This is a genomic window from Streptomyces sp. AcH 505 (assembly GCF_000818175.1).
Classification (GTDB): Bacteria; Actinomycetota; Actinomycetes; order Streptomycetales; family Streptomycetaceae; genus Streptomyces.
In genome coordinates this window covers 4693259-4742350 of record NZ_JTIY01000001.1, presented here as the reverse complement: position 1 = coordinate 4742350, position 49092 = coordinate 4693259, and the positions used below count along the sequence as shown (strand labels likewise).

At 71.3% G+C, this 49092-nt stretch carries 47 protein-coding genes and 1 tRNA gene; 25 read left to right on the top strand and 23 right to left on the bottom strand.

What is annotated here, in order from left to right; genetic code table 11:
- The first annotated feature begins 4 nt into the window (after positions 1-4).
- Positions 5-89: transfer RNA gene (locus HY68_RS43935), tRNA-Leu, on the top strand.
- A gap of 105 nt (positions 90-194) precedes the next feature.
- Here the strand turns inward: HY68_RS43935 and mftF are convergent.
- The 10 genes from mftF to mftA form a co-directional block, all read right to left on the bottom strand.
- Complete coding sequence (mftF, locus tag HY68_RS21675) at positions 195-1592, bottom strand: mycofactocin biosynthesis glycosyltransferase MftF (RefSeq protein ID WP_041991320.1); 1398 nt, start codon at positions 1590-1592, stop codon at positions 195-197.
- Entirely contained in the window at positions 1589-2371 is a 783-nt protein-coding gene (gene mftE, locus HY68_RS21670) for a mycofactocin biosynthesis peptidyl-dipeptidase MftE (protein WP_241778638.1), read from the bottom strand. Before mftE ends, mftF begins: the two co-directional genes overlap by 4 nt.
- Positions 2372-2380: 9 nt before the next feature.
- Positions 2381-3625, bottom strand: coding sequence for a pre-mycofactocin synthase MftD (mftD, locus tag HY68_RS21665; RefSeq protein ID WP_041991318.1), 1245 nt, complete (start codon positions 3623-3625; stop codon positions 2381-2383).
- 18 nt (positions 3626-3643) lie between these two features.
- Positions 3644-4612 carry a vWA domain-containing protein gene (locus tag HY68_RS21660; RefSeq protein WP_198533316.1) on the bottom strand — a complete coding sequence of 323 codons (969 nt, stop codon included), beginning with the start codon at positions 4610-4612 and terminating at the stop codon, positions 3644-3646.
- Positions 4613-4618: 6 nt separating this feature from the next.
- Entirely contained in the window at positions 4619-5581 is a 963-nt protein-coding gene (locus HY68_RS21655) for a MoxR family ATPase (RefSeq protein ID WP_078863713.1), read from the bottom strand.
- An 11-nt stretch (positions 5582-5592) separates the two neighbouring features.
- Positions 5593-6429, bottom strand: coding sequence for a mycofactocin-coupled SDR family oxidoreductase (locus tag HY68_RS21650; RefSeq protein WP_041991314.1), 837 nt, complete (start codon positions 6427-6429; stop codon positions 5593-5595).
- Between the two features lie 49 nt (positions 6430-6478).
- A complete protein-coding gene (locus HY68_RS21645) occupies positions 6479-7312 on the bottom strand; it encodes a mycofactocin-coupled SDR family oxidoreductase (RefSeq protein WP_041991312.1) in 834 nt (277 codons plus the stop codon).
- A gap of 98 nt (positions 7313-7410) precedes the next feature.
- Positions 7411-8658, bottom strand: coding sequence for a mycofactocin radical SAM maturase (gene mftC / locus HY68_RS21640; protein ID WP_041991309.1), 1248 nt, complete (start codon positions 8656-8658; stop codon positions 7411-7413).
- On the bottom strand, positions 8655-8921 hold the full coding sequence (gene mftB / locus HY68_RS21635) for a mycofactocin biosynthesis chaperone MftB (RefSeq protein WP_041996781.1): 267 nt from the start codon (positions 8919-8921) through the stop codon (positions 8655-8657). Before mftB ends, mftC begins: the two co-directional genes overlap by 4 nt.
- A 19-nt stretch (positions 8922-8940) precedes the next feature.
- Positions 8941-9093, bottom strand: coding sequence for a mycofactocin precursor MftA (gene mftA / locus HY68_RS40130; RefSeq protein ID WP_063779667.1), 153 nt, complete (start codon positions 9091-9093; stop codon positions 8941-8943).
- A gap of 112 nt (positions 9094-9205) precedes the next feature.
- On the opposite strand from mftA, the gene mftR reads away from it, so the two are divergent.
- Both mftR and mftG read left to right on the top strand, forming a co-directional pair.
- Positions 9206-9826, top strand: a complete 621-nt coding sequence (gene mftR / locus HY68_RS43930) for a mycofactocin system transcriptional regulator (RefSeq protein ID WP_041991307.1) — start codon at positions 9206-9208, stop codon at positions 9824-9826.
- Positions 9823-11385 (top strand): mycofactocin system GMC family oxidoreductase MftG, encoded by a 1563-nt coding sequence (gene mftG / locus HY68_RS21625; RefSeq protein WP_041991305.1) that lies wholly within the window; start codon positions 9823-9825, stop codon positions 11383-11385. The genes mftR and mftG overlap by 4 nt, the downstream gene beginning before the upstream one ends.
- A 12-nt stretch (positions 11386-11397) precedes the next feature.
- Here the strand turns inward: mftG and HY68_RS21620 are convergent, their stop codons facing one another.
- Positions 11398-12213, bottom strand: coding sequence for a mycofactocin-coupled SDR family oxidoreductase (locus tag HY68_RS21620; protein ID WP_041991303.1), 816 nt, complete (start codon positions 12211-12213; stop codon positions 11398-11400).
- Positions 12214-12848: 635 nt separating this feature from the next.
- On the opposite strand from HY68_RS21620, the gene aroA reads away from it, so the two are divergent.
- From aroA to HY68_RS21590, 6 genes are all read left to right on the top strand, one after another.
- Positions 12849-15848: a 3-phosphoshikimate 1-carboxyvinyltransferase gene (gene aroA / locus HY68_RS21615; protein ID WP_041991301.1), complete on the top strand. Its 3000-nt coding sequence runs from the start codon at positions 12849-12851 to the stop codon at positions 15846-15848.
- A gap of 102 nt (positions 15849-15950) precedes the next feature.
- On the top strand, positions 15951-17120 hold the full coding sequence (locus HY68_RS21610) for an acyl-CoA dehydrogenase family protein (RefSeq protein ID WP_041991299.1): 1170 nt from the start codon (positions 15951-15953) through the stop codon (positions 17118-17120).
- The gene (locus HY68_RS21605) at positions 17117-17959 is read left to right on the top strand and encodes an SDR family oxidoreductase (protein ID WP_041991297.1); all 843 of its coding nucleotides are present in this window, start codon (positions 17117-17119) and stop codon (positions 17957-17959) included. The genes HY68_RS21610 and HY68_RS21605 overlap by 4 nt, the downstream gene beginning before the upstream one ends.
- Before the next feature lie 41 nt (positions 17960-18000).
- On the top strand, positions 18001-20169 hold the full coding sequence (locus HY68_RS21600) for an FAD-dependent oxidoreductase (RefSeq protein WP_078863711.1): 2169 nt from the start codon (positions 18001-18003) through the stop codon (positions 20167-20169).
- Positions 20170-20236: 67 nt separating this feature from the next.
- A complete protein-coding gene (fabF, locus tag HY68_RS21595; RefSeq protein ID WP_041996776.1) occupies positions 20237-21466 on the top strand; it encodes a beta-ketoacyl-ACP synthase II in 1230 nt (409 codons plus the stop codon).
- A gap of 49 nt (positions 21467-21515) precedes the next feature.
- A complete protein-coding gene (locus HY68_RS21590) occupies positions 21516-23204 on the top strand; it encodes an AMP-binding protein (protein WP_041991295.1) in 1689 nt (562 codons plus the stop codon).
- A 27-nt stretch (positions 23205-23231) separates the two neighbouring features.
- Here the strand turns inward: HY68_RS21590 and HY68_RS21585 are convergent, their stop codons facing one another.
- Positions 23232-24104: a DMT family transporter gene (locus HY68_RS21585; RefSeq protein ID WP_041991293.1), complete on the bottom strand. Its 873-nt coding sequence runs from the start codon at positions 24102-24104 to the stop codon at positions 23232-23234.
- Positions 24105-24223: 119 nt separating this feature from the next.
- Here HY68_RS21585 and HY68_RS21580 point away from each other — a divergent pair, with 119 nt between their 5' ends.
- Positions 24224-25165: a pseudouridine synthase gene (locus HY68_RS21580; RefSeq protein ID WP_041991292.1), complete on the top strand. Its 942-nt coding sequence runs from the start codon at positions 24224-24226 to the stop codon at positions 25163-25165.
- A 39-nt stretch (positions 25166-25204) separates the two neighbouring features.
- Complete coding sequence (locus HY68_RS21575) at positions 25205-25897, top strand: PHB depolymerase family esterase (RefSeq protein ID WP_078863710.1); 693 nt, start codon at positions 25205-25207, stop codon at positions 25895-25897.
- 46 nt (positions 25898-25943) lie between these two features.
- On the opposite strand, the gene HY68_RS21570 is transcribed toward HY68_RS21575, so the two are convergent.
- Entirely contained in the window at positions 25944-26528 is a 585-nt protein-coding gene (locus HY68_RS21570) for a TetR family transcriptional regulator (RefSeq protein ID WP_041991291.1), read from the bottom strand.
- Positions 26529-26702: 174 nt separating this feature from the next.
- On the opposite strand from HY68_RS21570, the gene HY68_RS21565 reads away from it, so the two are divergent.
- Complete coding sequence (locus tag HY68_RS21565; RefSeq protein ID WP_041991289.1) at positions 26703-27614, top strand: SDR family oxidoreductase; 912 nt, start codon at positions 26703-26705, stop codon at positions 27612-27614.
- A 21-nt stretch (positions 27615-27635) separates the two neighbouring features.
- Positions 27636-27905: a hypothetical protein gene (locus HY68_RS21560; protein WP_198533314.1), complete on the top strand. Its 270-nt coding sequence runs from the start codon at positions 27636-27638 to the stop codon at positions 27903-27905.
- Positions 27906-27918: 13 nt separating this feature from the next.
- Here the strand turns inward: HY68_RS21560 and HY68_RS21555 are convergent, their stop codons facing one another.
- From HY68_RS21555 to HY68_RS21545, 3 genes are read right to left on the bottom strand one after another with little or no spacing between them, the layout of a single operon-like run.
- Complete coding sequence (locus HY68_RS21555) at positions 27919-28248, bottom strand: DUF202 domain-containing protein (RefSeq protein WP_041991284.1); 330 nt, start codon at positions 28246-28248, stop codon at positions 27919-27921.
- A complete protein-coding gene (locus HY68_RS21550; protein ID WP_041996772.1) occupies positions 28248-28640 on the bottom strand; it encodes a DUF202 domain-containing protein in 393 nt (130 codons plus the stop codon). Before HY68_RS21550 ends, HY68_RS21555 begins: the two co-directional genes overlap by 1 nt.
- 10 nt (positions 28641-28650) lie before the next feature.
- Positions 28651-29178, bottom strand: coding sequence for an NUDIX domain-containing protein (locus HY68_RS21545; protein WP_041991283.1), 528 nt, complete (start codon positions 29176-29178; stop codon positions 28651-28653).
- Positions 29179-29261: 83 nt separating this feature from the next.
- On the opposite strand from HY68_RS21545, the gene HY68_RS21540 reads away from it, so the two are divergent.
- Positions 29262-30920 carry an FAD-binding dehydrogenase gene (locus tag HY68_RS21540; RefSeq protein ID WP_041991281.1) on the top strand — a complete coding sequence of 553 codons (1659 nt, stop codon included), beginning with the start codon at positions 29262-29264 and terminating at the stop codon, positions 30918-30920.
- A 252-nt stretch (positions 30921-31172) separates the two neighbouring features.
- Here HY68_RS21540 and HY68_RS21535 read toward each other — a convergent pair whose 3' ends face one another.
- Positions 31173-31607, bottom strand: coding sequence for an ASCH domain-containing protein (locus tag HY68_RS21535; RefSeq protein WP_041991279.1), 435 nt, complete (start codon positions 31605-31607; stop codon positions 31173-31175).
- A gap of 217 nt (positions 31608-31824) precedes the next feature.
- Here HY68_RS21535 and HY68_RS21530 point away from each other — a divergent pair, with 217 nt between their 5' ends.
- The 4 genes from HY68_RS21530 (at position 31825) to HY68_RS21515 (ending at position 35827) form a co-directional block, all read left to right on the top strand.
- A complete protein-coding gene (locus HY68_RS21530) occupies positions 31825-32790 on the top strand; it encodes a hypothetical protein (RefSeq protein WP_041991277.1) in 966 nt (321 codons plus the stop codon).
- A gap of 36 nt (positions 32791-32826) precedes the next feature.
- Entirely contained in the window at positions 32827-34374 is a 1548-nt protein-coding gene (locus HY68_RS21525) for an APC family permease (RefSeq protein ID WP_041991276.1), read from the top strand.
- A gap of 87 nt (positions 34375-34461) precedes the next feature.
- Positions 34462-35205, top strand: a complete 744-nt coding sequence (locus tag HY68_RS21520; protein WP_041991274.1) for a molybdopterin-dependent oxidoreductase — start codon at positions 34462-34464, stop codon at positions 35203-35205.
- On the top strand, positions 35147-35827 hold the full coding sequence (locus HY68_RS21515; RefSeq protein WP_078863709.1) for a cytochrome b/b6 domain-containing protein: 681 nt from the start codon (positions 35147-35149) through the stop codon (positions 35825-35827). The genes HY68_RS21520 and HY68_RS21515 overlap by 59 nt, the downstream gene beginning before the upstream one ends.
- 25 nt (positions 35828-35852) lie before the next feature.
- Here the strand turns inward: HY68_RS21515 and HY68_RS21510 are convergent, their stop codons facing one another.
- Complete coding sequence (locus HY68_RS21510; RefSeq protein ID WP_041991272.1) at positions 35853-37250, bottom strand: gluconate:H+ symporter; 1398 nt, start codon at positions 37248-37250, stop codon at positions 35853-35855.
- Between the two features lie 80 nt (positions 37251-37330).
- Entirely contained in the window at positions 37331-37840 is a 510-nt protein-coding gene (locus tag HY68_RS21505; RefSeq protein WP_041991270.1) for a gluconokinase, read from the bottom strand.
- A gap of 140 nt (positions 37841-37980) precedes the next feature.
- Here HY68_RS21505 and HY68_RS21500 point away from each other — a divergent pair, with 140 nt between their 5' ends.
- From HY68_RS21500 to HY68_RS21485, 4 genes are all read left to right on the top strand, one after another.
- Positions 37981-38682: an FCD domain-containing protein gene (locus tag HY68_RS21500; protein ID WP_041991268.1), complete on the top strand. Its 702-nt coding sequence runs from the start codon at positions 37981-37983 to the stop codon at positions 38680-38682.
- Positions 38683-38752: 70 nt separating this feature from the next.
- On the top strand, positions 38753-39838 hold the full coding sequence (locus HY68_RS21495; RefSeq protein ID WP_041991266.1) for an S-(hydroxymethyl)mycothiol dehydrogenase: 1086 nt from the start codon (positions 38753-38755) through the stop codon (positions 39836-39838).
- On the top strand, positions 39838-40467 hold the full coding sequence (locus HY68_RS21490) for an MBL fold metallo-hydrolase (protein WP_041991264.1): 630 nt from the start codon (positions 39838-39840) through the stop codon (positions 40465-40467). Before HY68_RS21495 ends, HY68_RS21490 begins: the two co-directional genes overlap by 1 nt.
- A 222-nt stretch (positions 40468-40689) precedes the next feature.
- Positions 40690-41517: an alpha/beta hydrolase gene (locus HY68_RS21485; protein ID WP_041991262.1), complete on the top strand. Its 828-nt coding sequence runs from the start codon at positions 40690-40692 to the stop codon at positions 41515-41517.
- Between the two features lie 39 nt (positions 41518-41556).
- Here HY68_RS21485 and HY68_RS21480 read toward each other — a convergent pair whose 3' ends face one another.
- A complete protein-coding gene (locus tag HY68_RS21480; RefSeq protein WP_041991260.1) occupies positions 41557-42846 on the bottom strand; it encodes a glucarate dehydratase family protein in 1290 nt (429 codons plus the stop codon).
- 132 nt (positions 42847-42978) lie between these two features.
- On the opposite strand from HY68_RS21480, the gene HY68_RS21475 reads away from it, so the two are divergent.
- The 3 genes from HY68_RS21475 to HY68_RS21465 all read left to right on the top strand — a co-directional run bounded on the left by HY68_RS21475 (position 42979) and on the right by HY68_RS21465 (position 45778).
- Positions 42979-44022 (top strand): phosphotransferase family protein, encoded by a 1044-nt coding sequence (locus tag HY68_RS21475; protein WP_041991258.1) that lies wholly within the window; start codon positions 42979-42981, stop codon positions 44020-44022.
- Positions 44023-44031: 9 nt separating this feature from the next.
- Positions 44032-45246 carry an acyl-CoA dehydrogenase family protein gene (locus HY68_RS21470; RefSeq protein WP_041991256.1) on the top strand — a complete coding sequence of 405 codons (1215 nt, stop codon included), beginning with the start codon at positions 44032-44034 and terminating at the stop codon, positions 45244-45246.
- 157 nt (positions 45247-45403) lie between these two features.
- Positions 45404-45778: a hypothetical protein gene (locus HY68_RS21465; protein ID WP_041991254.1), complete on the top strand. Its 375-nt coding sequence runs from the start codon at positions 45404-45406 to the stop codon at positions 45776-45778.
- 4 nt (positions 45779-45782) lie between these two features.
- Here the strand turns inward: HY68_RS21465 and HY68_RS21460 are convergent, their stop codons facing one another.
- Genes HY68_RS21460 through HY68_RS21450 form a run of 3 tightly spaced genes read right to left on the bottom strand, consistent with a single transcriptional unit; the run spans position 45783 to position 48836 of the window.
- A complete protein-coding gene (locus HY68_RS21460) occupies positions 45783-46376 on the bottom strand; it encodes a TetR/AcrR family transcriptional regulator (RefSeq protein WP_041991252.1) in 594 nt (197 codons plus the stop codon).
- A gap of 43 nt (positions 46377-46419) precedes the next feature.
- Complete coding sequence (locus HY68_RS21455) at positions 46420-48075, bottom strand: AMP-binding protein (RefSeq protein WP_041991250.1); 1656 nt, start codon at positions 48073-48075, stop codon at positions 46420-46422.
- Entirely contained in the window at positions 48072-48836 is a 765-nt protein-coding gene (locus HY68_RS21450) for an SDR family oxidoreductase (RefSeq protein ID WP_041996766.1), read from the bottom strand. The genes HY68_RS21455 and HY68_RS21450 overlap by 4 nt, the downstream gene beginning before the upstream one ends.
- Between the last annotated feature and the right edge of the window lie 256 nt (positions 48837-49092).

Sequence of the window (49092 nt, the reverse complement as noted above, 5' to 3'; positions counted from 1 at the left end):
CCTCGTCCGGGTGGCGGAATGGCAGACGCGCTAGCTTGAGGTGCTAGTGCCCTTTATCGGGCGTGGGGGTTCAAGTCCCCCCTCGGACACCGAGCGGTACAGCAGTACAGAGCGGTACAGCAGTTCGGATACGGGAAGTGCCCGCCGGGAGACCGGCGGGCACTTCCGCGTTCCGGCGTTCCGCGCCCGGACCGTCAGCCGCGGACGCGCGGGCGCAGGGCCGCGAGCGAGTGGCCCTTGGCCGCCGAGTACCAGACGCCGGCGCCGTAGGCGAGGTCGTCCAGGCGCCGGGCGACGGCGAAGCGTACGGGGTCGAGGTGCCCGTGGTTCTTGCGGTACTCCAGGGCGATGTCGGTGACGGCCGCCACGGCGACCGCTCTGCGCACCCGGCGGGAGACCAGGCAGCCGGCGGCCGCCGCCGGCCACCAGTGCCGGGTCAGCAGGCTGCCCGCCTGGGAGAGCGCCCCGACGGTGCCGTTCGCGGTGAGCCGGGCGGCCAGTTTCAGCGGGTGGTCGGCGCGGTCCAGCTTGCGGGCGATCCGTACGGTGGTGACGGCGCAGAGGGCGCCCACCGCCGGGACCGACCAGCGGCGCTGGGCGAGCAGCGCGACGATCAGCGCCGCGCTCCAGGGGGCGAGGACGACCGGGGCAATCGCCTCGGGGTGCCGTACGGCGAGCGGGTGGGCACCGGTGCCGTAGAACGCCTTGCGGGTGAACCACTCCCCCAGCCGGGCCCGGTGTTCGTGCTCGGCGGTGACCGAGGGGTCGTAGCGCACCCGCAGTCCGCGCGCGACGAGCCGCCAGCACAGGTCGACGTCCTCCCCGACCCGCATCCCGTCATCGAACCCGCCGATCCCCTCGGCCAGCGCGTCGACCCGGGCCAGCACACAGGTCGTGGAGGCCCAGGAGACGGGTGATCCCGGCCGGACCTGCGCCGGTTCCGCGCCGAGGTCGAGGGACGAGCGGGCCTCTTCGTAGCGGGTGAGCCAGCCGGGGGCAGCTTCGGTGCGCAGCCCGGCGATCCGCGGGACGGCCATGGCGACCTTCGGGTCGGCGAAGTGCCCGAGCAGCGTGGGGATCGTCGTGGCGGGGAGAACGACGTCGGAGTCCACGAAGGCCACGTAGGGGGTGCGGACCAGCCGCAGCCCGGCGTTCCGGGCGGCGGCCGGACCCACGTTGACGTCGAGGGGCACCAGCAGCGCGCCGTGCCGGGCGGCCACGGCGCCGACGGCCTGCGGCTCGTACGACGCGTCGTCCACGACGATCACGGGGTGCGCGGTGCCGAGGCTGGTGAGCAGCCGGTCGAGTTCGCGCGGCCGGTCGCGTACCGGTACGACGACGGTCCAGCGCGGGTCCGGGTGGGGCGGGAGTTCGGCGGTGACGGGGTGGGCCAGGCCCGTCTCCAGCAGCCGGTCGGCGAGCAGCGCGCTCGCCGCGTCCTTGACCACGACACGGCGGCCCGTGACAAGCGGCCTCGCGCGCTCGGTCAGACGCACCAGCCGGGTCGGGAAGCCGCCGAGCAGGGACCTGCCGCCGTCGACGACCCGGGTCCTGCGGTCGAGTTGGACGACGAAGCCGTGCGGGAGCGTCATTCTTCCGGTGTCCCCTCTGCCGTTGGTGTCCCCGCTGCCGTTGGTGTCTCCTCCGTGAGCCGGCCGCGCGCGTCCACCCTGAAGCGGGCGATCCGCCGTACGGCGCTCGCCACCATGGCGTCCAGCAGCGCCGCGCCTTCCTCGGCCGACGCACCCGTCGGGTCGCCGAGCACCCCGTTCGGGGAGACGGCCCGCACGCCGTGGGCGATCAGCTCGGGCATGATCTCGGCGAGCGGCCGGGTGTCGCCCGCGGTCGCGGCCTCGACCCGTACCTCGTCGGGGACGAGATGGAGCATGACGGAGGTCTCCGCACGTCCGGCGTGCGCGTCGGAGCCCGGCGGCGCGCACAGCGTCCACGCCACGTCGTGCCCCTCGGCGCGCAGCCGGCCGACGGCCTGGTCGAGGGTCGGCACATTGCCGCCGTGGCCGTTCACGAACACGATCCGCCCTGCCCACAGGGACAGCGAGCGCACCGTCTCGACGACGACCGCCAGCAGGGCCTCGCGTCCTATGGAGACCGTGCCGGGGAAGCCCGCGTGCTCGCCGCTGGATCCGTACGTGATGGTCGGCGCGACCAGCGGCGGGTGCGGCCGGGCGAGCGACGGGTGGTCCGCCGCCCGCGCCGCGACGGCCCGCGCGATGACGCTGTCCGTGGTGAACGGCAGGTGCGGGCCGTGCTGTTCCGTCGAACCGATCGGTACGAGGACGGTCACGGCGTCGGGAACGCGCGGCCACACCAGCCGCGCCAGCTCCGACGAGCCGGTGTGTTCCTGCGACACGGGCGCCCGCTAGCCGATCGGGTCCTGGTCGCGCGGTGTGGTCGGGCCCGCCTTCGGCTTGTCCGACCCGGCCACGAGACCGCCGCCCAGGGTCCTGGTGAAGCCCGGCGGGATCACCAGGTCGTCGGGGGACAGCTCGTGGACCGAGGAGTGGCCGAGGCCCAGTACGGCGGAGTCGAGGCCGCCGCGCAGGATGTCCAGGACGTTCTCGACCCCGCCCTGTCCGTTGGCGGCGAGCCCCCACAGATAGGCGCGGCCGATCAGTACGGCGTCGGCGCCGAGCGCGAGTGCCTTGGCCACGTCACCGCCGCGCCGGATGCCGCCGTCGAGCAGCACCTCGATCTCGTCGCCGACGGCTTCGGCGATCGAGGGCAGCATGCGGATCGTGCCGGGGGTCGAGTCGAGGTTGTTGCCGCCGTGGTTGGAGACGGAGATCGCCGAGACTCCCGCGTCGACGGCGCGCCGCGCGTCGTCGACCCGTGTGACGCCCTTGAGCAGGAAGGGCCCGCCCCACTCCTCGCGGAGCCACTTCACGTCGTCCCAGGTGGGCGGCGGGGTCTGCATCCACTCGCCGTACGCGCCGAAGAACGTCGGCGCGACACCGCCCGGGGGCCGCAGGTTGGGGGTGGTCAGATCGGGGATGCTGCGGGTCTTCGCGAACTGCAGGAGCCAGCGCGGGTGCGGCAGTACGTCGGGCGCGAACCGCAGCATGGTTTTGAGGTCGACCTTGTCGGGGATGGCCGGGCTGCCCCAGTCGCGGCCGTTGGAGAAGGACCAGTCGAGGGTGGAGATGAGGGCCTTGGCCCCGGCCGCCCTGGCGCGCTCCATGCGCTGCGTCATCGCCTCGCGCGTACCCGTCCAGTACATCTGGAAGAAGGTGTTGGGGTTGGCCGCCGCGACCTCCTCGACCGGTTTGCTCGCGAACGAGCTGAGGCCCATGATGATGCCCCGGTTGGCGGCGGCGCGGGCGACCGCGACCTCGCCGTCCGGATGCACCGCCTGGACGCCCGTCGGTGAGATGAGAACGGGGAACGCCGTCTCGACGCCGAGCACGGTGGTCGACAGATCCCGCTCGGCGTGGTGCCCGACGACCCGGGGGGCGAAGCCGAGTTCGGCGAAGGCCCCGATGTTGTCGTCGATGGTCAGGCCGCGCTCGGAACCGGCGACCAGCGCCCCGTAGACCGAGCTGGGCAGTTGCTTCTTGGCCCGGCGCTGCGCCTCGGCAACGGTCTCGAACCAGGGATTCCTAGGCATAGATCTTTCCTATCCGGGTCAGGCGCGAAAGATGTCGCCGAGCGCGGCCCCGACATCGTGGTGGGTGCGGACGGCGTGGAAGGTGCCGCGGCCCAGCCGGGCCATCTCCGTGCCGAGTTCGACGTCCTTCTCGCCGCTCGTGTCGAGCAGCACGTCGAGCCTCGGCAGCCGGGCGGCGGCGGGCCGTGGGTCGGGGCCGGCGTTGTGCACGCAGTCGGACAGCAGCAGGACCCGCGCGTCGGGTTCGGGCACTCCGGCGAGCTGCCGGGCGGCGAGCTGGAGCGGGAAGCCCACGTTGGTGAGTCCCCTGGCGGGCAGCCGCAGCATCGCGTCGAGGAGTTCGGCGGGCCGGACCGGCTCGCCGAGGCCGAGGAGGATCGCCGCGTCGGACCAGAACGCGATGACGGCGAGGGCGTCCTGCGCCAGTTCGGCGGCGAGCGCGCCGACGGTCGCCGCCGCCGTGCGGACCCGCTCGCCCTTCATCGAGCCGGACAGGTCGACGGCGAGGACCACGGACCTGCGGGCGTGGACCCGCTCGAAGACGTAGATGTCCTCGTCCTCGGGCACCGGGTGCTCGGCCAGGCTCTCCAGGGTGCGGTCGAGGTCGATCTCGTCGCTCCTGTCCCGGTAGGGCAGGCTGGCGAGCCGGCCGGTGGCGCGCCGTGCGGTGCTGGCCCGCTTCGGCTTGGGCAGCGAGAGCCGGGCCGCGATGGCCCTGGCCCGTGCCCGCACCTCGGGGTCGACCGCTTCCTCGTCGGTGGCGGTGAGCAGGTGTCCTTCCTCGTCGGTGAAGCCCGCTCCCGGGCCTGCGGGCCGCTCGCGCGCCGTGCCGCCGCGCGGCTGGGCGCGCAGCACGGCCCCGCCGGTGCCTGGCACGGTCTCGAACACCATCGGATCCTCGTCCAGCTTCTTCGGGGTACGGCGCAGCGGCCTGCTCGTGGCTGTGGCGCGAGCCGTCTCGCGGCGCAGCGGCGAGTCGGCGGCCACAGCTCTTCAGCCGGGTTCGGCGCGTGCCGGGTCCAGCACGAAGCGGTTCTCCCAGATCTCGCGCAGGACGCGTTCCGGGGTCGTCCCGGCCGCCTCGTCGATGCGGATACGGCCGGACAGGGCGACGGTCATGGCGTCGTAGAACGTCTCGGGGTAGCGCTCGTCGGCCGGTCCCGCGAGCTGTCGCAGCAGGGTGAGTTCATGGTCGACGAGGGCGCAGTCGATCGCTCCGCGCACACTGCTGCCCTGCCGTACGTCCTGGTGGACGCGGGTGGCCCGGGTGACGGCGACGGCGTCGGCGATGATCCGCTCGGCGAGTGCGCCGGTGAGTTCGGTGCGCAGCGCGAGGATGCCTTCCTCGGCCCGGGTGTCCTGGTAGTCCACGACGATCCGGTTGAGCCGGTCGCTGACGCTCATGGAGAGCCGGGTCGTGCCGACGTTGTCGTACGGGTTCATCGAGGCGACGACCCGGAACGACGGCTGGGCGGTGATCCGGCCGACGCGCGGCACCTGGATGGTGCGGTCCGCCATCGCGGTGAGCAGCGCGTTGAGGGTGTCCTCGGGGGCGCGGTTGAACTCCTCCAGGTAGAGGAAGCCGCCGGTGCTCATGGCCTCGACCAGCGGTCCGGCGACGAAGTTGTCGGCGCTGTAGTCCTCCCGCAGCACCCGCGAGGGGTTGTGATGGCCGATCAGTTTGGCCGGGGTCAGATCGGCGTTGCCCTCCACGAACACCAGGGGGATGCCCCATTCGTCGGTGATCGCCCTGAGCATGGTGGTCTTGCTGGTGCCCGGGGGGCCTTCCAGCACGAGATCACGCCCGGCGGCGACCGCCGCGAGCGCGAGTTCCAGCTCGCGCTCACGGCCGACAAGGCGCGAGGCGATCCGCTCCCGGGTCGCCAGCACACCGGCCGTCGCGGTCGACGTCTCCCGGGCTGTCCGCTGCGTGGTAATCGTCCTCGTCCTTGTCATGGTGGCGTCGCTTACTTGGTGAGCTGTCCGGCGTCCACCGGCAGCGTGACGCCGGTGACGTAACGCGACTCGTCGGAGGCCAGCCAGAGCACGGCGTTGGAGATGTCGACCGGCTCGACCCACGGGATCGGCAGCGCGTTCATCGCGGCGAAGCGCGGTGCGAGGACGTCCCTGTTCCGCTCCTCGGGGGTGAGGTCGGGCGAGAACAGCTCGTAGGCGGCCGAGTTCTGGATCATGTCGGTGTTGACGGATGTGGGGTGCACGCTGTTGACCCGGATGCTGTCCGGCGCCAGCTCCAGCGCGAGGGTCCGCATGAGCCCCACGACACCGTGCTTGGCCGCCACGTAGTGGCCGATGTTCTCCATGCCCATCAGCCCGGCCGTCGAGCTGGTCAGGATGATCGAGCCGCCGTTGCCGCCCGCCTTGAGATGCGGGATCGCCGCCTTGGCCGTGCGCCACACACCGGTCAGATTGACGTCGATCATGTCGGCGAACTGGGTCTCGCTGAGTTCGTCCATCGTGCCGAAGCTGAAGATGCCGGCGTTGGCCGAGACGATGTCGAGCCGGCCGAGCTGGGCGACGCCGTCGTCGACCGCCCGCTTCACCGCTTCGAAGTCGCGTACGTCGGCCTGGGTGGCGACGATCCTGCGGTCCAGGGCTTCCACCTGGCGTACGGTCTCGGCGAGGTCGTCCGGTGTCGCCATGGCGTACGGGACGGAATCTATCTGGGATGCGATGTCTATCGCGATGATGTCCGCGCCCTCCTGGGCGAGGCGCAACGCGTGGCTGCGGCCCTGGCCGCGTGCCGCGCCGGTGACGAACGCTACTTTGCCTTCTACACGCCCCATTGCGTGTCTCCTTGTCTTGAAGTCTTCGGTGGTGCTGGGTGCGGGTCTGTCACTTGAGGAAGCAGCCGGCGTCGACCGGCAGCGGAACGCCGGTGATGTAGCGCGCCTCGTCCGAGGCGAGGAACAGCAGGGCGTTGGAGATGTCGACCGACTCGACCCACGGGATCGGCAGGGCGTTGACGGCCTGTGAGGCCACGGCGAAGTCGTCCCTGGTCGGGTGGTCGAGGTCCGGGCTGAACATCCGGTACGTCGACTCGTTCTGAATCATGTCCGTGTCCACCTGCGTGGGGTGGAGGCTGTTGACCCGGATGCTGTCCGGCGCGAGCTCCAGCGCGAGGGTGCGCATGAGTCCGACCACGCCGTGCTTGGCAGAGACGTAGTGCGCGACGTTCTGATAGCCGATCAGGCCCGCCTCGGAGCTGGTGAGGATGATCGAGCCGCCGCTGCCGCCGGCCTTGAGATGCGGGATCGCCGCGGCGCAGGTCTTCCACACGCCGGTCAGATTGATGTCGATCATGGTGGCCCAGCTGTCCTCGGCCAGGTCCTCGGCCGGGGCCGGGGTGTTGAGGATGCCGGCGTTCGCCGAGACGATGTCGAGCTTCCCCAGCTCGGCGACCCCCTGGCCGACGGCCTCCTTGAGCTGTGCGAGGTCCCGTACGTCGGCCTTCCGCGCCACGATCCTGCGGTCCAGGGCTTCCACCTGGCGCACGGTCTCGGCGAGATCGTCCTCGGTGGCCCCTGAATAGACCACGCCGGGTATGTCCTCGCAGATATCGACCGCGATGATGTCGGCGCCCTCTTGCGCCAGCCTGACCGCGTGGCTGCGGCCCTGTCCTCGTGCTGCCCCCGTGATGAATGCGACCTTGCCTTCTACACGCCCCATTACGTGCACCTTTCTCATCATATTTCGCCATCGCGCAGAGACGCGTTCCCGTCGAACGCGCCTGTGCGGGCTGTGGTGTTGTGCTGCTCCGGGGCCGGCTACTCCGGCCGGAACCCGGCGAGCGGGCTCTCGGCGCAGTCGCTGACCGGAGGCCCGTCCAGCTCCGCGCGGCGGGTGAGGGTCAGGGCCACCGGACCCGGGCGCGCGGCCCGGGTGGTGCGGTGGGAGTGATCCGCCGAGGATTTCGGGACGGGAGTCTGTGAAGTGCGGCCGGCGAGCAGCTGCTCGCCGTACCCCTGGACGCACTCGGGGTCGGGGCCGTCCAGCGGAAGGCCCGTGAAGAACTTCGCCGCCATGCACCCGCCCTTGCAGGTGTCGAAGAACTGGCAGGAGGCGCAGGCTCCCCCGGACTGCGGTTGGCGCAGCCGCTGGAACAGCTCGGACTGCCGCCAGACGCCGGTGAAGCCGCCCGGGGTACGGATGTTGCCGGCGAGGAATTCGTCGTGGATCGCGAACGGGCAGGCGTAGACGTCGCCGATCGGGTCGATCAGGCAGACGACACGTCCGGCGCCGCACAGGTTGAGCCCGGGCAGCGCCTCCCCGAAGGCGGAGAGGTGGAAGAACGAGTCACCGGTCAGCACGCTGTCGCCGTGCGCCACGAGCCAGTCGTACAGTTCGCGTTGCTGGTCGCGGGTGGGGTGCAGCTCGTCCCACACGTCGGCGCCGCGGCCCGAGGGGCGCAGCCGGGTCAGCCTGAGCTGGGCCCCGTAGCGGTCGGCGATCTCCTTGAACTCGTCCATCTGCGGGATGTTGTGCCGGGTGCAGACGACGGACAGTTTGAAGTTCTCCATCCCTGCGGCGGAGAGATTGGCCATGGCCTGCAGGGCCATGTCGTACGAACCGGGGCCGCGTACGGCGTCGTTGACCTCGGCGGTCGCGCCGTCGAGGGAGATCTGCACGTCGACGTAGGAGTTCCGGGCGAGCCGCTCGGCCACCTCCGGGGTGATCTTCACGCCGTTCGTGGAGAATTTCACGCCCACGTGATGGGCTGTGGCATAGTCCACGAGCTCCCAGAAATCGGCGCGTACCGTCGGTTCGCCGCCGCCGATGTTGACGTAGAAGACCTGCATGCGTTCGAGCTCGTCGATCACCGCCTTCGCCTCAGCCGTGCTCAGTTCGCGCGGGTCGCGCCGTCCCGAGCTGGACAGGCAGTGGGTGCAGGAGAGGTTGCAGGCGTACGTGAGCTCCCAGGTGAGACAGATCGGCGCGTCGAGCCCGTACTCGAACAGGTCGACGAGCGGCTTGCTGCCCGCACTGCGGGTGGGAGTGTCCTGGAGCGCGGTCATGAGATCCTTTCCACCACCATCGACGACTGGGCGAGCGTCGCGAGAGCCCGGCTGTAGCGCGGCACTTCGGGCTCGGCGACACCGGCGGCCGTGCACGCGGCCCGCGCGGTGGGAGCGTCCGCGAGTGACTGGACGACGGTCAGCAGGCGGCGGTCCTTGAGGAACGAGAGTTTGCGCGTCCCGAAGTGGTACAGCAGCGCACCGAAGGGTTCGGGCCGTACCGAGACCTGCGGATGCAGGTCCCAGGGACGATCGATGTCCATGCCGGTCACGGCGCGGCGGCTAGTAGACGCCGCACATGCCGTCGATCGAGATCTCCTCGACGAGGTCGTCGGCCTCGATGACGGAATCGGGACGCGGTGCGGTGTCGGCTGTCGCGGCGGCGTCGGAAGCGCTGGACTGCTCGCCGGAAGGGACAATCTGGAGGTCGTTCATACGATGCTCCTCTGCGGCTTGATGACGCGGTACCGGCTGGCCGCCGGTCCCTGTCTGCCTGATAATCGCCACTGTAATGGCACCCGGTGTCAAATGGAAGAAAGGGAAAGATGTGACTTCCTCAGCCGGCGTCCCACGGCCTGCGGCGCGCGCCGGCAGACAGCCATCGACGTCGGTGGGCGAGCTGAGCCATGTCGCGCTCCAGCTCTTCGTGGAACGCGGCTTCGCCGAGACGACGGTGGACGACATAGCCAACGCGTCCGGCATCGGGCGGCGCACCTTCTTCCGCTACTTCCGGTCGAAGAACGACGTCCCGTGGGGCGACTTCGACGACCTCGTGGAGCAGATGCGCGAGTATCTGCGCGCCACCCCGCAGGAGACCCCCCTGCTGGACGCGCTGCGCTCCGCCATCGTCGAGTTCAACCAGTTCCCCGCCGAGGAGATCGAGTACCACAAACGCCGGATGGACCTCCTGCTGAACGTGCCGTCGCTGGTCGCGCACTCGACGCTGCGCTACGCGTCCTGGCGGCAGGTGGTCGCCGAGTACGCCGCCCGCAGACTCGGTGTGTCCGAGGACGATCTGCGGCCGCAGGTGATCGCCTGGACGTTCCTGGCCGCCTCGCTGTCCGCGTACGAGCAGTGGCTCAGACGGGACGGCAGCGATCTGCGGGAGCTGCTGTGGTCGGCGTTCGACGTGCTGAGCGAGACCTTCGCCGAGGACCCGCCCAGGTGATCCGGCACGACGTGGTGGTCGTCGGCGCGGGGGCGAGCGGAGCGCCGCTCGCCGCGCGGCTCAGCGAGGACGGCGACCGCCGGGTGCTGCTGGTGGAGGCCGGACCCGTACCGCTGCGCGCGGCCGGCTTCGGGCCCGGACTGCTGGACGGGCGGCTGGTCCCGGGCGCCTGGCCGGGCCACCCCGCCGGTACGGAGTATCCGGCGCACCTCACGCCGGAGCGCCCGTACACCGTCGTCAGGGGCCGGTTCCTCGGCGGCTCGACCACGATCAACGGCGGGTACTTCGTCCGCGCCAGGCGCGCCGACTTCGACCGGTGGGCGGCGGCCGGCAACGACGCCTGGTCCTTCGACCGGGTCCTGCCGTTCCTGCGCGGCCTGGAGACCGACCTGGACCACGGCTCGTCGGCGGTGCACGGCGGTTCGGGTCCGGTCAGGGTCCGGCGCACCTCGCTCGGCCACCCCGCGGCGGCCGCGTTCGGCGCCGCCGCCGCCGAGCTGGGCTTTCCCGCCGAGCCCGACAAGAACGACCAGGGCGCGCCCGGCTTCGGTCCCGTGCCGACGAACACGGACGCGGGTGTCCGGGTGAACACCGGTCTCAGCTATCTGCTCGACGCGTTTGCCCGGCCCAACCTCGCTGTCAGCGGCGACAGCACGGTCCTGCGGGTCCTGGTCGAGGGCGGCGGGACGGCGGGCGCCCGCGCCGTCGGCGTCGAGCTGGAGCGCGCCGGCCGGCGGGAGACCGTACGGGCCGGTGAGGTCGTGCTCTGCGCCGGGGCCTTCGCCTCGCCGCAGTTGCTGCTGCTCTCGGGCATCGGCCCGCGCGCCGACCTCGAACGGCTCGGGGTGCCGGTCGTACGGCACGCCCCGGGCGTGGGCGCGGGCTTCGGCGACCATCCGCAGGTCGTCGTCGAGTGGGCTCCCTCGTCCGAGCTGCCGGCGCCCGAAGGCAACTGGCTGGGCGGGAGCCTCCACCTGTCGTCGTCGGACGGCGGGCACTCCGGCGATCTGGAGATCCTGCAGTCGCTGGTGCCGATGGCGGGCCTGGTCGGCGGGACGACGGCGGTCCCGGGCGCACCCCTGCCGTTCCTCGTCTCCGTCCAGGCACCGGAGTCCGTGGGGAAGCTGCGGCTGGTGTCCGCCGACCCCGGGGTGCCGCCGCGGATCGACTACGGCTATCTGTCCACGGCCGACAGCAGGCGCAGGATGCGCGAGGCGGTACGGGTGACGGCTGCGGTGATCGCGTCGCGCGCGTTCGGCGCCGTCGCCGCGGGGCGGGCCGGACCGGATCCGCGGATCCTCGCCGACGACGGCGCGCTCGACCGGTGGATCGCCGGCCGGCTCGGCACGTCGGTGCACGCCTGCGCGAGCGCGCCGATGGGGCCGCCGGACGATCCGGGCGCGGTCGTCGACCAGTACGGCAGGGTGTACGGGGTCAGCGGACTGCGCGTCGCGGACACATCGATCCTGCCGACGGCCCCGCTGCGCGGCCCCGCGGCGACGGCGGTGCTGGTGGGCGAGGTCGTGGCCGCCGCGATGCGCCGTCCGGACAGCCCTTAGGTCCAGTAGGCCCTAGTAGTACTGGGCGCCGCCGTCGATGCTGATGTGCTCGGCCGTGATGTAGCCCGCGTCGTCGGAGGCGAGGAACGCCACCGTCGCAGCGATCTCCTCCGGCTCCGCCGACCACTGCGGCAGGAACGGGGTGCCCATCGCGGCGAGCGGCGGGTTCGTCTGCGACGCCGCGTCGAGTTCCTCGACCATCCGGCCCGAGCCCATCGGGGTGTTGACCGCTCCGGGGTGGACGCTGTTGACCCGGATCCGGTGCGGGCCGAGTTCCGCGGCGAAGGCGCGGGTCATGCCCGTCACGGCGTGTTTGCTGGCCGTGTAGTGGACCATGAACGGCTGCATCTTCTTGCCCGCGTAGGAGCTGGTCAGGATGATCGAGCCGCCGCCTGCCGCGATCAGGTGCGGGGCTCCGACCATGACGGTGTTCCAGACGCCGACGACATTGATGTCCATCGTGTCCTGGAACACCGCGGGCGTCGTCCGGTCCCAGGCCGCCGGGATACAGATGCCGGCGTTGGCCACCACGACGTCCAGCCGGCCGAGTTCGGCGACGGCCCTGTCGACGGCGGCGCGCATCGCTTCGAGGTCCCGTACGTCGCAGCGCTCGGCGACGATCCGCCGGTCCTGCGCCTCGACCAGCCGTACGGTCTCTTCGAGGTCGGCCGGAGTCGGCGAATCGTACGGCACGTGCGGCAGCGGCCCCGCCAGGTCGACCGCGACGATGTCGGCCCCCTCGCTCGCCAGCCGCACCGCGTGCGCCCGGCCCTGCCCCCGTGCGGCGCCGGTGATGAATGCGACCTTCCCGGTCAGTCGTCCAGCCATGGTTACTCGTCCCTTCACCCAGCGACGGAATCCCTGGCCGCAGCCTACGCGCGGCCCGGACCAGGGGCAGGATGGATAGATGTACAAAGCATTGATATAAAGCTCGTATGACTGAGCACCCTCTGCACCGCCCCCGCCTCCCCGGCGCCGGCACGCGCGGGCTCGTCATCCGGACGCTCTTCCCCGTACGGTCCCGCCCGGACCGTACGAGCGCACCTCGGCAACTGCCACGACCAGTGGGCCCCACCGCACGGGCCCCGCGCCATGACAGCCGTCCGATCTGTTCCCCGCGTCGCCGGATGTCGCCACCCGCGCACGGCGATTAGCCCCCGCGAGCGCTCACCCGGCGCTCCCCACACATCACCCGAACCAGCGGCAGGCACCGGCCAGGTCCGACATCCCTCGTATGGGCTACTCCTCGGATCGACCGGCGATGTCACACGTCTGACCGCGCCCGGTTTCATAACGTAACCACTGCCGTCTTGCGGACGGTTCCAACACCGAGCCACGGCACTCCGGCGTCCGAGGCCCTGTTCGTGCTGCCCCGGCGCCCCGCGCCCGGCGGCCGTGGGGCTCCGCCGCCTGCGCTCCGTGACGCGGTGTGCCCGCCCATGGCCAGGGAGTAGCACGCCCACATGCATCTTCTCGTCAAGGGGATCCAGCACCAGCTGACCGGTGAAGTCCTCGTCCCCAATTCCAAGTACCACGCGCACCGCGCGCTGATCCTCGCCTCGCTCGCCGACGGGGTCAGCCGGGTGCACGGGCTCTCCGACGCCCGGCATGTCCAGTACACCGTGGGGCTGTTGCGCGGCCTCGGTGTCAAGATCACGACGGACGGTGACACGTTCGTGGTGCACGGGCTCGGCGGCCGCTACCGGCCCCGCCGCGCCGCCGTGTCGGCGGGCAGCTCCGGCACCACCCTCTATTTCATGATCGGCCTCGCCGCGCTCTCCGACCGGCCGGTCACCGTGACCGGCCAGAAGTACTTCAGGCGCCGGCCCGTCGGTCCGCTGCTGACGGCGCTGCGGCAGCTCGGGGTCGAGCTGGAGTCGGCCGACGACTGCCCGCCGGTGCATGTCCGGGGCAGCCGGCCGGCCGGTGGCCATGTCCGGATCGCCGGGACGCTCTCGCAGTGGATCTCGGGGCTGATCCTGCTCGCGCCGTTCGCGACGGGGCCCACCACCATCGAGGTCGAGGGCGAGCTGAACGAGCGCTCCTACCTGGAGCTGACCGTCGCGATGATGCGGCAGTTCGGCCTTGAGGTGAGCGTCTCCGCCGACTGGCGGCGCTTCGACATCGCCCCCGGGCAGGAGGCCACGCCCACCGAGCTGACGCTGCCGCCCGACATCGGCTCGGCCGCCTTCGGCATCGCCGCCGCCGCCCTGCACCCGTCCGACGTGCTGCTGCGCGGCATGGACCGGCTCGAAGGCGGCCCCGCCGACCACCCCGAGTTCCACTTCCTCGACATCGCCCGGGCCATGGGCGTGCCCATGGAGCTGGACGAGGCGGCGGGCGGGGTACGGATCAGGCAGCGGGCGCCCGAGCTGAAGGCCGTCACCGTCGACTGCCGTGACGTGCCCGACATGCTGCCGGTCCTGGCCACGCTCAGCACCTTCGCCTACGGCGAGTCGGTGTTCGAGAACATCGCGCACACCCGGCTCAAGGAGTCCGACAGGGCGGCGGCGATGCTCCAGCTCAACGCCATGGGCGGCGACCTGGAGCTGTCCGGCGACGCGCTGCGGGTGCGCGGGGTGGGCGCTCTGGTCGGCGCGAAGCTGTCGTCGTTCAACGACCACCGGGTGCTGATGTCGCTGGCCGTGGCGTCCTCCCGGGCCCGCGGCCACTCGACCCTCACCTACCCGAACGCGTACCGGATCTCGTATCCGACGTTCCTCGACGCGATGAACACCCTGGGAGTGCCCATGTCCGTCGAGGACGGCGGGACCCGGCCCGGCAGGGCCGCGGTCCGGCGGCTGGAGAAGGAAGTCGGCAAGCCGGAGCTGGCGGCGCGGATCACGCTGCCCGAGTGGCTGGCGCGGCGGGCCGCCGCCCGCCCCGAGGACACCGCCGTGGTGGACGTACGGCCCGACGGCGACGAGACCGTCAGCTGGCGGGAGCTGGCCGAGCGGGTCGAGCGGACGGCGGCGACACTGCTGAGGTTCGGGGTGCGGCCGGGTGAGCACGTCGCCTACCAGCTCCCCAACCGGGCCGAGTTCGTGGTGCTGTCCCTGGCGTGCCTGCGGATCGGCGCGGTGTGCTGCCCGATCATCCCGTTCTTCCGGGAGCGCGAGGTCGGACACGTACTGCGCCGCTCGCGGGCCAGAGTCCTGGTGGTGGCCGACAGCTACCGCTCGCGCCGCCCGGCCGACGAGCTGGTGGGCCTGCCGGCCGAGGACAGCTCCGCGCTCGAACACGTCGTCGTACTCCCCTCGGCCAAGGGCCCCGCGCGGCTGCCGGACTTCCCGGCCGGCGGCCCCGCCGTACACGACTGGGAGCAGGCGCTCGCGGACACGACGATCGACAGGGCGGCTCTCGACGCGGTCGAACCCACCCCCGCGATGACGGCGCAGCTGCTGTTCACCTCGGGCACCACCGGCGAGCCCAAGGGCGTGACCCAGCCGTCGGCGAACCTGGTCAGAGCCGCGTCCATGGAGATCAGACACCTCGGGCTCGGCGCGTACGACGCGATCTGGGTGCCGTCGCCGCTCGCCCACCAAACCGGGTTCCTGTACGGGATGGTGCTGGCGACCGTCCTCGGCGTACCGCAGATCCTGCAGTCCGAGTGGGACCCGGAGCGGGCCGTGCGGTCGCTGAACGAGCACGGCGCGACCTTCGTACAGGCGGCGACGCCGTTCCTCTCCGACCTGGTCAGGACGGTGGAGGAGAGCGGCGACACACCCCGCTCCCTGCGGATCTTCGTGGCCACCGGCGCGACCGTGCCGCGCGGTCTGGCCGAGCGGGCGGGGCGGGTGCTCGGCGCCGACGTGTGCGGGGCCTTCGGTACGACGGAGACGTGTCTCGGCGCGCTGTCGGCGCCGTCCGACGAGCCGGGACAGCGCTGGGGCTCCGACGGCCGCGCGCTGGACGGCATCGAGCTGCGCGTCACCGACGAAGTGGGCCGGGTGCTGCCGGCGGGCGAGGAGGGCAACTTCGAACTGCGCTCCCCCACCGTGTTCGACGGCTATCTGGGCAGGCCCGATCTGACGGCCGAGGTCTTCACCGAGGACGGCTGGTACCGCACGGGCGACCTGGCGACCATCGACGGCTCCGGTTTCCTGCGGATCACCGGACGCGTCAAGGACGTGATCAACCGGGGCGGCGAGAAGATCCCCGTCGCCGAGATCGAGCAACTGCTGTTCGCGCACCCGGCGGTCGACGACGTCGCCGTGGTGGCGATGCCCGACGAACGGCTGGGCGAGCGGGCCTGCGCGTTCGTGGTCGTCAAAAACGGCGCCGAGCTGGGATTCGATGCGATGTGCCGCTATCTCGACGAACACCAGGTCGCCAAGCAGTACTGGCCCGAGCGGCTGGAGCCGATCGCGACGCTCCCCCGCAACCCCATCGGCAAGGTCCAGAAGTTCGAACTGCGCGAGCGGGCCCGCGGGCTGCGGCCGCACACCGAAGAGAACCACTGACAAGCACCGACAACCACCGACAAGCCCTGACAAGCCCTGACGCGCTCCGGCACCGGCCGGGTACCACTCAGTTATGACGGAAGAAGAAGGCAGAAGCAGCACATGACGCGAGAAGAGCGGTTCCCCCAGCTCCGCGAGCAGGTCGAGCGGTGGGTGGAGGGGCCCGGCGAACGCTGGGCCGAGCGGATCGAGGAGACCGGGGAGGTACCGGAGGAGCTGTGGGCCGAGCTGAACAGCCTGGGGTTCCTGCGGATCGCGGCGCCCCGCGAGTACGGCGGTGCGGGGCTGGGCTTCGCGCGGTGGATGGAGCTGATGGAGGTCTTCTCCCGCTCCCACGGCTCGGTCCGGATGATCGTGCACGTCGTCAACGGCATCTGGCGGTCCATGGACGGCCACGCCTCCGACGAGCAGCGCAAGCGCTTCGTCATCCCCTCGGTCACCGGCGAGATCAAGATCGCCTTCACGCTGACCGAGCCGGGCAACGGCACCGGCGCCGACATCACCACGTCCGTGGTGCGGGAGGGCGACACGTACTACCTGTCGGGCCGCAAGCACCTGATCACCTTCGGGATGCGCTGCGACTACTACCTGCTGGCCGCCCGGGTCGAGGGCAGCTCCGGTCACGAAGGCACCGTCGCGCTGCTGGTGCCGCGCGACGCGGCGGGGCTCACCGCCGAGGACACCTCGAACACCATGGGCGTCACCGGCACGGACCACGCTTCGCTGACCTTCGACCGTACGCCGGTCCCGGTCGACCACCGGCTCGGCGCCGAGGGGCAGGGACTTGAGGTCTTCCTCGGCGGCTTCCTCACCCCCTCGCGGATCTCCGTCGCGATGAGCTGTGTGGGGCTCGCGCAGCGGGCGCAGTCGCTCGCGATCGACTACGCGCGCAGCCGGGTGACCTTCGGCAAGTCCCTCACCCAGCGCCAGGCCATCCAGTTCATGCTCGCCGAGAACGCCGCCGACATCGAGGCGGCGCGGCAGCTCGTCCTGCACGCGGCGCGCCGCTTCGAGGAGGGCGCCGACGACGCGTCGTTGCAGTCCTCCATGGCCAAGATGCACGCCGTGACGATGCTGACGAACGTCACGGACAAGGCGCTGCAGATCCACGGCGGGCTCGGCTACTGGAAGTCCCAGAAGATCGAACGCGTTTACCGGGACGCCCGCGCGCAGCGCTTCGAGGAAGGCACCAACGAGGTGCAGAAGGCAGTGGTCTTCCGTGAGCTGCTCCAGCGCGCGGCGGCCGACGACACGGAAGGAACGGCCCGATGAGCAGGCAGCAGGGCGGCAACGGCGGCAGCGAGCAGGTCTCGCTGATCACGGGGGCCTCGCGCGGTATCGGCCGCGCCCTGGCCCTCACCCTCGCCCGGCAGGGCGGCACGGTCGTCGTCAACTACAAGAAGAACGCCGATCTGGCGGAGAAGACCGTCGCCGACGTCGAGGAGGCGGGCGGCAGCGGCTTCGCCGTCCAGGCGGACGTCGAGACGACCGAGGGCGTCAAGGCGCTGTTCGACGAGGTGGCGCGGCGCTGCGGGCGGCTCGACCACTTCGTGTCGAACGCGGCGGCGAGCGCGTTCAAGAACATCGTCGACGTCGGTCCGCACCACCTCGACCGGTCGTACGCGATGAATCTGCGGCCCTTCGTGCTGGGCGCGCAGGAGGCGGTGAAGCTGATGGACAACGGCGGCCGGATCGTCGCGCTGTCGTCGTACGGCTCGGTCCGCGCCTATCCGACGTACGCGATGCTCGGCGGGATGAAGGCCGCCATCGAGTCGTGGGTGCGGTACATGGCGGTGGAGTTCGCGCCGTACGGCATCAACGTCAACGGGGTCAACGGCGGGCTCATCGACTCCGACTCGCTGGACTACTTCTACAACAAGGTCGAGGGCATGGCGCCGATGGACAGCGTCCTCGACCGGATCCCGGCGAACCGGCCGGGCACGGTGCAGGAGATGGCGGACACCGTGCTGTTCCTGCTCGGCGCCGGGTCCGGCTACATCACGGGACAGACGCTGGTGGTCGACGGCGGGCTGAGCATCGTCGCGCCGCCGTTCCACTCCGAGACCGGTGGCCCGCTGTCGCTGCCGCCGCGCCCGACGCGCGACGCCTGACAGCGACTGCCGGGGAGCTACTGAGGAGAGGGAAAAGACACGTGTTCGACCACGTCTTCCGGCCCGGCGCCATCGGAGGCCTGACCCTGCCGCACCGCGTCGTCATGGGGGCCATGCACCTCAACCTGGAGACCCTGGACGACGACGGCGCCGCGCTCGCCGCCTTCTACCAGGAGCGCGCCAGGGGCGGGGCCGCGCTGATCGTCACCGGCGGTACGGCGGTGAGTCCGGCCGGCGCGGGCGGGCCCGGGTACGGCATGGCCGACGACCCGGGCCACCGGGCGGCGCTGCGCCGGGCGGCGGACGCGGTGCACGAGGCGGGCGGTCTGATCGCCCTCCAGCTCTTCCACGCCGGGCGGTACGCGCTGCCCGGCGCGCCCGGCACCGACGGCGGCCCACCGGTCGCGCCGTCGGCCGTCTTCAGCCGCTTCGCCCGCGTCACTCCGCGGGAGCTGACGCACGAGGAGATCCTGGCGACGGTCGCCGACTTCGCCAGGGGCGCGGGGGTGGCGCGTGAGCTGGGCTTCGACGCCGTCGAGGTGATGGGCTCCGAGGGCTATCTGATCAACCAGTTCACCGCGCCGCTCACCAACCGGCGCGGTGACGCGTGGGGCGGCGACGCGGAGCGGCGCAGGAGCTTCCCGGTCGCGGTGCTGAGCGCCGTACGGGCCGAGGTCGGACCGGACTTCCCCGTGCTGTTCCGGATGTCCGGCGCCGATCTGGTGCCGGACGGCACACCCCGCGAGGAGACGGCCGCGCTGGCCGTGGCCCTCGCCGGGGCGGGCGCCGACGCGCTGGCCGTGGGGGTCGGCTGGCACGAGTCGCAGGTGCCCACGGTGCAGGCGCAGGTGCCGGCCGGTACCTGGGCGGTGCACGCCAAGGAGATCAAGCGGGCGCTGCGGGCCGCCGGCCACGGCGCGGTGCCCGTCATCGCGTCCAACCGCTTCAACCGGCTCGCCCAGGCCGACGAGGTGCTGGCGGGCGGCGAGGTCGACTTCGTCGCCCTGGCCAGGCCGTTCCTCGCCGACGCCGAGATCGTCACCAAGTCCGGTGCGGGGCGGGGCGATTCGGTGGACATCTGTATCGCCTGCAACGAGGCGTGCATCGACCGCTCCTTCGGCACGGAACGGGTGTCCTGCCTGGTCAACCCGCGTGCGGGGTACGAGCGGGAGTTCCCGGCGCGGGCACGGCCCGCGCCCGGCGGCGCCGGCCGGTACGCCGTGATCGGGGCCGGGCCCGCAGGACTTGAGGCGGCCAGAACGCTGGCCAGGCTCGGCCATCAGGTCGAGGTCTTCGAGGCGGCGGCCGAGCCCGGCGGCCAGTTCCGGCTGGCCGCCCGGGTGCCGGGGAAGGCCGAGTTCGGCGAGACCGTGCGCCACCGGGTCAGGGAACTGGCCGAGTTGGGCGTACCGCTGCGGCTCGGCCACCGGATCGGGCACGGCGACCTCGCGGCGCTGCGGGAGCTGGACGGTGTGGTGCTGGCGACCGGTGTCGTGCCGTGCCTGCCGACGCTGCCCGGCCTGGCGCTCCCCCATGTCGTCGACTACCCGAAGGCGTTCGCCGACCCCCACACGCTCGGCCCCCGGGTCGCGATCGTCGGTGGCGGCGGGATCGCGGTGGACCTGGCGCATCTGCTGACCGGCGATCCGTACGCGAAGGTGACACCGGAGGAGTTCCTGGCGGCGCACGACCTGACAGCGCCGCGGATTACCGCTGCGGCGACGCGGGCCGAGCACCGCCCGGGGCGCGGCCCGCGCGAGGTGACCCTGATGCGGCGGACCGGCCGGATCGGCGCGGGCATCGGTCCGAGCACCCGCTGGGTGGTCATGGCGGAGCTGCGCTCGGCCGGGGTCCGCACCCTCACCGGGGTGCGGTACGAGGAGATCACCCGCGACGGCGTACGGATCGTGGACGCCGAGGGGCAGCCGCAGCTCGTCGCGGCCGACCACGTGGTGCTCGCGGCGGGACAGGAACCGGAGCGTGACGCGGCGGCCCTGCTGAGCGCGGCCGGCATCCCGTTCGAGACGGCGGGCGGCGCCGCGGGCACCGAAGGACTCAACGCCGTGCGCGCCACGGCGGAAGGGCTGCGGGCCGCGCATCGCATCGCGCGGAACCGGAGCCCGCGACAGCAGAACCGGAACGGCCGGGACGGGCGGAACGGGATCGCGCGGAACGCGAGCGCGCAGAACCGGATCGCGCAGAACCGGTGATTTTTCAGAGCCACGGCCGGATCGTGGTCCGAGCAGGAGGAATGCCGTGCAGAACAACCAGCAAGTCGTGGTGACGGGCTTCGGCGCCCTCACCCCCGTCGGCAACGACCGGGAAAGCACCTGGCAGGCGCTCCTCGCGGGCACGTCGGGGATCGCCCCGATCACGCGCTTCGACGCGTCGGGGATGGCGACCGGGATCGCCGGCGAGGTCAAGGGCTTCGACCCGGCCGACCTCTTCGACCGCAAGCGGCAGCGCCGCTCGGCCCGCTTCTCACAGCTGGCCGTGGCGGCGGCGCGGGAGGCCGTGGCCGACGCCGGCCTCACGGTCGGCGCGGCGGACGGCGGCATCGACGCCGAGCGCGTCGGGATCGTCCTGAACAACGCGGTCGCCGGGATGGACGGCGTCGAGGCGGCCGTCGACCTGATGCACGCCGATCCGCGCGGCGTGTCCCCGTACTTCGTGTCGTCCGTCATCCCGAACATGCCGGCCTGCGAGGTCGCCATCGACCTCGGTGTGCGCGGCCCGGTCACGGCGAGCGCGCTGGCCTGCGCCAGCGGGATCTACGCCCTGCTGGAGGCGCGCAGGCTGATCCTGTCGGGCGAGGCCGACGTGGTGATCGCGGGCGGCACCGACTCGGCGATCACGCCGGTGATGTTCACCGGCCTGTCCAACATGGGCGCGCTGTCCCGCCGTAACGACGACCCGGCCCGTGCCAGCCGGCCGTTCGACGCCGACCGGGACGGCTTCGTCTTCGGCGAGGGCGCCGTCGTCTGTGTCCTGGAATCGGCCGAGCACGCACGCGCGCGTGGCGTCCGGGCGTACGCGGAGATCGCGGGCGGCGCGCTGACCTCGGACGCGTTCCATGTCAGCGCGCCCGACCCGAGCGGCGCGGGCGCGGTGGCGGCGATGCGCGGGGCGCTGCGCTCGTCGGGCACCGAGGCGGCCGACGTGGACTACATCTGCGCCCATGGCACCAGCACCCGGATCAACGACCTCGCCGAGACCCGGGCGATCAAGGAGGTCTACCGGACGCACGCCTACGACACGGCGATCAGCTCGCCGAAGTCGATGGTCGGCCATCTCATCGGCGCCGCCGGCGCGCTGTCGGCGATGGTGTGCGCGCTGGCCATCAGGGACGGGGTCGTACCGCCGACGATCAATCTCGAAACGCCGGGCGAGGAGTGCGATCTCGACTACGTGCCCGGCACGGCGCGCAAGACCGGGGTACGGGCAGCCGCGGTCAACGCCTTCGGCTTCGGCGGCCAGAACTGCGTGGCCGTGCTGAAAGCCGTCTGACGCCCCCCCCGCCCACAAGGAACACCACAAGGAACGAAGGAACAACGCGATGAACACCCCGGATCCGATAGACACCCCTCCACCCGGCTACGACCCGGCCGCCTTCCGCGCCGTCTTCGAGCGGCAGTTCACGTACTGGTCCGGCTTCCGGCGCAACGCCCACCGGTACGCGCGCTCGACCGCCATGTCCGACCCGGCGACCGGGCGGAGCTGGACGTACGCCGAGCTGGCGGCCGAGACCGAGCGCTGCGCCGCGGGGCTCGCCGCCGCCGGGGTGCGGGCGGGTGACCTGGTAGCGTACCAGCTCTTCAACGGGCCCGAGTTCGCGCTGCTCTATCTGGCCACCCAGCGGCTCGGCGCGATCGGCTCACCCGTCAACTTCCGGCTCGCGCCCGGCGAGACGGCCCATGTGCTGGACAGCGGGCGCCCCGCCGCTTTCGTGTACGACACGGCCGTCGCCGAGAACGCGGGCCGCGCGCTGTCGCTCGCCGGGCACACCCCGGCGCTGGTCGCCCATGTCGAGTCGGGCGCCCCCGACGACCGGCCACTGCCGGGCTCCGTACCGTTCGCCGAACTGGCCGCGAGCGGCGCGGACCTGGCGCCCCTGCCCGAACCCGCCGGCGGTATCTACACGGAGACCACCCGGCTCTACACCTCCGGCACCACGGGACTGCCCAAGGGCGTACCGCTCAACAACGCCACCGAGGTGCTCTCCGCGCATGACGTGATCATGCACTTCCCGCTGTCGCCAGAGGACCGCACACTCAACATGACGCCGTGGTTCCACCGGGGCGGTCTGTACGCGGGCGGCCCCAACCCGGTGTTCTACGCCGGCGGCGAGGTGGTGCCGCTGCGCCACTTCGACGCGGACACCGTCCTCGACCTGGTCCAGGAGCGGGGTCTCACCTTCCTGATCGGGGCGCCGACCAATCTGGAGCGGCTGGCCGACGCGCAGGAGCGGTCGGAGCGCGACCTGTCGACGCTGCGCGGCATCGTCACCATGGGCGCCCCGCTGGACCGCGCCGCCGCCCTGCGCTACCAGCGGGTGCTCACCCCGCGGATCTTCAACGGCTACGGCACGACCGAGGCGTTCTGGAACACCTTCCTGCGCCCGGTGGACCTGCCGGAGCACGCGGGCAGCGCGGGGCGCGCCTCCACCGACGACGACGTGGCGATCGTCAAGGTCTACGAGGACCGCAGGGCGGCGCCGGACGACCTGGCGGCGAAGGACGGCCAGGAGATCGGCGAGGTGATCGTCCGCTCCCCCAAGTCCGGGTACAGCTACATCGGACGGCCTGACGAGGAGGCGGAGAACTTCCGGGACGGCTGGCTCTACATCGGGGACCTGGCGACCTGGGACGAGGACGAGTACGTCACGATCGTCGGCCGCCGTGACGACATGATCCTGTCGGGCGGCGAGAACGTGCACCCCGTCCAGGTCGAGGAGATCCTGGGCGAGCTGCCGGGCGTCGCGGACTCGGCGGTGGTGGGGCTGCCCGACCCGGAGTGGGGGCAGCTGGTCACGGCGTACGTGGTGCGCAAGGACCCCGCCCTGACCGCCGAGGACTGCGAGAAGCACTGCCGCTCGCACCCGATGCTGGCCCCGTACAAGCGGCCGCGCGCCTACCGGTTCGTGGACGCGCTGCCGACCACGGCGACCGGCAAGAAGATCCACTACCAGCTGCGCGAGCAGGTGGCGGCGGACGCGGCGGCCGGACTGCTGGAGCGCCTGGGCTAGGTCGTGTCCGGGGACCTCAGCGCGGCCTCAGCGGACCCGCCGTGGCTGTGGCGCGTTTCCCGAGACGAGCGGGGAGCGCGCCAGCTCCACGCACCCGGCGGCGACCAGCCCGAGCCCCGCCAGCTCGGGCAGCAGCCACCAGCCGGTGCGCAGGGTCTCGCCGAAGAGCGTCACGCCGTAGGTGATGCTGATGAGCGCGTCGCCGAGGGTGAGCATCGGCTGGGACGCCACCAGCGACCCGGCCTGCAGGGCGTTCTGCAGCAGGAACAGCGCGCCGACCCCGGCGACGGCCGTGGCGTACAGCTGCCAGGAGGCGAACAGCGCGACGATGCCGTCGCCGTCCTCAAGACGCGCCACCGCGTCCTTCATCAGGGCGGCCGTCAGCGCGTACCCACAGGCGGCGGCGAGCCCGAACAGCGCGGCCCGCGGATTGCCGCGCACCCGCACGGCCACCGAGATCAGTACGGCCTCGAACCCCACGGTGATGATCAGCGCGGGGATCCAGGCGACCCCGCTCACGGTCTCGCTGCCACCGCCCGGCGCCGCGCTGGCCATCCCCAGCGCCAGCCCGAAGGTCACGGCGGCGACGCCGTACCAGGCCGAGCGTGGCAGCTTGGTGTGGAAGACGTAGCCGGCGATCAGCAGGGTCGACGGCAGCTCGATGACGAAGATCGGCTGGACCACGGCGATGGCGCCGGTGGCGAGGGCGATGGCCTGGCAGGCGGCTGCCACGATCACCAGGCCGATCCCCGCCAGCCACACCTTCTGCCGCAGCAGATGCCCGATCAGCGACAGATGCATCGCCTCCTTGTCGGGGACGGTGGAAGCGGCGCGGCGCTGGAGCACCGATGCGGAGCCGTTGCTGATGGCGGTCAGCACGGCGAACAGGACACTGATCACCGCACCATCATGCGGGTCGGGGCGCCGGGAACCGGCGCCGGACCTGGCCGAGGCCGCCCGCACGGTCCGAATGAGGTACGTTCCAGCGGTCCGGAACCGGCGAGTGAGGAACACGGCGGGTGCGCAGAAAACGAATCCCGGCCGCGCCGCTGCCCCAGCGGAACGGGGTCGACCCGGTGCGGCTGCGGCTCCCGGCCGACCCCGCGGGGGCCTGGCCCACCGTGCGGGACCATCTGGTCGCACGGTTCGCCGGGGCCGTCGGGGTGCCGGAGGTCGACGGCATGTTCCGCGACGGACGGTTCGTGGACGCGGACGGGCGGTCCGTCGCGCCCGGGGAGCCGTACACCGTAGGCCGTTGGCTGTGGTTCCACCGGGACGCGGCCCCCGAGGAGCGGGTGCCGTTCGAGATCGGGGTGGTGTACCGCGACGACCGGATCGTGATCGCCGACAAACCGCACTTCCTGGCGACGACCCCGCGCGGCAGCCATGTCACCGAGACGCTGGTGGCCAGGGCCCGCCACGAACTGGACCTCCCCGCCCTCCAGCCGGCCCACCGCCTGGACCGCCTGACGGCGGGCCTCGTCCTGCTGGTGGTACGCCCCGAGCTGCGCGGCGCCTACCAGACCCTGTTCCGGGACCGGCTGGTGCGCAAGGAGTACGAGGCCGTCGCCCCGTACGACCCGGCAGTGCCCCTGCCGACGACGGTCCGCAGCCGCATCGAGAAGGAGCGCGGGGTACTGACGGCCCGTGAGGTGCCGGGCGAGCCCAACAGCGAGAGCCGGATCGAGCTGCTGTCCCACGACGCCGACGCCGGCCACGCCCGCTACCGCCTGCTGCCCACCACCGGCCGCACGCACCAACTGCGCGTCCACATGAACGCGTTGGGCCTCCCCCTGCTGGACGACCCGCTGTACCCGACGGTCCTCCCACCGGCCCCGGACGACTACAGCCGCCCGCTGCGGCTGCTGGCGAGGGTGCTGGAGTTCAGGGACCCGGTGACCGGCGGACAACTGCGCTTCGAAAGCGGCTGGCGGCTCGCCGGGCCTTCGGCCGATAGTTGATACGGCCCCGACCCCCACGACTCGATCGAGGTACCTGTGATGCGCAAGGTCCGAAGCGTCACCCCGGCCGCGCGCAAGCACGAGTTGCCCGACAGCGCCCCCGGCCCCGCCCCTGCCGACGTCCTGCCCTACCTCGTCCATCTGCCGGAGGACTACGACGCCGACTCCGGGGGCAGCTGGCCGCTGGTGCTGTTCCTGCACGGCGCCGGCGAACGCGGCTCCGACCTGGACTCGGCAACGGTCCACGGCATACCGAAACTGGCGGAGGCCGGCCGCGAGTTCCCCTTCGTGATAGCCACGCCACAATGCCCCGCATCCAGCCAATGGGTCGCCGAACTGACCACGCTCGCCGGGCTGCTGGACGACGTCACCGCCGACTACCGCATCGACCCGTCCCGCGTCTACGCCACCGGCCTGAGCATGGGCGGCTTCGGCACCTGGAGCCTGGCCGTCCGCTACCCCGAACGCTTCGCCGCCATCGCCCCGGTCTGCGGAGGCCTGTGGCTGCAGGACGTCGACCCCATCCGCCACCTGCCGGTCTGGGCGTTCCACGGCGAGGAGGACAAGACCGTCCCGATCGAGTTGACCGAAGAGATCGTGGCAGGCCTCAAAGCGCTGGACGCGGACGTCCGCTTCACCCGGTACGAGGGCGTCGGCCACGACTCCTGGACCCGGACCTACGACAACCCCGACCTCTACACCTGGCTCCTGGCCCACCACCGCACCGACTGAGCCCGCGCGCGTCAGTCGGCGCGCTTCTCGCGGGGTACGCGGATCGTCAGGAGGTCCGGTCGGCGACCGGGGCGGGCGCGGCCAGGGTGTGCAGATCGTTGAACGCTTGAAGGAGGTGTGCGTCCAAGGGCTGTGCGGGGTCGTCGATCCAGGCTTGGGCCGCGTGGTGGAAGGTGGCCCAGCCGGTATGTGCGGCCAGATCGGCCAGCCCGGCGGGGACATCGCGCCGGCGTAGCGCCTCCGCCATGGCTTCCGTGAGGGCTGCGCCCTTGGCCAAGTCGCGTTCCCGGAGCGCCGGCGTCCTGGCGATGACCGCCAATCGCGGCTCGGAGAACGGGCGGTTTTCCTCAAGGATCCGGCCGGCCTTGCGGAAGGCGCACAGCAGAATACCGAGCGGCTGCAGGCCGTCGGGGGCGTCGGCGACCTCTTGGACCAGCGCGGCGCGCAGGTCGGCTTCGCCGTCGAAGAGCACCTCACGCTTGTCCGGGAAGTGCCGGAAGAACGTGCGCTCGTTGATGCCTGCTCGGGCGGCGATCTCGGCCGTGGTGGTCCGGTCGAACCCGCGCTCCCGGTACAGCTCCAGAGCCGCCTGCTGAAGGCGGCGGCGCGCTTCTGCTCCGCTTCGTGGCACCCCCCGAAGATACCGCACACGCCAGCGACTGACATGGCTTGACGTCAGTGACTGGCGCTACGTAATGTCAGTGACTGGCGCCACTTAGTGCCAGTGGCTGGCGTTAACGGAAGTCTTCTGCCCGGTGTCGCTGGTGCGGCGACCCGTGCGCACACCCCCCAGAGAGAGCGTTTCATGCATATTTTCGTCACTGGTGGTTCCGGCCAGACCGGTCCCGCCGTCGTCGCCGAGCTCGTCGCGGCCGGCCACCACGTCACTGGTCTGGCGCGCTCCGGCACCGCCGCCGCGCGGCTTGAGTCGCTCGGCGCCACACCGCACCACGGCTCCCTGGACGACCACGACAGCCTGCGCCGCGGCGCCGAAGCAGCCGATGGCGTTCTGCACATGGCCTACGGCGGCGACTTCTCCGACCTCGACGACATGATGAGGCGCGACCGGACCGCGATCGAGGCGCTCGGCCAACCGTTGGAACACTCGGGCAAGCCGCTCGTCGTCACCTCGGGCACGCTGGTCATGCCCGCAGGCCGGGAGAGCACCGAGAAGGATGAGCCAGACACGACCGGCATCGCCGCCTTCCGCATCGCGGGCGAGCGAGCCTGTCTGGACTTCGCCGCTCTGGGCGTACGCGCGAGCGTGGTTCGCCTCGCTCCTACCGTCCATGGCCCCGAGGACCACGGCTTCATTCCCATGCTCGTCGCCACCGCACGGAGGACCGGCGTCTCGGCTTATGTGGGCGACGGCACCAACCGGTGGCCCGCGGTACACCGGCTCGACGCCGCGGTCCTGTTCCGGCTGGCGCTGGAGAAGGCTCCTGCCGGCAGCGTGCTGCACGGAGTGGCCGAAAACGGCGTCACCATGAAGGACATCGCGCAGACGATCGCCCGTGGCCTGGACCTGCCGACGGTCTCGCTGACGCCCGACCAGGCTGCCGGGCACTACGCCGGCCCGTTCATGGCCAGGGTCTACGGCTTCGACGCGCCGGTCTCCAGCACTCACACGCGGGAACTGCTCGGCTGGTCGCCCACCCACCCGACACTGCTCGACGATCTCAAGCACGGCGACTACCTGGCCGCTCCGGCGTCCTGACCCCGGAGGGAGACGCGCCGCGTGTCAGTCGGCGTCCCGGTTCTGGGCCGGCGCGGGCGGGTCCCGGCGGGGCCCGAGGGGCCGTTGGCCGTGCCGCTGTGCGGTGACGACGAGGGCGCGCTGGAGGTCGTCCGCGTGCTCGTACGCGATACCGGCTGTGTCCCGTACGACGGGGGCGGGCTCGCGCGGGCCGATCTGCTGGAGGCCGCCACCGCCTTTCTCATCGGGCTGTGGCGGACCGGCCAGGACCCGCGGGCGATGCTGCCGCCGTTCGCCCTCGCCACGAGCTGAGCGGTAGGAGCAGTCAGAACAGCGCCGTCACACCGAACGCCGCCAGCGCCACCGTGCAGACCGTGGCCGTGACGGCGGCGCGCAGCCGGATCGGCCTCGGCCGGGCCGTGCTGAGCGCGAGGACCCGGCGGTGGGCCACCGCCAGGAAACCCACCCAGCCGAGCGCGCTCAGCGCGGTCGCCGCGATACCGGCCGCCGTACCGCCCTGGTGGAGCACCTGCCGGACGGCGAGTACGGCGGCCACGGTGTACGAGAGCGTCGTGCGCCGCCAGGCCAGCCGGGTGCGTTCCGGCTGGAGCCCGGGGTCCGCGCCCTCCCGGCCCCCGGCGGGCACGTCCGCCATCAGCCGGCCCGGCCCAGCAGTACGACGATCAGCATCGCCACGGCGACCACCCCGACCGCCAGGCTCAGCAGCGTCGGGAAGCGGGTCACCGGCAGATCGTCGCCGCGCCGCATCGCGCGCTCGCAACGTACCCAGTGGTTGACGGCCCGCAGCGCGGACAGCGCGCCGACAGCGAGCAGTGCGACGGCCAGCCCGGCCCGCACGCCGCCGCCCAGACGCGGCAGGAACTGGTCGACCGCGAAGCCGCCGCCGACCAGGGCGAGCGCGGTACGGATCCACGCCAGGAACGTGCGCTCGTTGGCCAGCGAGAAGCGGTAGTCGGGGGTCTCGCCCTCGTCGCCCATCCGCTGCGGCGTGAACCACAGCCGCAGGCTCCGTGCAAAGTCGCTCACCAGCGGCACCCTACGCGCGGCGGGCTCTGAGCTGCTCGTACGCCGCGAGACCGTCCGGCACCCACTCCCACTCGCCGAGCCTGCGCTCCAGTTCGCCGTCGGTGAGGAAGTCGTGCCAGGCGACCTCCTCGGTCTGGGGGTTCACCGGCAGCTCGCAGCGGACCTCGTAGACCGACGACCACCAGCTCTGGCCGCCCTGCGCCGACCCGTGCGGGGCCGACTCGTAGAGGAACTTGAACAGCGGTACGGGCGTGGGCAGTCCGGACACCCCCAGCTCCTCCTCGGCCTCGCGCAGCGCCGCGTCGTCGTAGCTCTCGCCCGCCCCGACGACACCGCCGACGAACATGTCGTACAGCGAGGGGAAGATCAGCTTGACCGGCGTTCTGCGGTGCACGAAGATCCGGCCCTCCGCGTCCCTGGCCTGGATGAAGACAGCGCGGTGGCGCAGCCCCTTCGCATAGACCTCGCCGCGCGGGGCCTGCCCGACGACGTGGTCGTGCTCGTCGACGACGTCCAGGATTTCCTCTTCCGGGGTCATGGCTCCATCCAATCAGTTGACTAGTTACTCGCGCGTACCGAGTATCGGAGGTTCCGTACCGCTCAGCTAAGGATGGAAAGCCGATGGCGTACGACGCCGATGTGATCGTGGTCGGGGCCGGCCTCGCGGGGCTCGTCGCCACCGCCGAACTGGTGGACGCGGGACGCTCCGTGATCGTCGTCGACCAGGAGCCCGAGCAGGCGCTCGGCGGGCAGGCGCACTGGTCCTTCGGCGGGCTGTTCTTCGTCGACTCGCCCGAGCAGCGCCGGATGCGGATCAAGGACAGCCATGAGCTGGCGACCCAGGACTGGCTCGGCACCGCGGGGTTCGACCGGGCCGAGGACCACTGGCCGCGCAAGTGGGCCGAGGCGTACGTCGACTTCGCGGCCGGCGAGAAGCGCGACTGGCTGCACCGGCAGGGAATGCGGTTCTTCCCCGTCGTCGGCTGGGCGGAGCGCGGCGGGTACGACGCGACGGGGCACGGCAATTCGGTGCCGCGCTTCCACATCACCTGGGGCACGGGCCCTGGTGTCGTCGCCCCCTTCGAACGGCGGGTGCGGGAAGGGGTCGCCAAGGGCCTGGTGACCTTCCGCTTCCGGCACCGGGTGACTGGCCTCGGCCGGACGGCCGGCGCCGTGGACACCGTCACGGGCGAGGTGCTGGAGCCGAGCGACGTCGCGCGCGGCGTCACGAGCGGCCGTACCGCGACCGGTGCCTTCGAGCTCCGGGCGCAGGCCGTGATCGTCACCTCCGGCGGCATCGGCGGCAACCACGACCTCGTACGCGCCCAGTGGCCCGAGCGGCTCGGCACCCCGCCGCGCACCATGCTGACCGGCGTGCCCGCGCATGTCGACGGGCTGATGATCGGTGTCACGGAGGAGGCGGGCGCCCACCACATCAACCGTGACCGGATGTGGCACTACACCGAGGGCATCCAGAACTGGGACCCGATCTGGCCGGGGCACGGCATCCGGATCCTGCCGGGACCCTCGTCGCTGTGGCTGGACGCGCGCGGCAAGCGGCTGCCGGTGCCGCTGTTCCCCGGCTTCGACACGCTGGGCACTCTGGAACACATCATGCGTTCCGGTTACGAGTACACCTGGTTCGTCCTCGACCAGCGGATCATCGGCAAGGAGTTCGCGCTCTCGGGCTCCGAGCAGAACCCGGACCTGACCGGGAAGTCCGTACGGGACGTGATCGGCCGGGCGCGGGCCGATGTGCCGGGCCCGGTACGGGCGTTCATGGACAAGGGCGTCGACTTCGTGGTGGAGGACGACCTGGGCGCGCTGGTGCGCGGCATGAACGCGCTCGCGGGCGGCGAGCCGCTGATCGACGAGGCGGAGCTGCGCCGCGAAATCACCGCGCGGGACCGGGAGATCGCCAACCCGTTCACCAAGGACCTCCAGGTGACGGCCATCAGGGGCGCCAGGAAGTTCATCGGCGACCGGCTGATCCGTACGGCGGCGCCGCACCGGATCCTGGACCCGGCGGCCGGACCGCTGATCGCCGTACGGCTGAACATCCTGACGCGCAAGTCGCTGGGCGGACTTGAGACCGACCTGTCCTCGCGGGTGCTGACCGAGGGCGGCGAGCCGCTGCCGGGCGTGTACGCGGCGGGCGAGGCGGCGGGGTTCGGCGGCGGCGGGATGCACGGCTACCGCTCGCTGGAGGGCACGTTCCTGGGCGGCTGCATCTTCTCGGGGCGGGTGGCGGGCCGGGCGGCGGCGCGGGCGGTCGGCTGATCTCCGCGCGGGGTGCGGTGCTCTCGGTTGCGGTGGTCGGCGGGGCCGTTCCGGGGTCGTGTCCTGCGCGGTGTCGCCGTCCGGCGCGGTTCGGGGTTGCGGGTCTTGGTTGCGGTTGTCGCCGGGTGCCGTTCCGGGGTCGTGTCCTGCGCTGCATGATTTACGGCGCGTACTCGTCTGACGCGGAGCCACCGCCGAGATGCGCCACAAATCACGCTCTACGCTCCGGACACCACCCCTGCACGACCCCCTTCAGCCCTCGTCGCCCAGTAGTTGCACCACCCGGAACCGCTCCGCGACCACCAGCGTCGTGTCGTCCACCGTGAACTCCGGGTCGTCCAGCGCCTCGCGCATCTCGTCGCTGTGCCAGAACCGCTCGTGGGCCGCGCGCCATTCGGCGACCGACGTGTGGCCCTCGCCCTCGTCCAGCGCGTGCCGCAGGTCGACGTCGCCCAGCGGCAGCACCCGTACCTCGGTCAGCTCGATCACCGCGATCTCCCGGCCCGCCGAGTCGATGAGCGCCGACCGCTCGCCCACGGGCGGGAGTTCCTCCCGTTCCGCCTCGAACTCGGCGAGCAGTCCGGTGGTCGAAACCTTCTCGCCGCTGAGGACCGCGGCGACCAGCCGGTCGCGTGTCGGCCCGGGAAACGCGAGCAAATATGGCGGGAGCGGTTCGGGTTTCTCCATGACGTCAGCTTACGAGCCAGGATGGCCGAAAGGCGTCCCATCTGGGCAGAAGCACCCGGGAGCGATGTTTGGCGGCGTCTCGGGACGGGTCAACCCAGGTCACCGAGGTGACAGTTGACGTCCAATTACAACGAATCGGCTCTTGACGTAGGGCCTTGGGTACCGCTTTGCTGTGCGCGATCATTGCTCATTCACGTGGTCTGGAGGAACTCCGCGGATGTCTCCGCCTCCGCCGCCCCTGGGCCGTTCCCGAAGACGGGGCTCACGCTCCGACCAGCACTTCGATCCGGCCCTCGACGACGTCGAACTCGCAGGCGTACGCGATCAGTTGGCCCAGGGCCGCTGGTCCGAGGCGCGTACCCTGCTCGCGGCGACCGGCGACGACTGGGACCGCCGCGGCCACCGCGCCATCGTCCTCGCGCAGGCGTCGGGCGCCGTCGCCTGGACCCGCGACTGGCTCGTCGTCGAACCCCGGAGCAGCGACGCGGCGACGCTCTTCGCCTGTGCCAACGTCATCGCGGCGCTGCGCGGCAAGGAGCCCGAGTACCGGGCGCGTGACACCTGCCGTGAGGCGATCAGACGCGCCCCCGCCGACCCCACCCCCTGGCTCGGTCTGCTGCTCCTCGCCCGCACGCTGGGCACGGAGGAAGAGACCATGCAGCTCTTCGACGAGGTCCGCACCCGGCACCCGGAACACCACCACGCGCACCATCTGATGGTGGCCCGGCTCGCCGAGCGCCATGCCGAGGTGGGGCAGGACCCGCTCCACGAGGTCTACGACTTCGCGTCCTGGGCCGCCGAACAGGCCCCGGCCGACTCACCGCTCGCCGTGCTGCCCGTCGTCGCGCACGCCGAGCGCTACCGGGTGCTGGCCGCTTCCGGCCGGGAACCGGGCGACCCCGCTGAGTCGCCCCACTGGCGCAGCCGTCGCGCCCATCAGGTGCTCAAGACCGCGTTCGACTGGTGGCTGGAGTGGGGGTACGAGGAGCAGGCGCACCCGCGCAACCGCGTCGACCTCAACTTCCTTGCCCACGCCCAGTTCTACGAGGGGAGGGTGGCCGAGGCGGCAGCGCTCTTCAACCGCATCGGCGAGCACAACACCCCCGCTCCCTGGTCCTATCCGGACCGAGACCCCCACAAAGCGTTTCTCGCCGCGCGCAGTGCCGCGCTCGGCTCCGCCTGACCGACGCACCACCGATTCCCGGAAGGAACCTCTGCCATGTCGACGGGCAGTTCGACCACGAGCGAGATAAACACTTACAAGGGGCAGGAGAGAGCGCTCCGCGCGAACCGGCTCGGCACCGCCGGGCTGCTGCTGTCCGTGCTGGCGGCCAGCGCGCCCCTGATGACGGTGGCGGGGGTCATGCCCACCGTCTACGGGGTCATGGGCATCGTCGGTCAGCCGCTGCTCTACGTCATCCTCGGCGTGGTCCTGGTGCTGTTCAGCGTCGGCTACGCCGAGATGAGCCGGCACGTGCACAACGCGGGTGCCTTCTACGCGTACATCGCGCGCGGTCTCGGCCCGACGGCGGGCGCGGGGGCCTCGCTCGTCGCGCTCGTCGCGTACAACGCCATGCAGGTCGGTATCTACGGCCTGTTCGGCTTCGAGGTCTCGAACCTCTTCGGCACCTACCTCGACACGAGCGTGGCCTGGTGGATCCCCGCGCTCGCCGGCGCCGTGCTCGTCGCCGTCCTCGGCTGGCTGAAGATCGACCTCAACGCCAAGGTGCTCGGTGTCCTGCTGCTCATCGAGGTGACCCTGGTCCTGATCTTCGACGTCTCCGCCGTCGCCGACCCGAGCAAGGAGGGCCTGTCCCTCCACGCGTTCAACCCGGACACGCTCACCGGCGCCGGGTTCGGCACCGCGCTCTGCTTCTGCATCGCCGCCTTCGTCGGCTTCGAGCAGGCTCCGGTGTACGCGGAGGAGACCAACCGCCCGCACGTCATCGTGCAGCGCGTGATGTTCCTGGGCGTCGGGATCTCGGCCCTGTTCCTGGCCATCGGCGCCTGGGCGCTGTCCCTGGCCGCCGGGCCCTCCTCGATCGTCGCCGCCTCGGGCAAGGAAGGGCCGAACCTGCTGTTCGGGCTGACCGAGGGGCTGCTCGGCAAGACGTTCACCGATGTGCTGCATGTCCTGTACGTGACCGGCATGTTCGCCGCGATGCTGAGCTTCCACAACGTCGTCGCCCGGTACGCCTTCGCGATGGGCCGCGAGGGGCTGCTGCCCGCCCGCTTCGGCCGCACCAGCAAGTCCAGCGGCGCGCCGTCGGCGGGTTCCGTGCTGCAGTCGGTGTTCTCCATCGTCGTCATCCTGATCTTCGCGCTGACCGACGACAAGCCGGTCGGTGACCCGACGGCGCCGGTGCTGCACCTGTTCACCTGGATGGGCAACATCGGGGCGTTCGGCGTCATCCTGCTGATGGCCGCCGCCGCGTTCGCCGTGATCGCCTTCTTCGTCAAGCGCGGCGCGGGCGGCGCGCAGGCGTGGCGGCTGATCTCCTCGGGCCTCGCCGGTATCGCGCTGGTGGTCGTGGCCGTCTACACGGTCAAGGACTTCGACGTCCTCGTCGGTGCGGGCCCCGGCTCCTCGCTGAGCTGGATCCTGCCCGCGATCATCGGTGTGGTGCTGGTCGGCGGCCTTGTCCTCGGACTCGTCCTGCGCGCCACCAAGCCCGAGGTGCACGCCAGGATCGGGCTCGGCAACGAGGCGTTCGAGCTGGAGAAGGCCGCCGAGTCGCAGACGGCCGAGGCGGCTCCGCGCGTCTGACGGGACGCTGAGTCGAAGAGTCTGACGAAAGCCTTACGGACACCCGCGGCCGCCTGCTTCACACGGCCGCGGGTGTTCAATTGAACCGTGAACCATCAACCAAGCGGCAACGGAGCGCCCGAAGCGCCCAAGGGCGCGCCGGTGGGGCGCCGGGTGGTGCTCTCCATGGTCGGCGTCGGCGCCGCCGGGATCGTCCTCGCACCGCATCTGCAGCACGGCCTCGAATCGTTCCTGGGCGCGGCCGCCGAGAAGGATCCGACCGGAATCACCGGACTGCTGCCCAACGGCGGCGGCTTCCGCTTCTACAACGTCGCCGCTTCCGTCCCGAACAAGGACGCGAGCAACTACCAGCTGAAGATCGACGGGCTGGTCGACCGGCCCGGCACCTACACGCTGGACGCGCTGCGGAAACTGCCGCAGACCCGGATCGTCCGTGATGTGCAGTGCGTCACGGGATGGCGGGTGCCCAAGACACCGTTCGAGGGTGTCCGGGTCTCCGACCTCCTGGAAGCCGCCGGGGTGCGCCCCGAGGGCAAGGCGCTGCGCTTCACCTGCTTCGACGGCACGTACAGCGAGAGCCTCACGCTCTCGCAGGCCCGCCGCGACGACGTCCTGGTGGCGCTGAAGATGCAGGACAAGCCGATATCGCACGCGCACGGCGGTCCGGTGCGGCTCTACGTGGCCCCCATGTACTTCTACAAGTCGGCGAAATGGCTCTCCGGGATCTCGGTCACCTCCGAGGTCAAGCCCGGCTACTGGGAGGGGTACGGCTATGACGTCGACGGCTGGGTCGGCAGGTCCAACGGGCGCGACGACACCCCCACCGTCTGAGCGGCGCGGCCCTGGCCGGCTGCGCCGCTTCACCCGCGCCGAGCGCTGGGTGCACCGGAGCACCGCCTGGCTGATGATGACGTGCGTCGTCACCGCGGCTTTCCTGTACGTCCCGCAGCTGGCCGAACTCGTCGGCCGGCGCTATCTCGTGGTCACCGTCCACGAGTGGTCCGGCATCCTGATCCCGGTGCCGTTCCTCGCCGGGCTCGTCTCCCGCGCCTTCCGCAAGGACCTGGAGCGGCTGAACCGCTTCATCCCCGAGGACCGGGAGTGGCTGCGCGCCGTCCGCAAGCGCTGGGCGTGGCCGGGCGCGCGGCCCGCGGGCAAGTTCAACGCGGGGCAGAAGCTCTACGCGGCCTGGATCGCGGGGGCGGTGCTCGTGATGGTCGCCACGGGGCTGCTGATGTGGTTCACCGGGCTCGCCCCGATCGTGTGGCGCACCAGCGCCACGTTCATCCACGACTGGCTGGCGCTGGCCATCGGGATCGTGCTGTTCGGTCATATCGGCATGGCGTTCAACGACCCGCAGGCCAGGCGCGGGATGCGCACCGGCGAGGTGGAGCGCGACTGGGCGGAGCGGGAGCACCCGCTGTGGAAGGACGGCGACCCGCCCGAGGAGTGAACTCCCGCTCCACCAGGGCGGGGCGCTACAGGATCAGCGACAGCAGCATGACGAAGCCGAGGCCGACCACGGAGATGATCGTCTCCATCAGCGACCAGGTCTTGACCGTCTGCCCGACGCTCATCCCGAAGTACTCCTTCACCAGCCAGAATCCGGCGTCGTTGACATGGCTGAAGAAGAGCGAGCCGCAGCCCACCGCCAGCACCAGCAGGGCCACATGCGTGGTCGACATGTCGGCGGCGAGCGGGCCCACAAGTCCCGCGGCCGAGATGGTGGCGACGGTCGCGGACCCGGTGGCGATCCGGATCGCCACGGCGATCAGCCAGGCCAGCAGCAGGGCGGGTATCGACCAGTCCTTGGAGATGTCCAGGATCATCTGGCCCACGCCCGCGTCGACCAGCGTCTGCTTGAAGCCGCCGCCCGCGGCGACGATCAGCATCACACCGGCGATCGGCGCGAGTGACTTGTCCACGGTCGTGGCGAGCCGGTCCTTGGTGAATCCGGCGGCCCTGCCCATCGTGAACAGGGCGACGAGTACGGCGATGAGCAGCGCGATCAGCGGGGATCCGACGACGTCGGCGACGCGCTGGCCCGTGTTGTCGGGGTTGTCGATCACCACGTCCACGAGCGCCTTGCCGAGCATCAGCACGACGGGCAGCAGGATGGTGCAGACCGTCGCCCCGAAGCTCGGCCGGTGCTCCAGGTCCTCGGAGGCGCGCTGCGGCACCATGCCTTCGGGCGCCTCGACGTCGACCCAGCGCGCCGCGTACTTCGAGAACAGCGGCCCGGCGATGATCACGGTCGGGATGGCGACCAGCACACCGAGCGCCAGCGTCACACCGAGGTTGGCGTGCAGGGCGTCGATCGCGGCGAGCGGACCGGGGTGCGGCGGGATCAGGCCGTGCATCACGGAGAGACCGGCGAGGGCCGGGATGCCGATGCGCATGAGCGAGTAGTTGCCGCGCTTGGCGACCAGCAGCACCACGGGTATCAGCAGCACGATGCCGATCTCGAAGAACAGCGGCAGCCCGACGATCGAGGCGATCAGCACCATCGCCCACGGCATGGACCGGGCGCTGGCCTTCGCCAGGATCGTGTCGACGATCTGGTCGGCCCCTCCCGAGTCGGCGAGGAGCCTGCCGAGTATCGCGCCGAGCGCGATCAGCACACCCACGCTCGCGACCGTGGAGCCGAGTCCTGTGGTGAAGCTGGTGATGACCTTGTCCAGCGGCGCACCGGCCACGGCGCCGAGCGCCAGCGAACCGATGGTCAGGGACAGGAAGGCGTGCAGTTTGAAGACGGTGATGAGGACGACGATGACGGCGATGCCGACGAGGACGGCGATGCCGAGCTGTGCGTTGCCCGCCGACGAGATCGGCTCCGGGGCATCCGCTGCCAGCATCTCCACGCTGAGATGGCTCACGGGGGTACTTCCTTAGGCTGTGGGGGTCGGGGCGGTGGGGGCACTGCCGACGGGGTGGGGCAGTGCGGCGGGGGGTCCGTTCAGGGGCCGGTCCTGCGCAGCGCGGCGACGGCCCGTGCGGCGATCTCCTCGGGGCCGCCGGACACGTCGACGGCGACGCCCGCCTCGTCGTCCCCCAGCGGCTGGAGCGTCGCGAACTGCGAGTCGAGCAGCGCCGACGGCATGAAGTGGCCCTTGCGCTCGGCCATCCGGCGTTCGATGAGCGACCGGTCACCGGTCAGGTGCAGGAACACGACGCCGGGCGCCGCCGCCCGCAGCCGGTCGCGGTAGGACCGCTTGAGCGCCGAGCAGCTGACCACCCCGCCGAGTCCGGCGCGGTGGTGTGCCCACGCGCCGATCGCGTCGAGCCAGGGCCACCGGTCCGCGTCGTCCAGCGGGGTGCCGGCCGACATCTTGGCGACGTTCTCCGGGGGGTGGAAGTCGTCGCCCTCGGCGTACGGGACGTCCAGCTCGGTGGCGACGAGCGGGCCGATCGTGGTCTTCCCTGTCCCTGCCACTCCCATCACCACGACGACGTGGGGGGTGCTCATTGCGTGCCTCGCTGTCTCGACCTCAGTCGGTCACGATCGGTGTGTCGGGTCACTGAACCTCATTAGGTATGACGTATTCAAGAGGCTGTGATGAAAACGTCGTACTTTCTCCACCGCCGGTCGCCCCGTAGGCTTGCCCCATGACCACAGAAGGCCAGGGCCTGCATACCCGTGTGCTGGACGCCCTCGGCCTCGCCATCACCGCGGGCGAATACCCGCAGGGCAGCGTCGTACGCACGGACGAAGTCGCGCAGCGGTTCGATGTGTCCCGCACCGTGGTACGGGAAGTGGTCCGCGTCCTCGAATCGATGCAACTCGTCGCGTCCCGGCGCCGGGTGGGCGTGACCGTACGCCCCACCGAGGAGTGGAACGTCTACGACCCGCGCGTCATCCGCTGGCGCCTCGCGGGCTCCGACCGGCCGCGCCAGCTGCGCTCGCTGACGGTGCTGCGCTCCGCGGTCGAACCGGTCGCCGCCGGGCTCGCCGCCGTCAACGCCACGCCTGAGCAGTGCGCCGAACTCACCGAGCAGGCCCTCGGCATGGTCGCCACCTCCCGGGGCGGCAGGCTCCAGGAGTACCTGGTCCACGACATCGCCTTCCACCGGGTGGTGCTCAACGCGTCCGGCAACGAGATGTTCGCCAGGCTCGGTGATGTGGTGGCCGAGGTCCTGGCGGGACGCACCCACCACCAGGTGATGTTCGACGACCCCGACCCGGCTGCGGTCACCCTGCACGTACGGCTCGCTGAGGCGGTCAGGGAGGGCGAGGCGGCCAGGGCCGAGGAGCTGACCCGGCAGATCGCCGTCGGCGCCCTGCACGAACTGGATGTCCTCGCGCCCTGAACCACCGCGGCACGGGATAGTGGGTGCGGACGAAGTGCGTGCGTAGGCGTGAGGAAAGGCAGGTCCTGGGATGTCGCAACAGGTACAAGGGGTCGTCGCACCCGGAAAGAACGAGCCGGTGCGGGTCGAGACGATCGTTGTACCGGATCCCGGCCCCGGCGAGGCCGTGGTGAAGGTGCAGGCGTGCGGCGTCTGCCACACCGATCTGCACTACAAGCAGGGCGGGATCAACGACGAGTTCCCGTTCCTGCTCGGGCACGAGGCGGCGGGTCTGGTCGAATCGGTCGGCGAAGGTGTCACGGACGTGGCACCGGGCGATTTCGTCGTCCTCAACTGGCGCGCCGTGTGCGGCAACTGCCGTGCCTGTCTGCGCGGCAGGCCCTGGTACTGCTTCAACACCCACAACGCGAAGCAGAAGATGACCCTGACCGACGGCACGGAGCTGTCGCCGGCGCTCGGTATCGGCGCGTTCGCGGAGAAGACCCTGGTCGCCGCCGGGCAGTGCACGAAGGTCGACCCGACCGTCTCCCCGGCCGTGGCGGGACTGCTCGGCTGCGGGGTGATGGCGGGCATCGGCGCCGCGATCAACACCGGCCAGGTCGGCAGGGGCGACACGGTCGCCGTGATCGGCTGCGGCGGGGTCGGTGACGCGGCCGTGGTCGGCGCGCGCCTCGCGGGCGCCGCCCGGATCATCGCCGTCGACGTCGACGACCGGAAGCTGGCCACGGCCAGGACGATGGGCGCCACCCACACCGTCAACTCGTCGGGGACGGATCCCGTCGAGGCGATCCGCGCCCTCACCGGCGGGTTCGGCGCCGATGTCGTCATCGAGGCGGTCGGCCGCCCCGAGACGTACAAGCAGGCGTTCTACGCCCGCGATCTGGCCGGCACCGTCGTCCTGGTGGGGGTGCCCACCCCGGAGATGACGCTCGAACTGCCGCTGCTGGACGTCTTCGGCCGCGGCGGCGCGCTCAAGTCGTCCTGGTACGGCGACTGTCTGCCGTCCCGGGACTTCCCGATGCTCATCGATCTGCACCAGCAAGGCAGGATCGATCTGGAGGCGTTCGTCACCGAGAAGGTGGGCCTGGGCGACGTCGAGTCGGCGTTCTCCCGCATGGGCGACGGCGATGTGCTGCGTTCGGTCGTGATGCTCTGATGGCTGCCCGTATCGACCACCTCGTCACCTCAGGCACCTTCTCCCTCGACGGCGGCACCTGGGACGTCGACAACAACGTCTGGATCGTCGGGGACGACTCCGAGGCGATCGTCATCGACGCCGCGCACGACGCCGGCAGCATCGAGACGGCGCTCGGCGGCCGCGTCCTGCGCGCGATCATCTCCACCCACGGCCATGACGACCACATCGACGCGGCCCCCGAACTGGCCGCGATGACCGACGCGCCCGTCATGCTCCACCCCGACGACCTCCAGCTCTGGAAGCAGACCCACCCGGGTCTCGCCCCGGACGAGGAACTGTCCGACGGGCAGACCATCACCATCGGCGGCACGACCCTGACCGTGCTGCACACACCGGGCCACACACCGGGCGCGATCTGCCTCTACGCGCCCGCACTCGGCACGGTCTTCACCGGCGACACGCTGTTCCAGGGCGGCCCCGGCGCGACGGGACGGTCCTTCTCGGACTTCCCGACGATCATCAACTCGATCCGCGACCGGCTGTTCACGCTCCCGCCCGAGACCGTCGTACGTACCGGGCACGGCGATTCGACCACCATCGGCGACGAGTCACCGCACCTGGACGAATGGATTCAGCGCGGCAGTTGAGCGGGCGGTTCGGCACGTCGTCCCGGCCGGGCGGAGCCCCGTCGGGACGACGCGCTGAACCACGCCATCTCGGGTAGCGTGACTCGCAGGACAGAGCAGGACATAACCCATCCGGTCGCCTTCCGCCGCCGGCCTCTCCGTCGATCTCCGGCGCTTTCGAACCGTCGGCGGCGTGACGTCCACGTCCACATTCCGGCCGGACGCTCGAAAGGAATCCGCGTCATGCCCTTCGCGACCGCCCAAGACGGCACCGACATCTACTACAAGGACTGGGGCTCGGGACAGCCCGTCGTGTTCTCGCACGGCTGGCCGCTGAACGCCGACGCCTGGGACGCCCAGCTGCAGTTCATGGCCGACAACGGCTTCCGCGCCATCGCCCACGACCGGCGCGGCGGCGGCCGCTCCGGGCAGACCTGGGACGGCAACGACCTCGACACGTACGCCGACGACCTGGCGGCGGTCATCGAAAAGCTCGACCTGCACGACGTCATCCTGGTCGGCCACTCGACGGGCGGCGGCGAGGTCACCCGCTACATCGGCAGGCACGGCACAGGACGCGTCGCCAAGGCCGTACTGCTCGGCGCGATCCCGCCGCTGATGCTCAAGACCGAGGCGAACCCCGAGGGGCTGCCGATCGAGGTCTTCGACCAGATCAGGGCGGGCGTCGCGAACGACCGCTCGCAGTTCTACCAGGACCTCAGCGAGTCGTTCTACGGCGCCAACCGCGAAGGATCGACCGTCACCCAGGGCATCCGTGACCAGTTCTGGCTCTGGTCGATGACGGTCGGCATCAAGGGCGCGTACGACTGCGTCAAGGCGTTCTCCGAGACCGACCTCACCGAGGACCTGAAGAAGTTCGACGTGCCCACCTTGATCGTGCACGGCGACGACGACCAGATCGTGCCGATCGTGGCCGCGGGAGCCAAGTCCTCCAAGATCGTCAAGGACGTGACCTACAAGGTCTACCCGGGCGCCCCGCACGGCCTCGCGATGGTCCCGGTGTTCGCGGACGTCTTCAACAAGGACCTCCTCGAATTCGCCCGCGGCTGACCGGCCCCGGCAGCCCCCCGCACCTCGGCGGTCCCGCGCTCACCAGCGCGGGATCGTCGGTGTCACCCAGTCCGCCTCCGCCTTGCGCATCGCCGCCGCGTCGTCGCGTTCGCGCATCGTGCCGTCGTCGTCCAGCCAGCGGCGGTGCAGGCGGTCCAGTGCGGCGCGGTCGAGTTCGACGCCGAGGCCCGGAGTGTCGGAGACCGTGAGCCGGCCGTCCTCGAAGGTGTGCCGGGCGGTGATCACGTCCTCCGTCTGCCAGGGGTAGTGACTGTCGCAGGCGTAGTCGAGGTTGGGTACGGTCGCCGCGACATGGGTCATCGCCGCCAGGCTGATGCCCAGGTGGGTGTTGGAGTGCATGGAGAGGCCGACGCCGAACGTGCGGCAGATGGCGGCGAGTTCGCGGGTACGGTGCAGGCCGCCCCAGTAGTGGTGGTCGGAGAGCACGACCTGGACGGCGTCGCGGGCGAAGGCGTCGGCGATCTCCGGGAGGGTGGTCACGCACATGTTGGTGGCCAGCGGGACCGACGTGCCGGCCGACACCTCGGCCATCCGGTCCGTGCCGGTCGCCGGGTCCTCCAGGTATTCGAGCACGTCGGCCAGCTGCTCGGCGACGTACAGCGAAGTCGGCACCGACCAGGCGCCGTTGGGGTCGAGCCGCAGCGGCTGCCCGGGGAACGCCTCGGCGAGTGCGCGGACGGCGGCGATCTCCTGCTCGGGTGCGAAGACGCCGCCCTTGAGCTTGAACGACGAGAAGCCGTACTCCTGGGCGAACCTGCGGGCCTGGGCCACGACCCCGGCCGGGTCGACCGCGGCGCCCCAGCCGTCTTGTTCGCCGCCCTCGGGATGCGCGGCCCAGCGGTAGAAGAGATACGCGCTGTACTCGACGGTGTCGCGGACCTTGCCGCCGAGCAGGGCGTGCACCGGCAGCCCGAGCGTCTTGCCGAACGCGTCGAGACAGGCGACCTCGAAGCCGGAGACGACCGAGAGCCGGAGCTTGTCCGCCGTCTGCACCCCGCGCAGACCGCCCGCGTCGACCCGCCCGTCGGTGCTGCCCGGGTCGCCGCAGACCTCGGCGGCCAGCTCGAACAGGCCGTTCACGTCGCTGACCTGCCGGCCCGGCAGCGCCTCGGCCAGCGGCCGGGCGAGGTCCAGATACTTCCCGTCGCCGTACGTCTCGCCGACGCCGGTGACCCCGTCCCGGGTGATCACCTCGACGATGAGCCGCGGCGTGTACGGCTGATGCACGCCCTGGGTGTTGAGCAGGGGCGGATCGGCGATGAGGATCGGGGTGAGCCGGACCTGGTCGATGAGCAGCGCGGTATTCATACATGAACTGTATTCATAGACACGACCCGTAGACCAGAGGGTCCTCGGTCCGCACCGGCCAGAGGCTGGACTACATACCGACTGGTCGGCATCATGAGATCGGATCACCCACCGTCTTCGGAGGTACGCACGATGAGCTCAGCTCCCCCGCCAGGACTCGACCCCGAGCGGCTGCGCGGCCATCTCGACCGCGAACGCCCCGGACTGGTGGGCGGACCGCTCAGTGCCCGCATGTTCCAGGGCGGCCGGTCGAACCTGACATACGTCGTCACGGACGATACCGGCAGCGTGACGGACGGCGCGGGCCGCTGGGTGGTCCGCAGGCCGCCGCTGGGGCATGTGCTGGCCACGGCGCACGACATGAAGCGCGAGTACCGCGTGATCAGCGCGCTGCACCCGACGGCCGTCCCGGTGCCGGAGCCGCTGCTGCTCTGCGAGGACGACGCGGTGCTCGGCGCGCCGTTCTACGTCATGGAGTACGTGGCGGGCACGCCGTACCGCACCGCCGAACAGCTCGCCCCGCTCGGCCCGGAGCGGACCCGCGCCGCCGTCCTGGCGCTGGTCGACACGCTCGTCGAGCTGCACGCCGTGGACCCCGCGTCGGTGGGCCTCGGGGACTTCGGGCGGCCCGAGGGCTTCCTCGACCGGCAGCTGCGCCGCTGGGGCAAGCAGCTCGACGGGTCCCGCAACCGCGAGCTGCCCGGCATCGACGAGCTGCACGCGGCCCTCGGCCGGGCACTGCCCGACTCCCCCGCGCCGACGGTGATCCACGGCGACTACCGGCTCGACAACGTCCTGCTCGGCGACGACGACCGGATCAAGGCGGTGCTCGACTGGGAGATGTCGACGCTCGGCGACCCGCTCACCGACCTGGGCCTGCTGGTGATGTACAGCGCCCGGCTCGAACTGGTCGGCTCCCCGATCAGCACGACGGCGGGCGCGCCGGGCCATCCGACGCCGGGCGAGCTGATCGAGCGGTACGCGAGCCGGTCGGGCCGGGACGCCACCGCCATCAACTGGTACACGGCGTTCGCCTGGTTCAAGCTCGCCGTGATCCTGGAGGGCATCCACTACCGCTACACGCTCGGTCAGACGGTCGGCCCCGGCTTCGACCAGATCGGCGATCTCGTCCCCCTGTTCATCCAGCACGGGCTCACCACCCTCCAGGAAGGCTGAGTACACCCCATGGACTTCGCATTCGACGCCCGCACCGAAGAGCTGCGGGAGAGGCTGCTCGCCTTCATGGACGAGCACGTGCACCCGGCCGAGGAGGTCGCGCACGCGCAGCGCGCCGAGCTGGCGAGCCCCTGGGACACCCCCGCGATCGTGGGGGAACTCAAGGCCGAGGCCCGCAGGCAGGGCCTGTGGAACCTCTTCCTGCCGGACGCCGAGTACGGCGCGGGGCTGACCAATCTGCAGTACGCGCCGCTCGCCGAGATCACCGGCCGCTCCCCGCAGCTCGCCCCGACGGCGCTGAACTGCGCGGCCCCCGACACCGGGAACATGGAGCTGCTGGCCCAGTTCGCCACCGAGCAGCAGAAGAAGCAGTGGCTGGAGCCGCTGCTGGCGGGCGAGATCCGGTCCGCCTTCGCGATGACGGAGCCCGAGGTGGCCTCGTCGGACGCGACGAACATCCGGACCCGGATCGACCGGGACGGCGACGACTACGTCGTCAACGGGCGCAAGTGGTACATCTCCGGGGCGATGAACCCGGACTGCAAGATCTTCATCGTGATGGGCAAGACCGACCCGGACGGCGAGGACGTCCGCCGCCAGCAGTCGATGGTGCTGGTCCCGCGCGACACACCGGGCGTCGAGGTGCGGCGCGCCATGCAGGTGTACGGCTACGAGGACCACTTCCACGGCGGCCACGCCGAGGTGGTCTTCGACGACGTGCGGGTGCCCGCCGCGAATCTGGTCGGTGAGGAGGGCGGCGGTTTCGCCATCGCGCAGGCGCGGCTCGGTCCCGGCCGGATCCACCACTGCATGCGGCTGATCGGCATGGCGGAGCGGGCCATCGAGCTGATGTGCCGGCGCGCGGTGTCCCGTACGGCCTTCGGCCGGCCGATCGCCCAGCAGGGCGTCGTGCAGAACTGGATCGCGGACGCCCGGGTGACGGTCGAACAGCTGCGGCTGCTCGTGCTCAAGACGGCCTGGCTGATGGACACGGCGGGCAACCGGGGCGCGCACACCGAGATCCAGGCCATCAAGATCGCCACGCCGCGCGCGGTGGTCGACATCATCGACCGCGCGGTCCAGCTGCACGGCGCGGGCGGGGTCAGCCAGGACTTCCCGCTGGCCGAACTGTGGGCGGCGGCGCGGACGTTGCGGCTGGCCGACGGGCCCGACGAGGTGCATCAGCGGTCGCTGGCCCGGCGGGAGCTGAAGAAGTACCTATAACCCCCGGGAGCGGCGGTCGATAGCGGGGATGGGTGGCGACCATTCGCCACCCATTTCAGCTATTCCAGTGACAATCACCCCGAGAGCAGACATCTCGGCTCCTCCCCTGGCTAGCGTCGTCATCGCTTTGTCGACTCCACCACAGGGGGAATCACCCATGCGTAAGCGTTCCGTCACCGTTCTGGCCGTGGCCGCCGCGTTCGTCGGCGTCCTCGCCACCGCACCCACCGCGTCCGCCGAGGCCAACCCGGCCGGCTGCCCGAAGCAGTACTTCTGCGCGTACTCCGGCGAAGGCGAGTCCGGCCGGCTGCTGCTGAAGACGGCGGGCAACTGGTCGGGCAACATCCCGGGCGTGAAGTCCTTCTTCAACAACGGCGTCAAGTTCGCCGGCGCCGACCATGTCCAGGCGTCCTGGAACTACAACGGCAGCAGCTGGGGCAACTGCTTCCACTACAACCCGGGCCCCGGGGAGTACAAGGCGGACTTCGACAGCATCACGCTGACGAAGGTGGTGTGGCGCGGCGAATGCTGACGACCTAGGGGCGCAGCGCCCGCAGCAGGAGGTCGGCCAGGTGGTCGGCCACCTGCTGCGGGGTGAGCGGGCCCGCCGGGCGGTACCACGTCGACAGGTGGTGGACGGACCCGAAGTGGTAGTCCACCACCAGGTCGGACGGGGTCGCCGTGGAGAACACCCCGCTGCGCTGGCCCTCTTCGACCAGCGCGCGGAACCGCTCGTGGTAGTGCCGCCGCTCCATCCGCACCTGCTTGTTCTTCTCCGGGCTCAGATGGTGCATCGAGCGGAAGAAGATGGCCGCGTCGTCCAGGTTCTCGATCGTCGTCACGACCACGTCGGCTGCGGCCGCGCGCAGCCGCTGCTCCACCGGTTCGTCGGCGTCCGCGAAGGCGTCGAGCCGCTCCTGCTGGAGGCGCAGCACCCGCGCGTAGACCTCCTGGAGGAGGTCTTCCTTGGAGCCGAAGTAGTGGTAGAGGGCGCCCTTGGTGACGCCAGCCGCCTCGACGATCTCCTGGACCGAGGTCCGGTCGTAGCCCTGCTCGGCGAAGAGCCGGGTGGCGGCGGCCAGCAGCCGCTGGGGGACGGGCGTGCCGTTGCCCTCCGTCGTCCTGGCCATGTGCCGCCACCGCCTTGTCTCTTCGTGCCGTCCGCAGTCGCTGTTACGTCAGGGAACGCAGTTCCCTGCGCAGGATCTTCCCACTCGTGGTCTTGGGCAGCTCGGGCAGGATGTCGACCACGCGCGGGTACTTGTAAGCGGCGAGGCGTTCCTTGCAGTAGCCGGCCAGTTCCTCGGGGGTCGCCGTCGCGCCGGGGCGCAGGCTGACATAGGCCTTGACGCTCTCGCCCCGGTACGGGTCGGGGATGCCGACGACGGCCGCCTCCCGCACCTGGGGGTGGGTGTAGAGGACGTCCTCGACCTCGCGCGGCCAGACCTTGAACCCCGACGCGTTGATCATGTCCTTCTTGCGGTCGACCACGTAGAGCCAGCCGTCGGTGTCCATGAACCCGATGTCGCCGGTGCGCAGTTCGCCGTCGGGGAACGCGTCGGCGGTGGCCGTGGGCAGCCGCCAGTAGCCGGCGACGACCTGCGGGCCGCGTACGGCGATCTCGCCCTGTTCGCCGAAGGGCATGTCGTCGCCGTTGTCGTCGATGATCCGTACGACCGTGTCGGGGCCCGGCACGCCGACCGACAGCGTCCCGGACGCCGGGTCGACGGGGGCCTCCAGCTGGGGCGGTACGGAGGCGCAGGGCGCCGTGCACTCGGTGAGGCCGTAGCCGTTGCGTATGTACGGGCCGAAGCCGGCCCGGAACTTCTCCACCAGGGCGGGCGGCAGCGGCGCGCCGCCGGACGAGATCTGCTGGAAGGAGCTGAAGTGCTCCGGGGTGACGTCCGGGTGCGCGGCGAGCGCCATGAAGGCGGTGGAGGGGCCGACGGTGTACGCGGGGCGGTGCTCGGCGAAGGCGTCGAGGACGACACCGGACTCGAAGCGGTAGGCGAGGGCGAGGGTGCCCGCGTTGGCGAAGCAGGCGGCGAGTTCGCAGACCATGCCGGTGATGTGGAAGAGCGGTGCGAGGGCGAAGTAGCAGGCTCCCTCGGTGATGCCCTGGCCGGTGCGCTGGCGTTCGGCGTTGACCATGATGTTGCGGTGGGCGTTCATGGCGCCCTTGGGTTTGCCGCTGGTGCCCGAGGTGTAGCTGATCAGTGCCACGTCGTCGGTGCCGGGGTCACGCTCGGCGGGCGCGGGCAGACCGCGGCGGGCGACGGCGAGCAGATCGTCGGTGTCGTCCGGCTTCGGCAGCTTCGCCGAGCCGAGGACGCGCGGGTCGTCGCGGGTCTGGAGCCCGTGTTCGTCGGCGGTGACGGCGATCCGTACGGGCGAGGCGGCGGCCGTGTCGCGCAGATACCCCTCCCAGGCGCGGTCCGAGCAGATCAGCGCCGTCACCTCGGCGTCGTGCAGGACGTGCCCGACCTCGGCCGACTTGTACATCGGGTTGAGCGGTACGACGATCGCGCCGGCCTTCCAGGCCCCGAGCAGCGCGAGCACGAAGTGCGGGCTGTTCTGGAGCATGATCGCGACCCGGTCGCCGCGCTCCAGGCCACGGGCGGCGAGATGTCCCGCCACCGAGTCGGAGAGCTGGTCGGTCTCGCGGTAGGTGAGCCGGCCGTCGAAGTAGACGAGCGCGGTCCTGTCGGGGGCGCGCCCGGCCGACGCCCTGAACGCGTCCACGACTCCGGCCGCCGGGTGGATGTCGGCCCGCTGGACCTCGCTGAGCAGGCCGAGCCAGGGCTTGGCCGCATAGATCGACGGCGTCATTCCGCGGCTCCTTCCCACTTCTGCTGGATGTGGTTCATGGTGGACAGCCAGCGGTCGGGGTCCCCGGCGCGTGCCTGGTAGTAGCCGGCGACCTCGGGGTGCGGCAGGACCAGGAACCGGTCGTCGGCCATGGCCGCGAAGAGGGCGTCGGCGACGGCCTCCGGTTCGATGGCGGTCGGCGCGAGGACGAGGTCGCCCGCTGTGCCGGAGGCGGTCAGCATGTCGGTGCGTACGCCCTGCGGGCAGATGGCGTGGACCTTGATGCCGCGGTGCCGGTAGGTGAGGGAGAGCCACTCCGCGTAGGCCAGGGCGCCGTGCTTGGTGACGCTGTACGGCGCCGCGCCGATCATCGTGAGCAGTCCGGCGGCGGAGACGGTGGAGACGAAGCGGCCGCTGCCGCGCTCCAGCCAGCCGGGGAGCAGGGCCTTGCTCGCCCGTACGTGCGCCATCACGTTGACGTCCCAGGCGAGCGCCCAGACGTCTTCCGGCGCCTGTTCGTCGCCGCCCGAGCCGACGCCCGCGTTGGCGCAGTAGATGTCGACGGTGCCGCCGAGCGCCTCGCGCGCGGCGTCCACGATCAGGGAGGCGTCCCCGGGGACGGCGATGGCGCCGGTCTCCTCGGCGACGGCAGCGGCCTTGGCCGCGTCGAGGTCGTTGACCACCACGCGAGCGCCTTCGGCGGCGAACCGGCGGGCGAGTGCGGCGCCGATGCCCCCTCCGGCTCCTGTCACGACAACCCCCGCGCCCTGCACCGTACCCATCGGCACCTGCCCTTCCGGTTCGTCGCCGACCGCGGTCAACCACAGCCGGTCCCCAGCAGACTAACCAGTCGGTATGTTGCAGGGGAAGGGCCGGGATGCGCCCCGTCGGCGCCGCTTCGTTCCCCGGCACGGTGACGGGTACTACCGTGCGTGGGCATGACAGACAGCGCGAGCAACCGAGGCAGCGGTACGAATCTTTCCCGGCGGGGCCTGCTGGCGGCGGGCGGCGCGACCGCGGCGGCGGGGGCGCTGGCGG

What these genes read in the sequence shown, in the direction of transcription:
- mftF (WP_041991320.1), bottom strand. Translation starts at nt 1,592, where the DNA reads ATGACGCTCCCGCACGGCTTCGTCGTCCAACTCGACCGCAGGACCCGG.
- mftD (WP_041991318.1), bottom strand. Translation starts at nt 3,625, where the DNA reads ATGCCTAGGAATCCCTGGTTCGAGACCGTTGCCGAGGCGCAGCGCCGG.
- HY68_RS21655 (WP_078863713.1), bottom strand. Translation starts at nt 5,581, where the DNA reads ATGACAAGGACGAGGACGATTACCACGCAGCGGACAGCCCGGGAGACG.
- HY68_RS21650 (WP_041991314.1), bottom strand. Translation starts at nt 6,429, where the DNA reads ATGGGGCGTGTAGAAGGCAAAGTAGCGTTCGTCACCGGCGCGGCACGC.
- HY68_RS21645 (WP_041991312.1), bottom strand. Translation starts at nt 7,312, where the DNA reads ATGGGGCGTGTAGAAGGCAAGGTCGCATTCATCACGGGGGCAGCACGA.
- mftC (WP_041991309.1), bottom strand. Translation starts at nt 8,658, where the DNA reads ATGACCGCGCTCCAGGACACTCCCACCCGCAGTGCGGGCAGCAAGCCG.
- mftB (WP_041996781.1), bottom strand. Translation starts at nt 8,921, where the DNA reads ATGGACATCGATCGTCCCTGGGACCTGCATCCGCAGGTCTCGGTACGG.
- mftA (WP_063779667.1), bottom strand. Translation starts at nt 9,093, where the DNA reads ATGAACGACCTCCAGATTGTCCCTTCCGGCGAGCAGTCCAGCGCTTCC.
- HY68_RS21620 (WP_041991303.1), bottom strand. Translation starts at nt 12,213, where the DNA reads ATGGCTGGACGACTGACCGGGAAGGTCGCATTCATCACCGGCGCCGCA.
- aroA (WP_041991301.1), top strand. Translation starts at nt 12,849, where the DNA reads ATGCATCTTCTCGTCAAGGGGATCCAGCACCAGCTGACCGGTGAAGTC.
- HY68_RS21610 (WP_041991299.1), top strand. Translation starts at nt 15,951, where the DNA reads ATGACGCGAGAAGAGCGGTTCCCCCAGCTCCGCGAGCAGGTCGAGCGG.
- HY68_RS21605 (WP_041991297.1), top strand. Translation starts at nt 17,117, where the DNA reads ATGAGCAGGCAGCAGGGCGGCAACGGCGGCAGCGAGCAGGTCTCGCTG.
- HY68_RS21590 (WP_041991295.1), top strand. Translation starts at nt 21,516, where the DNA reads ATGAACACCCCGGATCCGATAGACACCCCTCCACCCGGCTACGACCCG.
- HY68_RS21575 (WP_078863710.1), top strand. Translation starts at nt 25,205, where the DNA reads ATGCGCAAGGTCCGAAGCGTCACCCCGGCCGCGCGCAAGCACGAGTTG.
- HY68_RS21565 (WP_041991289.1), top strand. Translation starts at nt 26,703, where the DNA reads ATGCATATTTTCGTCACTGGTGGTTCCGGCCAGACCGGTCCCGCCGTC.
- HY68_RS21555 (WP_041991284.1), bottom strand. Translation starts at nt 28,248, where the DNA reads ATGGCGGACGTGCCCGCCGGGGGCCGGGAGGGCGCGGACCCCGGGCTC.
- HY68_RS21545 (WP_041991283.1), bottom strand. Translation starts at nt 29,178, where the DNA reads ATGACCCCGGAAGAGGAAATCCTGGACGTCGTCGACGAGCACGACCAC.
- HY68_RS21540 (WP_041991281.1), top strand. Translation starts at nt 29,262, where the DNA reads ATGGCGTACGACGCCGATGTGATCGTGGTCGGGGCCGGCCTCGCGGGG.
- HY68_RS21535 (WP_041991279.1), bottom strand. Translation starts at nt 31,607, where the DNA reads ATGGAGAAACCCGAACCGCTCCCGCCATATTTGCTCGCGTTTCCCGGG.
- HY68_RS21530 (WP_041991277.1), top strand. Translation starts at nt 31,825, where the DNA reads ATGTCTCCGCCTCCGCCGCCCCTGGGCCGTTCCCGAAGACGGGGCTCA.
- HY68_RS21525 (WP_041991276.1), top strand. Translation starts at nt 32,827, where the DNA reads ATGTCGACGGGCAGTTCGACCACGAGCGAGATAAACACTTACAAGGGG.
- HY68_RS21515 (WP_078863709.1), top strand. Translation starts at nt 35,147, where the DNA reads ATGACGTCGACGGCTGGGTCGGCAGGTCCAACGGGCGCGACGACACCC.
- HY68_RS21505 (WP_041991270.1), bottom strand. Translation starts at nt 37,840, where the DNA reads ATGAGCACCCCCCACGTCGTCGTGGTGATGGGAGTGGCAGGGACAGGG.
- HY68_RS21500 (WP_041991268.1), top strand. Translation starts at nt 37,981, where the DNA reads ATGACCACAGAAGGCCAGGGCCTGCATACCCGTGTGCTGGACGCCCTC.
- HY68_RS21495 (WP_041991266.1), top strand. Translation starts at nt 38,753, where the DNA reads ATGTCGCAACAGGTACAAGGGGTCGTCGCACCCGGAAAGAACGAGCCG.
- HY68_RS21490 (WP_041991264.1), top strand. Translation starts at nt 39,838, where the DNA reads ATGGCTGCCCGTATCGACCACCTCGTCACCTCAGGCACCTTCTCCCTC.
- HY68_RS21485 (WP_041991262.1), top strand. Translation starts at nt 40,690, where the DNA reads ATGCCCTTCGCGACCGCCCAAGACGGCACCGACATCTACTACAAGGAC.
- HY68_RS21480 (WP_041991260.1), bottom strand. Translation starts at nt 42,846, where the DNA reads ATGAATACCGCGCTGCTCATCGACCAGGTCCGGCTCACCCCGATCCTC.
- HY68_RS21475 (WP_041991258.1), top strand. Translation starts at nt 42,979, where the DNA reads ATGAGCTCAGCTCCCCCGCCAGGACTCGACCCCGAGCGGCTGCGCGGC.
- HY68_RS21470 (WP_041991256.1), top strand. Translation starts at nt 44,032, where the DNA reads ATGGACTTCGCATTCGACGCCCGCACCGAAGAGCTGCGGGAGAGGCTG.
- HY68_RS21465 (WP_041991254.1), top strand. Translation starts at nt 45,404, where the DNA reads ATGCGTAAGCGTTCCGTCACCGTTCTGGCCGTGGCCGCCGCGTTCGTC.
- HY68_RS21460 (WP_041991252.1), bottom strand. Translation starts at nt 46,376, where the DNA reads ATGGCCAGGACGACGGAGGGCAACGGCACGCCCGTCCCCCAGCGGCTG.
- HY68_RS21455 (WP_041991250.1), bottom strand. Translation starts at nt 48,075, where the DNA reads ATGACGCCGTCGATCTATGCGGCCAAGCCCTGGCTCGGCCTGCTCAGC.
- HY68_RS21450 (WP_041996766.1), bottom strand. Translation starts at nt 48,836, where the DNA reads ATGGGTACGGTGCAGGGCGCGGGGGTTGTCGTGACAGGAGCCGGAGGG.